Source organism: Bifidobacterium callimiconis, from assembly GCF_003952005.1.
Taxonomy (GTDB): Bacteria; Actinomycetota; Actinomycetes; order Actinomycetales; family Bifidobacteriaceae; genus Galliscardovia; species Galliscardovia callimiconis.
Map to the genome: position 1 here is coordinate 288,358 of NZ_QXGJ01000001.1, position 57,410 is coordinate 345,767.

52 protein-coding genes and 2 tRNA genes (2 of these 54 only partly in view) are annotated in these 57,410 nt (G+C 61.5%); 28 read left to right on the forward strand and 26 right to left on the reverse strand.

Translation table 11 applies throughout. The features are described from left to right. The 5 genes from guaA to D2E23_RS01280 form a co-directional block, all read left to right on the forward strand. Positions 1-574 carry the end of a glutamine-hydrolyzing GMP synthase gene (gene guaA, locus D2E23_RS01260; RefSeq protein WP_126029189.1) on the forward strand. It extends 989 nt beyond the left edge of the window, so 574 of the gene's 1,563 nt are visible here — the last part of the coding sequence; its start codon lies off the left edge, out of view; its stop codon occupies positions 572-574. 201 nt (positions 575-775) lie between these two features. Continuing rightward, the gene (locus tag D2E23_RS01265) at positions 776-1,399 is read left to right on the forward strand and encodes a PadR family transcriptional regulator (RefSeq protein ID WP_126029190.1); all 624 of its coding nucleotides are present in this window, start codon (positions 776-778) and stop codon (positions 1,397-1,399) included. 86 nt (positions 1,400-1,485) lie between these two features. After that, positions 1,486-2,307: an ABC transporter ATP-binding protein gene (locus tag D2E23_RS01270; protein ID WP_126029191.1), complete on the forward strand. Its 822-nt coding sequence runs from the start codon at positions 1,486-1,488 to the stop codon at positions 2,305-2,307. Beyond that, complete coding sequence (locus D2E23_RS01275; protein ID WP_126029192.1) at positions 2,304-5,294, forward strand: ABC transporter permease; 2,991 nt, start codon at positions 2,304-2,306, stop codon at positions 5,292-5,294. Before D2E23_RS01270 ends, D2E23_RS01275 begins: the two co-directional genes overlap by 4 nt. A 214-nt stretch (positions 5,295-5,508) precedes the next feature. Next, the gene (locus D2E23_RS01280) at positions 5,509-6,738 is read left to right on the forward strand and encodes an acetate/propionate family kinase (protein ID WP_126029193.1); all 1,230 of its coding nucleotides are present in this window, start codon (positions 5,509-5,511) and stop codon (positions 6,736-6,738) included. Positions 6,739-6,998: 260 nt separating this feature from the next. Here D2E23_RS01280 and aroA read toward each other — a convergent pair whose 3' ends face one another. Further along, positions 6,999-8,321 (reverse strand): 3-phosphoshikimate 1-carboxyvinyltransferase, encoded by a 1,323-nt coding sequence (aroA, locus tag D2E23_RS01285; protein ID WP_164520609.1) that lies wholly within the window; start codon positions 8,319-8,321, stop codon positions 6,999-7,001. A gap of 108 nt (positions 8,322-8,429) precedes the next feature. Continuing rightward, positions 8,430-10,181: a hypothetical protein gene (locus D2E23_RS01290; protein ID WP_126029195.1), complete on the reverse strand. Its 1,752-nt coding sequence runs from the start codon at positions 10,179-10,181 to the stop codon at positions 8,430-8,432. 184 nt (positions 10,182-10,365) lie between these two features. Here D2E23_RS01290 and glgX point away from each other — a divergent pair, with 184 nt between their 5' ends. Continuing rightward, positions 10,366-12,504: a glycogen debranching protein GlgX gene (glgX, locus tag D2E23_RS01295; protein WP_093959380.1), complete on the forward strand. Its 2,139-nt coding sequence runs from the start codon at positions 10,366-10,368 to the stop codon at positions 12,502-12,504. Between the two features lie 105 nt (positions 12,505-12,609). Here glgX and D2E23_RS01300 read toward each other — a convergent pair whose 3' ends face one another. Continuing rightward, on the reverse strand, positions 12,610-13,776 hold the full coding sequence (locus tag D2E23_RS01300) for an ABC transporter permease (RefSeq protein ID WP_126029196.1): 1,167 nt from the start codon (positions 13,774-13,776) through the stop codon (positions 12,610-12,612). A gap of 223 nt (positions 13,777-13,999) precedes the next feature. Between D2E23_RS01300 and D2E23_RS01305 the strand changes: the two genes are divergently transcribed. The 3 genes from D2E23_RS01305 to D2E23_RS01315 all read left to right on the forward strand — a co-directional run bounded on the left by D2E23_RS01305 (position 14,000) and on the right by D2E23_RS01315 (position 15,349). Beyond that, positions 14,000-14,341, forward strand: coding sequence for a hypothetical protein (locus tag D2E23_RS01305; protein WP_126029197.1), 342 nt, complete (start codon positions 14,000-14,002; stop codon positions 14,339-14,341). 111 nt (positions 14,342-14,452) lie between these two features. Next, positions 14,453-14,526 (forward strand) — tRNA-Pro (locus D2E23_RS01310). A gap of 172 nt (positions 14,527-14,698) precedes the next feature. Then, complete coding sequence (locus tag D2E23_RS01315) at positions 14,699-15,349, forward strand: hypothetical protein (RefSeq protein WP_126029198.1); 651 nt, start codon at positions 14,699-14,701, stop codon at positions 15,347-15,349. A gap of 298 nt (positions 15,350-15,647) precedes the next feature. On the opposite strand, the gene D2E23_RS11515 is transcribed toward D2E23_RS01315, so the two are convergent. From D2E23_RS11515 to D2E23_RS01330, 4 genes are all read right to left on the reverse strand, one after another. Further along, positions 15,648-15,932: a hypothetical protein gene (locus D2E23_RS11515; protein ID WP_164520611.1), complete on the reverse strand. Its 285-nt coding sequence runs from the start codon at positions 15,930-15,932 to the stop codon at positions 15,648-15,650. Beyond that, positions 15,925-16,062: a hypothetical protein gene (locus tag D2E23_RS11520; RefSeq protein ID WP_164520612.1), complete on the reverse strand. Its 138-nt coding sequence runs from the start codon at positions 16,060-16,062 to the stop codon at positions 15,925-15,927. The genes D2E23_RS11515 and D2E23_RS11520 overlap by 8 nt, the downstream gene beginning before the upstream one ends. A gap of 185 nt (positions 16,063-16,247) precedes the next feature. Then, entirely contained in the window at positions 16,248-17,264 is a 1,017-nt protein-coding gene (locus tag D2E23_RS01325; RefSeq protein ID WP_126029199.1) for a lipocalin family protein, read from the reverse strand. A 50-nt stretch (positions 17,265-17,314) separates the two neighbouring features. Continuing rightward, positions 17,315-18,694: a DHA2 family efflux MFS transporter permease subunit gene (locus tag D2E23_RS01330; RefSeq protein ID WP_126029200.1), complete on the reverse strand. Its 1,380-nt coding sequence runs from the start codon at positions 18,692-18,694 to the stop codon at positions 17,315-17,317. A 224-nt stretch (positions 18,695-18,918) separates the two neighbouring features. On the opposite strand from D2E23_RS01330, the gene D2E23_RS11525 reads away from it, so the two are divergent. From D2E23_RS11525 to D2E23_RS01365, 9 genes are all read left to right on the forward strand, one after another. Continuing rightward, positions 18,919-19,464: a TetR/AcrR family transcriptional regulator gene (locus D2E23_RS11525; RefSeq protein ID WP_164520613.1), complete on the forward strand. Its 546-nt coding sequence runs from the start codon at positions 18,919-18,921 to the stop codon at positions 19,462-19,464. A 143-nt stretch (positions 19,465-19,607) separates the two neighbouring features. Continuing rightward, positions 19,608-19,871 carry an MFS transporter gene (locus D2E23_RS11530; protein WP_164520614.1) on the forward strand — a complete coding sequence of 88 codons (264 nt, stop codon included), beginning with the start codon at positions 19,608-19,610 and terminating at the stop codon, positions 19,869-19,871. Positions 19,872-19,883: 12 nt separating this feature from the next. Further along, positions 19,884-20,249 carry an MFS transporter gene (locus D2E23_RS11535; protein ID WP_338070588.1) on the forward strand — a complete coding sequence of 122 codons (366 nt, stop codon included), beginning with the start codon at positions 19,884-19,886 and terminating at the stop codon, positions 20,247-20,249. Next, on the forward strand, positions 20,246-20,824 hold the full coding sequence (locus D2E23_RS11540; RefSeq protein WP_164520616.1) for an ATP-binding cassette domain-containing protein: 579 nt from the start codon (positions 20,246-20,248) through the stop codon (positions 20,822-20,824). The genes D2E23_RS11535 and D2E23_RS11540 overlap by 4 nt, the downstream gene beginning before the upstream one ends. 716 nt (positions 20,825-21,540) lie before the next feature. Next, a complete protein-coding gene (locus D2E23_RS01340) occupies positions 21,541-21,942 on the forward strand; it encodes a hypothetical protein (RefSeq protein WP_126029202.1) in 402 nt (133 codons plus the stop codon). Between the two features lie 450 nt (positions 21,943-22,392). Next, positions 22,393-22,956 (forward strand): hypothetical protein, encoded by a 564-nt coding sequence (locus tag D2E23_RS01350; RefSeq protein ID WP_126029203.1) that lies wholly within the window; start codon positions 22,393-22,395, stop codon positions 22,954-22,956. Between the two features lie 411 nt (positions 22,957-23,367). After that, positions 23,368-23,946 carry a hypothetical protein gene (locus D2E23_RS01355; protein WP_126029204.1) on the forward strand — a complete coding sequence of 193 codons (579 nt, stop codon included), beginning with the start codon at positions 23,368-23,370 and terminating at the stop codon, positions 23,944-23,946. A gap of 278 nt (positions 23,947-24,224) precedes the next feature. After that, entirely contained in the window at positions 24,225-24,692 is a 468-nt protein-coding gene (locus tag D2E23_RS01360) for an aminoacyl-tRNA deacylase (RefSeq protein WP_126029205.1), read from the forward strand. A 131-nt stretch (positions 24,693-24,823) separates the two neighbouring features. Further along, positions 24,824-25,546, forward strand: coding sequence for an SDR family oxidoreductase (locus tag D2E23_RS01365; RefSeq protein WP_126029206.1), 723 nt, complete (start codon positions 24,824-24,826; stop codon positions 25,544-25,546). Positions 25,547-25,680: 134 nt separating this feature from the next. Here D2E23_RS01365 and D2E23_RS01370 read toward each other — a convergent pair whose 3' ends face one another. The 3 genes from D2E23_RS01370 to D2E23_RS01380 all read right to left on the reverse strand — a co-directional run bounded on the left by D2E23_RS01370 (position 25,681) and on the right by D2E23_RS01380 (position 28,466). After that, positions 25,681-26,490, reverse strand: a complete 810-nt coding sequence (locus D2E23_RS01370; protein ID WP_206431965.1) for a PhzF family phenazine biosynthesis protein — start codon at positions 26,488-26,490, stop codon at positions 25,681-25,683. Between the two features lie 165 nt (positions 26,491-26,655). Then, positions 26,656-26,868 (reverse strand): glycine zipper domain-containing protein, encoded by a 213-nt coding sequence (locus D2E23_RS12055; RefSeq protein WP_126029207.1) that lies wholly within the window; start codon positions 26,866-26,868, stop codon positions 26,656-26,658. A 77-nt stretch (positions 26,869-26,945) separates the two neighbouring features. Further along, positions 26,946-28,466, reverse strand: a complete 1,521-nt coding sequence (locus D2E23_RS01380) for an MFS transporter (RefSeq protein ID WP_164520617.1) — start codon at positions 28,464-28,466, stop codon at positions 26,946-26,948. Positions 28,467-28,610: 144 nt separating this feature from the next. On the opposite strand from D2E23_RS01380, the gene D2E23_RS01385 reads away from it, so the two are divergent. Then, complete coding sequence (locus D2E23_RS01385) at positions 28,611-29,237, forward strand: helix-turn-helix domain-containing protein (RefSeq protein WP_164520618.1); 627 nt, start codon at positions 28,611-28,613, stop codon at positions 29,235-29,237. 25 nt (positions 29,238-29,262) lie between these two features. Here D2E23_RS01385 and D2E23_RS01390 read toward each other — a convergent pair whose 3' ends face one another. Next, positions 29,263-29,670 (reverse strand): GNAT family N-acetyltransferase, encoded by a 408-nt coding sequence (locus D2E23_RS01390; protein WP_126029210.1) that lies wholly within the window; start codon positions 29,668-29,670, stop codon positions 29,263-29,265. A gap of 296 nt (positions 29,671-29,966) precedes the next feature. Between D2E23_RS01390 and D2E23_RS01395 the strand changes: the two genes are divergently transcribed. After that, on the forward strand, positions 29,967-30,356 hold the full coding sequence (locus tag D2E23_RS01395; protein WP_126029211.1) for a DUF1304 domain-containing protein: 390 nt from the start codon (positions 29,967-29,969) through the stop codon (positions 30,354-30,356). A gap of 70 nt (positions 30,357-30,426) precedes the next feature. Here the strand turns inward: D2E23_RS01395 and D2E23_RS01400 are convergent, their stop codons facing one another. Next, positions 30,427-31,392 (reverse strand): L-lactate dehydrogenase, encoded by a 966-nt coding sequence (locus tag D2E23_RS01400; protein ID WP_126029212.1) that lies wholly within the window; start codon positions 31,390-31,392, stop codon positions 30,427-30,429. 111 nt (positions 31,393-31,503) lie between these two features. On the opposite strand from D2E23_RS01400, the gene D2E23_RS01405 reads away from it, so the two are divergent. Further along, positions 31,504-32,055, forward strand: coding sequence for a type 1 glutamine amidotransferase domain-containing protein (locus D2E23_RS01405; protein ID WP_126029213.1), 552 nt, complete (start codon positions 31,504-31,506; stop codon positions 32,053-32,055). Positions 32,056-32,125: 70 nt separating this feature from the next. Here the strand turns inward: D2E23_RS01405 and D2E23_RS01410 are convergent, their stop codons facing one another. Further along, positions 32,126-33,061, reverse strand: a complete 936-nt coding sequence (locus D2E23_RS01410) for a LysR family transcriptional regulator (protein ID WP_126029214.1) — start codon at positions 33,059-33,061, stop codon at positions 32,126-32,128. A 387-nt stretch (positions 33,062-33,448) separates the two neighbouring features. On the opposite strand from D2E23_RS01410, the gene D2E23_RS01415 reads away from it, so the two are divergent. Then, complete coding sequence (locus tag D2E23_RS01415; protein ID WP_206431973.1) at positions 33,449-34,858, forward strand: aspartate ammonia-lyase; 1,410 nt, start codon at positions 33,449-33,451, stop codon at positions 34,856-34,858. Between the two features lie 20 nt (positions 34,859-34,878). Here the strand turns inward: D2E23_RS01415 and D2E23_RS01420 are convergent, their stop codons facing one another. From D2E23_RS01420 to D2E23_RS01465, 10 genes are all read right to left on the reverse strand, one after another. Further along, on the reverse strand, positions 34,879-35,793 hold the full coding sequence (locus D2E23_RS01420) for a Nif3-like dinuclear metal center hexameric protein (RefSeq protein ID WP_126029216.1): 915 nt from the start codon (positions 35,791-35,793) through the stop codon (positions 34,879-34,881). 29 nt (positions 35,794-35,822) lie between these two features. After that, complete coding sequence (polA, locus tag D2E23_RS01425) at positions 35,823-38,681, reverse strand: DNA polymerase I (RefSeq protein ID WP_126029217.1); 2,859 nt, start codon at positions 38,679-38,681, stop codon at positions 35,823-35,825. Positions 38,682-38,689: 8 nt separating this feature from the next. Next, positions 38,690-39,295: an ANTAR domain-containing response regulator gene (locus tag D2E23_RS01430; RefSeq protein ID WP_375137732.1), complete on the reverse strand. Its 606-nt coding sequence runs from the start codon at positions 39,293-39,295 to the stop codon at positions 38,690-38,692. Between the two features lie 135 nt (positions 39,296-39,430). Next, positions 39,431-39,504, reverse strand: a tRNA-Leu gene (locus tag D2E23_RS01435). Positions 39,505-39,643: 139 nt separating this feature from the next. Further along, positions 39,644-41,086 (reverse strand): pyruvate kinase, encoded by a 1,443-nt coding sequence (pyk, locus tag D2E23_RS01440; protein ID WP_126029218.1) that lies wholly within the window; start codon positions 41,084-41,086, stop codon positions 39,644-39,646. A 341-nt stretch (positions 41,087-41,427) separates the two neighbouring features. Further along, positions 41,428-42,420, reverse strand: coding sequence for a TerC family protein (locus D2E23_RS01445; protein WP_126029219.1), 993 nt, complete (start codon positions 42,418-42,420; stop codon positions 41,428-41,430). Between the two features lie 79 nt (positions 42,421-42,499). Beyond that, complete coding sequence (uvrB, locus tag D2E23_RS01450) at positions 42,500-44,614, reverse strand: excinuclease ABC subunit UvrB (protein ID WP_126029220.1); 2,115 nt, start codon at positions 44,612-44,614, stop codon at positions 42,500-42,502. A 48-nt stretch (positions 44,615-44,662) separates the two neighbouring features. After that, complete coding sequence (coaE, locus tag D2E23_RS01455; RefSeq protein WP_206431966.1) at positions 44,663-45,289, reverse strand: dephospho-CoA kinase; 627 nt, start codon at positions 45,287-45,289, stop codon at positions 44,663-44,665. 144 nt (positions 45,290-45,433) lie between these two features. Then, on the reverse strand, positions 45,434-46,915 hold the full coding sequence (rpsA, locus tag D2E23_RS01460; protein WP_093961487.1) for a 30S ribosomal protein S1: 1,482 nt from the start codon (positions 46,913-46,915) through the stop codon (positions 45,434-45,436). Between the two features lie 153 nt (positions 46,916-47,068). Further along, entirely contained in the window at positions 47,069-48,103 is a 1,035-nt protein-coding gene (locus D2E23_RS01465) for a metal ABC transporter solute-binding protein, Zn/Mn family (protein ID WP_240541517.1), read from the reverse strand. 230 nt (positions 48,104-48,333) lie between these two features. Between D2E23_RS01465 and D2E23_RS01470 the strand changes: the two genes are divergently transcribed. The 3 genes from D2E23_RS01470 to D2E23_RS01480 all read left to right on the forward strand — a co-directional run bounded on the left by D2E23_RS01470 (position 48,334) and on the right by D2E23_RS01480 (position 51,179). Beyond that, the gene (locus tag D2E23_RS01470; protein WP_126029222.1) at positions 48,334-49,209 is read left to right on the forward strand and encodes a bifunctional methylenetetrahydrofolate dehydrogenase/methenyltetrahydrofolate cyclohydrolase; all 876 of its coding nucleotides are present in this window, start codon (positions 48,334-48,336) and stop codon (positions 49,207-49,209) included. A 228-nt stretch (positions 49,210-49,437) separates the two neighbouring features. Next, positions 49,438-50,352 (forward strand): ABC transporter ATP-binding protein, encoded by a 915-nt coding sequence (locus tag D2E23_RS01475; RefSeq protein ID WP_126029223.1) that lies wholly within the window; start codon positions 49,438-49,440, stop codon positions 50,350-50,352. Further along, positions 50,349-51,179, forward strand: a complete 831-nt coding sequence (locus D2E23_RS01480; RefSeq protein WP_126029224.1) for a metal ABC transporter permease — start codon at positions 50,349-50,351, stop codon at positions 51,177-51,179. Before D2E23_RS01475 ends, D2E23_RS01480 begins: the two co-directional genes overlap by 4 nt. A 19-nt stretch (positions 51,180-51,198) precedes the next feature. Here the strand turns inward: D2E23_RS01480 and ispF are convergent, their stop codons facing one another. Further along, entirely contained in the window at positions 51,199-51,705 is a 507-nt protein-coding gene (gene ispF, locus D2E23_RS01485; protein ID WP_126029225.1) for a 2-C-methyl-D-erythritol 2,4-cyclodiphosphate synthase, read from the reverse strand. Beyond that, positions 51,705-52,325: a CarD family transcriptional regulator gene (locus D2E23_RS01490; RefSeq protein WP_093961481.1), complete on the reverse strand. Its 621-nt coding sequence runs from the start codon at positions 52,323-52,325 to the stop codon at positions 51,705-51,707. Before D2E23_RS01490 ends, ispF begins: the two co-directional genes overlap by 1 nt. A 230-nt stretch (positions 52,326-52,555) precedes the next feature. On the opposite strand from D2E23_RS01490, the gene glgB reads away from it, so the two are divergent. The 3 genes from glgB to D2E23_RS01505 all read left to right on the forward strand — a co-directional run bounded on the left by glgB (position 52,556) and on the right by D2E23_RS01505 (position 56,766). Continuing rightward, the gene (gene glgB, locus D2E23_RS01495) at positions 52,556-54,805 is read left to right on the forward strand and encodes a 1,4-alpha-glucan branching protein GlgB (RefSeq protein ID WP_126029226.1); all 2,250 of its coding nucleotides are present in this window, start codon (positions 52,556-52,558) and stop codon (positions 54,803-54,805) included. 133 nt (positions 54,806-54,938) lie between these two features. Further along, positions 54,939-55,658, forward strand: coding sequence for a response regulator transcription factor (locus tag D2E23_RS01500; protein ID WP_126029227.1), 720 nt, complete (start codon positions 54,939-54,941; stop codon positions 55,656-55,658). A 97-nt stretch (positions 55,659-55,755) separates the two neighbouring features. Then, on the forward strand, positions 55,756-56,766 hold the full coding sequence (locus D2E23_RS01505) for a sensor histidine kinase (RefSeq protein ID WP_240541543.1): 1,011 nt from the start codon (positions 55,756-55,758) through the stop codon (positions 56,764-56,766). On the opposite strand, the gene D2E23_RS01510 is transcribed toward D2E23_RS01505, so the two are convergent. Then, positions 56,745-57,410: the 3' portion of a ComF family protein gene (locus D2E23_RS01510; protein ID WP_126029229.1), read on the reverse strand. It continues 114 nt past the right edge of the window; only the last 666 of its 780 coding nucleotides appear in the window; its start codon lies off the right edge, out of view — the gene reads right to left on this strand; its stop codon occupies positions 56,745-56,747. The two genes, D2E23_RS01505 and D2E23_RS01510, sit on opposite strands and share 22 nt — an antisense overlap.

A 57,410-nucleotide genomic window follows, 5' to 3' on the forward strand; every position in this document is an offset into this window, starting at 1 on the left:
GGGCACCCTCTACCCCGACGTCGTCGAGTCCGGCGGCGGCGACGGCGCGGCCAACATCAAGAGCCACCACAATGTGGGCGGCCTGCCCAAGGACATCAAGTTCCAGCTCATCGAGCCGCTGCGCACCCTCTTCAAGGACGAGGTGCGCGCCATCGGCACCGAGCTCGGCCTGCCCGACGAGATCGTCTGGCGTCAGCCGTTCCCCGGCCCGGGTCTCGGCATCCGCATCATCGGCGAGATCACCAAGGAACGTCTCGACCTGCTGCGTGAGGCCGACGCCATCGCCCGCGAGGAGCTCTCCAAGGCCTGTCTCGACCGCGACATCTGGCAGTGCCCGGTCGTGCTGCTGGCCGACGTGCACTCCGTCGGCGTGCAGGGCGACGAACGCACCTACGGCTCCCCCATCGTCCTGCGTCCGGTCTCCTCGGAGGACGCCATGACCGCCGACTGGTCCCGTCTGCCGTACGACGTGCTCGCCACCATCTCCACGCGCATCACCAACGAATGCCGTCAGATCAACCGAGTCGTCCTCGACTGCACCTCCAAGCCGCCGGCAACCATCGAGTGGGAGTGATCCCCCGGTATCGGTTTCAGTAGATACAGCAAGAAACCATAGCAACAAGGACCTGCTTGCCCATATTGGCGGCAGGTCCTTGTTTATTGCCACTCGCTCATCCCCGCGGACGATTGGCGTGTTGGATGGTTACCGAGTAACCTATAAAGCAAGAGGTTACCGAGTAACCATTCATATCCGCCGGTCGATCGGAGGAACGCGATGGCCATCAAGGAAGCACTGCTGGCACTGCTGCAACGAAGCCCCGCCAGCGCCTATCAGCTCAAGAAGGAATTCGACGCCACCACCAGCGAGACGTGGCCGCTCAACATCGGCCAGGTCTCCACCACGTTGCAACGCCTGCAGCGAGACGGCCTGATCGAGCAATGTCCGGACAACGAAATCACCGTCGTTGAAACCACCACGGTCAGGTCCACAAACGCCGAACCGTACAGAGACAAAGTCGCCACACCACCGAATCGCGCCGCGACCGCCACCCGCACCAAGGCCCAACCAACCGCGGTATGGCAGCTGACCGACACCGGACGCGAGGCCGTGTCGCAATGGTGGAGCACACCGGTCACGCTCGAACAGCGCGGGCGCGATGAACTGGTCATGAAACTGGCGTTCGCCGTGACCACACCGGGGGTGGACGTCACGGCGCTCATTCAACGGCAACGCGTCGCATTGCAACGACTCCTGCACGACGTCACCCGCGCCCGCCGCGCACTGCCTCCAAGCGATGTCGCCGGACTACTGGTGCTCGACCATCACATCTTCGCCACCGAAGCCGAATTGCGCTGGCTCGACACCATCGACGACCACCGCCTGCGAGCGCGCCTCTAGACGACGCGGGCTTCATCATTTCCTCCTGGACATCGTCGTCCAACACGGAACAGACATCATCCAACACGGATAGGAGCAAGACGATCATGACCACTTCACGCTTTGGGCAGCCGCACGGCGCCTCCCCTGTGCAGCCTGTCTCCTCTTCATCATCATCTTCACGATCGACGCCGTCCGATCCCGCGCCCGTCCTCGCCCTGCATGACGTGTCGCGCGTCCATGGCGAAGGCGCACGGCGAGTCAATGCGCTGCTGCATGCGAATCTTGTACTGCATCCCGGCGAGTTTGTGGCGATCATGGGCCCCAGCGGTTCGGGAAAGTCGACACTGCTGAATCTTGCCGGTGGTCTGGATACTCCGTCCAGTGGTCAGGTGCTCGTCGAAGGCCGTGATCTCGCCTCGTTGAACGCTGCAGAGCGGGCAGCGGTCCGGCGGCGTTCCATCGGTTACGTCTTTCAGGATTTCAATCTGTTGCCCGGCCTGACGGCGAAGGAGAACGTGCAGTTCCCTCTGGAGCTTGACGGATGCAACGTTCGTAAAGCCGCGGCCGCGGCGGTCCGCGCGCTCGACGAGGTGGGAGTGTCGGAGCTGGCGGATCGTCTTCCCGAGGATATGTCCGGCGGTCAGGCGCAGCGTGTGGCCATCGCCCGCGCATTGGTGGGTGAGCGACGTCTGTTGCTTGCCGACGAGCCGACCGGCGCGTTGGATTCCAATTCCGGCACCGCCATTCTCGAGGTGCTGCGACGTCGAGCCGACGATGGCGCAGCAGTGCTGTTGGTCACGCATGAGCCGCGGTTCGCGGCGTGGGCCGACCGTACGGTGTTTCTGCGTGACGGTCGCATCATCGATGACACCGGTCCGTCCGATGTGGATATGCTGCTGGACGATCCCGAGAGCGGGGGTGCATGATGGCACGGATACGACGGATATGTCAGGGTCACGGCATCGCCGGCGCCGTCGGATCGGGCCTGTGCCGCTGGCGCCCCGTCCTGCGCATGGGATTGCGCGACGCCCTGCGTCACAGGATGCGCACCTTCTTCTCCGTATTGCTGATCATGCTTCCGGTGGCCGCGCTGATCGCGGGGATTTCCGCCACCACGGCGGTGGCGGCCAATCGCGAGCGCACATTGTCGACCATTCCCTCCGGCGCGCAGGCCGTGATCACCGCCACTGCGGTCACACGGTCGAATCAGCCGTTCCCGCAGCTTCCCGAAGGAGCGCCGGGCGTGTGGATCGATGATGTCGGTCAGGTGCCGGCGACGGCGGATGAGATGCTTCGGCATCTGCCCAAGGGCATTACGCTGCTGCCGTTCTATCAGTCGCAAAAGCTGCTGGCGACCACCGGCACGTCCATGCAACCCGGAGAACAGAGCAAGGCTGGCGCCCAGGTGATCGTCTCCCGAAAGTCGATCGCCTCCACCACCACGGCCACGATGACCGAGGCCGGTGGCACTGCGCTGCGACAGCTGATGCCTGCGCCGTCATCGGGTAGGGCACCGCAGGACGATACCGAGATCGTGATATCCACGGCGTTGGCGAACCATCTGCATCTTGCGGTGGGCGATACCGTGGCGTTCACCGCTCCCCCGTTTCAGGGATACATGAACACCAGTGGACGCATCAGCGATGTGATCGAGGACTCCCAGCGCGCATGGCGCGTCTCCGGTCTGGTGGACGATGCCGATAACCGTGCGTGGTGTCTTGACGGCTGGATGTCCACGATGGTGGAACGCGACCATGCGGGCGTCGATGGGCATTATCTGGCGGTGGGCGACCGACCGATCACATGGGATCAGATCAGAAAACTCAATACCCTGCAAGCGTTTGTTGTGTCGCGTCACGTATTGACGGACGGTTATCCCGATCCAAGCGACCGCTATCCGGTAAGCGTCGATCCGAGGATCGTGCTGGACCGTGCCGTGGCGTTGGGAATTATGGCTCTGCTGGGTATTGCGACGATGCTGTGTCTGATCACGCCGGCGTTTTCGGTATCCACCGATCAGCAGCGGCGAACGCTTGGCCTGGCGGCGGCCTCCGGTGCCGGCCCGCGTGATCTCAAACGCATCGTCACCGCGCAGGGCATGGTCATCGGTCTTACCGGCGGGGTGCTGGGCACGGCGTTGGGCGCTGCCGTCATGATGCTGGTCGTTCCACGGTATCGGTCGATCAGTATCAGCGAGACTCTGGCATCGTTCCCATGGTCGATGCTCGGCCTGATATTGCTGACGGCCGTGGTGATCGGCTATGTGGCCACGTTGTTGCCCGCCCGGCGGGTTAGCCGGCTGAATCCAGTGGATGCGCTGAAGGACAATCCTTCCGAATCCCATCATTCACCGCGACGACGTCGCGTGGCAGCGATCGCGTTGCGCGTGTCCGGCCCGTTGCTGATCGCCGGGGCTTTGGCCTGCGGCGCGGTCAGTCTGACACTGCCGGTCCCTCATCTGACGCACGGTGATTCGTCGTCCGTGCACGTGCTGTTGTTCGTCGCCACCGTCGCACTGACGCTTGTCGGACTGATTCAGTTGGTACGCAGTCTCACCGTTGCTGCGGCCGTCATCGGCAGGATTGCGCCGCTGTCGCTGCGGCTGGCGTTGCGCGATGCGTCACGTCATCATCATCGGTTCGTTCCGGCCGCCACCGCGGTGCTCATCACGGTGACCGTGGCATCGTACTCGCTGACTCTGGTGGGATCGGCCTTCGCCAATGATCGTGACAATAACGGAGCGGCCGTCATCGGCGACCGCGCCATGATCGTGAGCGTCAGCGTACCGATCAGCAACGATTACGATCGCATGGTCGTTGCGGATGCCGTCGATGCGCTCGCCAAACGGTATCCGATCACCGCGCATCAGCCTCTGTATGCGGCGGCCATGCCCAAAGCCGACTACGGCACCGATCGGCAAGAGACGCAGCAAGCCGAACCGCAGCATCTCCTTATCGCTCGGGCGCTGCTGCCGCAATCGGCGCCGGAATGCTCCACCGATCAGGGGCAGGACACCGCTTCCGTCATCTATCCCGGCGCCCCGGTACGTTGCGTGGACGCCTCCGCGGCGAACCATGGATCCATGCACGGTATCAGCATGATCAACGCCGATACCGAGATGCTGGTCATGAGTGGCGATGCCATGCGCCTGTCGGGCTATCCGAATGCGGAACAGGCGGCCAGAATGATCGATGGCGGCGGCGTCGTGGTGAACAATGCGGCGCAGGTGGTCGATGGCAAGGTCGAACTGGCCGTCGCTCCGATGTCGGATGGACTGCCTGATCGGAGCAATGCGACCGACATCGTGTCCAAGCCGGCCATGTTCATCCGCGGCTTCTACCCGCTTGCCATGAGCGAACAGACGGCTCGGGGACTGGGATTCACCGAGTTCCGGTATATCGGAGAATACGTGAACTTCGCACCCCGATCCGAATTCCTGACGATGGACAAGGCCATCGACTCCATACAGTCCGATTACCCGTTGGTGCAGCCGACCGAGTATCGCGGACTGCGAGACAGCCCAAGCGCACTGCTGCCGACGTTGCTACTGGCGGTGTTCGCTCTGGTGGCGACCGTGGTCTCGCTGCTGCTGGCCCGCACGCAGACGCAGCGGGACATGGCCACCATGCACGCGGTAGGAGCCTCCCCCGGGTTCCTCAAACGTGTGGGCTTCGCCCAGGCAAGCCTGATCCTGATGACCGGCATACCGTTGGGCATGGTGACCGGACTGGCGCTCGGCTGGTTCCATGTGGCGTGGAACCGTCGCATCGGACTCGACGGCGCATGGCTGCACACCGATCCCGTCTGGCCGGTGCAGGTGGCACTCGTCGTGAGCATCGCGACAGTCGCACTGCTGCTGACGACTCTGGTCACACGACCGCCGCGGAATCTGACCAGACGGACGATCGACTGACCAACCGGCAGTCGGTGACGTCGATCGTTTTCAATGCCCGACGCCACCGATTGTGACATTCCTCACAAAACCGCTCCAACCCTTGTGATTGGAACGGTTTTGTCCATGGAAAACGACGCAAACCGGTACCACAATGTAGCGGCCAACGAGTAATCTCAATCGAGGAAGTGGAGCGCAAGCTCCCCAATCACTAGTCACATGGAGGAAGCCCATAATGGCGAAAACCGTCCTTGTCATCAACTCCGGCTCCAGCTCGATCAAGTACCAGCTGGTTGACCTCGAAACCGGCGAAGGCATCGCATCCGGCCTGGTCGAGAAGATCGGCGAGCCGATCGACGGCAACTACAAGCACGAGTACAACGGTGAGAAGCACAAGCTGACCGAGCCGATCCACGATCACGAGGAAGGCCTCAAGCGCGTGCTCGGCTTCTTCAAGGAGTACGGCCCGGATCTGTCCGAGTCCGGCATCGTCGCCGTCGGCCACCGCGTGGTGCAGGGCGGCTCCATCTTCCCGCGTCCGGCCCTGGTCACCGACAAGACCATCGGCAAGGTCAAGGATCTGGCCGTGCTCGCCCCGCTGCACAACGGCCCCGAGGCCAAGGGCGCCGAGGTCATGCGCTCCCTGCTGCCCGACGTGCCGCAGGTCTTCGTCTTCGACTCCTCCTTCTTCTTCCAGCTGCCCAAGGAAGCCAGCACCTACGCCCTGAACAAGGAGATCGCCGACCGTTACCAGATCCGTCGTTACGGCGCTCACGGCACCTCCCACGAGTTCGTCGGCTCCGTGGTGCCCGAGCTCATCGGCAAGCCCGCCGAGGGCCTCAAGCAGATCGTGCTGCACATCGGTAACGGCGCCTCCGCCTCTGCCCAGATCTCCGGCAAGCCGATCGACACCTCCATGGGCCTCACCCCGCTCGAGGGTCTGGTCATGGGCGGCCGTACCGGCGACATTGACCCGGCCGTCGTGTTCCACCTGATCCGCAACGCCCACATGAACGTGGACGAGCTGGACTCCCTGTTCAACAAGAAGTCCGGTCTGACCGGCATGACCGGCTTCGGCGACATGCGTGAGGTCATGCGTCTGGCCGACGAGGGCGACGAGAACGCCAAGCTGGCCCTCGACGTGTACGTGCACCGCATCGTGGCCTACATCGGCAACTACACCGCTCAGATGGGCGGCGTCGACGTGATCACCTTCACCGCCGGTGTCGGCGAGAACGCCTCCGCCATCCGCAAGATGGTCATCGATCGTCTGGCTCCGTTCGGCGTGAAGCTGGACGAGGAGAAGAACAACGTGCACACCTCCGAGCCGCGCGTCATCTCCACGCCCGACAGCTCCGTCATCGTGGCCGTCTACCCGACCAACGAAGAGCTGGCCATCGCCCGCAAGTCCGCCGCCATCGCCGAAGAGGGCAAGGATTCCTACGGCAACGTGTTCGCCAAGTGAACCATTGACGTGATTCGTTCCGGCCGCTGATTGCGGGCGGAACGAGGATATACGAAAAGGGTGGGTATCCGGTTGGGTACCCACCCTTTTCGTGTTGATGACGGAACGTCGGGATTTCATCCCTCCCTCAGTCAGCTTCGTCGTGCTCCCTCCCTGGGAGGGAGCACGACGAAGGGATAGACGTCAGCTAATTCCGACAAAGCTGCTCACCAGAAAGGCAACACAGCGACGGAACGAGAGAGCACGAAGAGCGATGGCTCTCAGGCGAGCATGGAGGTCCAGAGGCCTACGAAGTCGGGAATGGTCTTGCGCGTGGTCGCCACGTTGACGACATCGATGCCGTCGATGCGCAGGCCCAGCATGGCGGCGAACGTGGCCATGCGATGATCGGCGTAGGTCTCCATCACGGCACCGTGCAGGGAGTCCGTGGGAACCGCGTCGATATGCAGACCGTCGGGCAGCTCATGCGCACTGCCACCCACACGTTCGATCTCGGTGACCAGCGCCTCCAGACGGTTCGTCTCATGGCCACGCAGATGGCCGATGCCCACCAGCGAGGTCGGCGCGTCGGCGAACACCAGAATCGCGGCCAACGACGGTGCGATCTCACCGGCCGCAGACAGGTCGAATTCGCCAAGACCGTGAATCGTGCCGTCGGACGTGACCACCAGCGTGCGTACGCCGTTGTCCGCCACGTCGACCGACACATCGGCGCCCATGCGTTCCAGATATCCAGGCAGCAGGCCGCCGGGCTGCGTGGTCGTCTCCGGCCAGTTCGGCACGCGGACCGTACCGCCCGCGATCAGTGCCGCGCCGAGGAACGGTGCCGCATTGGATAGATCCGGCTCGACCACCACCTGTTCCGGCAGCTGCACGGCGCCGTGACGCACCGTCCACGTATGGCCATCCATGCTCACGTCCACGCCGGCGGACGACAGATCGGCCATGGTCATGCGAATGTGCGGCAGGCTGGGCAGGTGCTCGCCCGTATGAGTCAGCGTAAGGCCGCTCGCAAGCTTCGGCGCGGCCAGCAGCAGGCCGGAGATGAACTGGCTGGAGCCGGACGAATCGATCGCCACCGCTCCCCCATCGGCGTGTTCCGGCGGGGTGAGCGTGAACGGCAGACGGCCTCGCTCGCCTTCGTAGTCAATGCGAGCGCCGAGTTGTTCAAGCCCCTCCAGCAGCGGGGCCATCGGACGCTGGTACGCCTGCTCGTCGCCGTCGAACCGTACCGGGCCGTCGGCGTACAGGGCCAGTGCAGGCACGAAGCGCATCACCGTGCCGGCAAGACCGCAGAACACCGAGGAGTTTCCCTTGAATACGCCGTCGGCGGGCGGCACGACGGTGACCGTGGTTTCCTCATGCTCGTCGATGCGGCATTCCACGCCCAGGGATTCGAGGGCGCCCATCATGAGTTCGGTGTCGCGCGAGCGCAGCAGGCCGATCAACGTGACCGGCCGCGAGCCCATGGCCGCGAGGATGAGGTATCGGTTGGACAGGGACTTGCTGCCCGGAATGGTGACCGTGGCGTTGAGGGGCGCCGCCGCCTTGGGGGCGCGCCAAAGATCTGTGGAAGCTGTCATGCCTGCCATACTAGCGTGAGATATGGTTGGGCCCGCGTTCGCATTCCACGAACGCGGGCCCGATTGACGGTTGCCTTGCTTGATTACCGATTACCGGTTATCGATCGATCATCGGCTCAGAGCGTCGTGGAATCCGTCCTGCACTGCGTCGCGGAGATCATTGAGCTCGTCCTCCGGGTTCATCTTGTCCTCGGTCTCCTGCAGGGCCTTGGAGAAGTCGGAGTCGATGTTGTAGCCGTCAGAACTCAGATCGTAGTATTCGTCCTGCAGATCGTTCATCTGGTTGTACTGGTCGGTGCCATACCGAAGGTCGTTCGGATTGCCGAGCGCCTGCATCTTGCCGATGAGCTCGCCCAGCTTGCCGATGTAATCTTTCATGTCGGTGCCGTACTTGGCCACGTCGGTGTCCTTTGCCTTGCTCAGCTCGTCGAGACTGGAGGAGCAGTCGGAGATGTACTGGTTGTACTTGTCGTAGAAGTCACTCTCGTACAGCGAGGAGGACGGCGTATCGGAGCATGCCTTCACGGCCTTGGACATCGGCAGCGCGGAGTCGGCCAGACCGTTGATGTACGAGGCGTACTTGTCGGACGCCTTCACATAGGCGTCGTACTTGGTCTTGACGTTTTCGTCCTTCATGATTTTGTCTTGCTTGCCGAAGTCGGAGACCGCGCTTTGGTAGTCCTTCACCTTCTGTTTCAGGCTGGAGATGTCCTTGTCGTCCAGATTCTTGGAGGGATCATAGGAGACCGAGTACACATCGTTGAGCTTCGTTTTGATGCTGTAGTACCGGTTGCTGATCTTCGACGTCTGGTTCAGCGCATTGGTGTAGTCGTCCGCGGTGGGTTTGCCGCTGGGCAGGAAGGCGAGCACCACGAGCACGATGACGATGAGCGCGGCAATACCGCCGGCGATGCTCAATCCTATGACGAGCTTCTTGTTGGACTTCTTCGGAGCCGGCGGCATAGGTGCGCCATACGGAGACTGCCCCTGCGGAGGCTGGCCAGGCTGCTGGTAACCGCCGTAGGGAGGTTGGCCACCCAACGGAGGAACATTCGGAGGAACCGCTCCCGGATTCTGCGGAACGCCGGGCGTCTGAGAAATCGGGGGAACCGGCCCTGATGCGAAGGACGTGGGCTGTGCTCCCGCAGGCACTGCGGGATCGTTGCCAGTCGGCTGCGACGGCGGTTGGCTGTCATCCTGTGGAGCGGAAGGCTGGCCGCCGGCCGCCGGTGTGAACGACTCGCCGAACGATGCGCCCGGCAGCGGTGTGGTCGGCTGGGTCTGAGGCTGCGGAGATGCGTACGGCGCGCCGGCACTGGCGTCGCCCGCATACGGTGGGATGCCAAACGGATCAGACGAATTGGCCACACCATTGGGATCAGCTTCCGCACCAGCGCCGGATACGGGAGACTGGGCGCCCGGCTGCTGCGACTGGAACGGCGACGTTACGGACGAGGCCGACGCGTCCGCGGGCTGACCGAATGACGATGGTGCCACGCCCGGCTGAAGCTGGGTGGGATCCTGACCGTATCCGCCTCCATAGGCGGGCTGACCGAATGGCTGCTGCGGCTGCGAATACTGGTAGGGCTGCTGGTAGGGCTGATATGGAGGCACTCCCTGCGGCGTGGTTGGAGTGGATTGGAATGAGCCGGGAATGGGCCCCGGATGTTGAGGCTGGGCGGGAGCCTGTCCCGTAACCGGATCGTACGAGAAGCCTCCCTGCTGCTCACTGCCGGGAACGGGGGTATTCCCCGTGGATGTCGTGGAAGTCTTGTCGGTCTCCTCATCGCCTGTCGATGCGCCGTCCGGCGGCACGTATTGCGATTCCCCATCCCCAACCGGTTTGTATCCATCTGCCATGGCGAAAACTCCTTCGTCTCTTCGCTGGTCTCTACTGGTACAGGGCCAGTCTATCAACGTGACCGTTCACAACCAAGGAACGGAACGCCGGCAAAATCGCGGAATCGACACGCATCACGCATGATTCATCCTGGGTTCACCCTCGAACGCGACTTTGTGACATGGTAATGCGATACTGGTAGGTATGCAGATCAGACCAGGTTCAATGTATCCATTGGGAGCTCGCTACGACGGCGCAGGAGTGAATTTCGCCCTGTTCTCGGAAGCGGCCGAAAAAGTGGAACTCTGTCTCTTCGACGCGGAAGACAACGAGACCCGCATTGAAATGACGGAACAGAATTCCTACGTATGGCATAACTATCTGCCGGGCATCCAGCCGGGACAGCGCTACGGCTACCGCGTCTACGGTCCGTACGATCCCAACAACGGACATCGGTGCAACCCCTCCAAGCTGCTGCTCGACCCCTATGCGCGCGCCATCCAGGGACGCATCGACGACGACGAAAGCCTCTATTCGTACAACTTCAGCGACCCCGACAACGAATACCATATGAACACCATGGATTCGGCGCACCACACCATGAAATCCGTGGTCGTCAATCCGTTCTTCGACTGGGGCAACGACAAGCACCCCAACATTCCCTACCACGATTCGGTGATCTACGAGGCCCATGTGCGCGGCATGACCAACCTGCGCAAGGACGTGCCGGCCGAAATTCGCGGCACCTACGCCGGACTCGCCTACCCCACCGTGGTGAACTATCTCAAGGAGCTCGGCATCACCGCGATCGAGCTCATGCCGATCCACCAGTTCGTCAACGACTCGTTCCTCACCGAAAAGGGGCTGAGCAACTACTGGGGCTACAACACCATCGGATTCTTCGCCCCGCACAACGCCTACTCCAGCTCCGGCGAGTACGGCGAGCAGGTCAACGAGTTCAAGTCCATGGTCAAGGCCTACCACGAGGCCGGCATCGAGGTCATCCTCGACGTGGTGTACAACCACACCGCCGAAGGCAACCACCGCGGCCCCACACTCAGCCTGCGCGGCATCGACAACCGCAACTACTACCGTCTGGTGGATGGCGACTACGCGCACTACTTCGACACCACCGGCACCGGCAACTCGCTGCTCATGCGCTCCCCGCACGCGCTGCAGCTCATCACCGACTCGCTGCGCTACTGGGTGACCGAAATGCACGTGGACGGCTTCCGATTCGATCTGGCCGCCACGCTGGCCCGCCAGTTCCAGGAGGTCGACAAGCTCTCCGCATTCTTCGACATCGTGGAGCAGGATCCGGTGCTCTCCCACATCAAGCTCATCGCCGAACCGTGGGATCTGGGCTCCGGCGGCTACCAGGTGGGCGGCTTCCCGTCCAGCTGGTCCGAATGGAACGGCCGCTACCGCGACTGCGTGCGCGACTTCTGGCGCTCGCAGCCGTCCACGCTCCCCGAGTTCGCCAGCCGACTCATGGGCAGCTCCGACCTGTATCAGGCCAACGGCCGCCGACCCGTCGCTTCGGTGAACTTCATCACCGCACACGACGGCTTCACGCTCAACGATCTGGTCACGTACAACGACAAGCACAACGAGGCCAACGGCGAAGGCAACCGCGACGGCGAATCGCACAACCGTTCGTGGAACTGCGGCGTGGAGGGCCCGTCCGACATCCAGGACGTGAACTGCCTGCGTCAGCGTCAGCGTCGCAACTTCCTCGCCACGCTGCTGGTCAGTCAGGGCATTCCCATGATCTGCGGCGGCGACGAGGTGGGCCGTACCCAGCAGGGCAACAACAACGCCTACTGTCAGGACAATGAGATCTCGTGGACGGACTGGGAACTCGATCAGGATCGTCGCGACCTGCTCGAGTTCACCAAGAAGTTCATCCATCTGCGTCTCAACCACCCGGTGCTGCACCGCAGGCGCTTCTTCACCGGACGCGCCGCCGGCGATACGTCGGACCGCATCCCGCAGGCGGAATGGTTCGACCATACCGGTGAGGTCATGGACCGCGAGGACTGGGGCAACACGCACGCCCTGTCGGTAATGGTGTTCCTCAACGGCAAGGACATCCCCGAAACCGACTGGTACGGCTCCCCCATGACCGACAACAGCTTCCTGCTGATCTTCAACGCACACTACGAGCCGATCGTGTTCAAGCTGCCCGATGAGAAATACGGATCCACGTGGACGCTGGTGGCCGACACCTTCAACCCGAAGGGCCCGGAGCTCACCTATGAGGCCGGCTTCGTGATCACCGCACAGCCGCGCAGCTTCCTGGTGCTCATGAGCGCCAAGCGTTCGCGCAGACTCATGGACTGACGCCGGCAAGTCCAATGAACGAATGATGCCCGTCACACCGATCGATTCGGCGTGACGGGCATCGTCGTATCACGAGCCGTATCACGATCATCGATCGTAATCGTGTTAGTTCTGCGGCGAAATACGTGAGTCCGGCGGCACCACACTCACCGGTCGTTCCGCCGTCAGCTGGGCGTACACGCGATCCGCCTCGATGGCCGCGATCTGACGTGAGAACACGATGAACCATCCCATGAACAGGATGCAGGCGAGCGCCTCCACGTTGGTGAGCGTGGTGTTGCCCTGCAGCCAGTTGAATCCGGCGATCACGATGGTGGCGATGATGAGGTCGGATACCACGTACATGGCGCGCGACAGCTGCGGTGCGAGCCACGGCAGGAAGATCATGAGCAGGCTCATCGGCAGGCTCAGCCCGCGTGCGAACACGTTGTGCAGGATGGGGTGCGGGGTGTATCGGAACATGCCCACGCCGGCGAAGCAGACGCCGGCGAGGGTGAGCAGTATGGCCAGGCAGAGAATGCGCGCCCAGAAGTGTGGAATGTCGAATTCGGTCTTCGGTTCGTCGCCCACCTTGGGAGCCTCGCCTGTGCCGTTGACGATGCGCCATTTGAGTCGCATGCGCTGTGTGGTGATGAGTTCGGAGATAGCGAAGTAGCTGAGGATGACCACGCAGATGCCGGCGAGGATCAGCGTGGAGTTGAACATACGCGCGGCGAACGTGGTGCGGTCGCCAAGCTGGGAGAAGTTGTTCTTCCACCAGTTGGGATCGTCGGTGGTCAGGCCTGCGGTACTTACGCCCGAAACGACGAACAATGGCAGGAGGGATGCGATGGTCTGCGAGTTGAGCGTGTCGGCCTGTACGAAGACCACATAGCCGACGACTCCGGAGAATATGGCCGTGACCGAGGGAATGTACGAGGAGAACAGGCTGATGCCCATGATGCCGTTGATGACGCCCAGCATCGCGTACACGCTGAGGAAGACCGTGGATGCATAGACCACGGACAGGGACAGCGTTTCGAATGCGCGGCGAACGGGGACGATCCACCCGCGTTTGAGACTCCACGACCGGGATTGCCTAGTGTATCCGACGATGAACGAGATGACGGCGCACGCAGCCACCACGCCGGCACAGACGGAGAACAGTCGTCCGGAAACCAGCCAGATGGCCGAGGCGAACGTGAGGTAGAGCTCCATGATCAGACCGGACGCGAGCGCGCAGATCAGGGATGCGATGAGTCCCAGTGTCTCCGCCTGCTGATGCCTGCCCATGAGCCTCCGTTCGTTGTGCCGGGTATGCCCGTGCCGTTGCCTTCCCGCCGATTATAGGTCGAGACTGCGGCAAGAACCCCGATCTCGTTTTTCATGGACGGCTACGATGGCATCTTTTGGCAATGACGGAAACGTCCTACCATGAAATCACCTGAAGTGGTTGTTCAGGCATGATTCCTCGGCGAACTATTCGCCACGCCGATACGGAAAGGACTCGGCCATCATGGACCACGGATACTGGGAGGGCAAACGACGGGAACGCAAAGCGCGCGACGAACGCTATCGGCAGCTGCGTCAGGGCGCCACTCCCCTGCAACGATTCGGTATGTTCGCCGAGCGTCATGGCGAAGAAAATCGGCCATCCATACCGGATCAGGCACGACACTCCCGTCAATGGTACGGACGGGTGACCGGAATGACGCTGGCCCTCACCGCAATTCTCGTAACGCTTGGTCTGGTGCTTGGCATGAGTGGCGTTGGCGACGGTACGATCCTGATCGTCATGATCGTTGCGCTTACCGTCCTTGTCACGGTCATCGTCCTCCTCATGCAGCGGTTTCAGTAAAGGCCCGGTACGGCAAATGGCAATTGCGGCGCAACACGCGGACCGGCATGGGTTATACTAGTGATTCGTGTTCATACGCAGCCGATTTTTTCGGTTTGGATGTGAATGCAACGGGCTGTAGCGCAGCTTGGTAGCGCGTCTGCTTTGGGAGCAGAATGTCGCAGGTTCAAATCCTGTCAGCCCGACCCGTGAGCCCTACTCCCGATTGGGATGTAGGGCTTCTTTGTTTTGCTCCGAGACTGCTCGTTAACACAATTCCAGTGTTAACGGATTGGCTGAATCCGCTAACACTTTTTGTTAACGTCGGACGATGCCGGTAATCCTTGTGATTCCAAGGGTTTGGGTACGATTAGGGATATGTCCACCACGATTGACGTGTATCCGACGACGGATTACCTGCCCTTGGTCGAAGAGACGCGAAGCCGCACCCAGGAGCTCTATCAACGGCTGCTCGACCGGTACGGGATTCACAGCACCGTGGAGGTGAAGGCGTTTTACCCGTGCAAGACCGCCGATGAGGAAATACGGTATGTGGATCCGGCCACGCGCTGGAAGGTGGAGATGGATCTCGGGTTTGCTTATCTAATCAACGGCCAGTGGCGGTCAAGCTCTTGGCCGTCATTGTGGACCCGTGACCGGGTGGACCAATCATGGGTTGATAATTATGAGCGGACCAACGGAGAATATGGTTACCCGGCGTCCATGTTGGGCGAGGTAATTCCCATCGAGGCTGACGAGTTCGATATGCCGTTGACTGTGGAGGAATTACGATTAATTAATGCTCAGGATCACTCATGGTACGAATACCGGAACTTCGCCGGTCCGGCCGTTCCCTCCATCGGTTACGGTTTCGTCGCAGCGGCGTTGGCCGAAGAGACCGACGGTCGTTTGGCGTCCACAGATGGAGCATTCGACAGTGACGGGCATAACGGCGAGACTGCCGAACAGTTCCTGACATGGTGGGGCGACGAGCAGATGGCCTTCTACGGCAAAGCGCCCTTCCAGTGACAAAAAGGCTGCCGCTGATTATGTATCAACGACAGCCCTGTCAGGTTTCGTTTCCGTAGTCGGCGCGTTTTCTCAGCAATGGCACCAGTTCGCTCAGGGAGAGTCTGCCGTCGGATCCGCAACACAGTCGGCCACGCTTGACCCAGCTTCGTATCGTGCTTGCGGGCAGTCGTATGCCGGCCTTTCGCGCACTCGGCGCTCAGCTCGCCGGCGGTACCTCTGATCTCACTGACGATCGGACAGGATAAGTCGGTCGGCCACGACGCGACGGTTCACCTTCTCTCCGCAGCCCGCGCACTCACCGTACCGTTCTTTCTGATTGCCCATACCACTCCCCCGCAGTCCGGGCATGTGCCAAACACGATGCGCGGCCTAGAGCCGGGTTGACCGCCTTACGGATCCCCTCGTACCAGTCGAGCACGTCGCCACAGGCCAGCAATGGATCCATGTTGACGAGCGCCGAGCTCGCCAGACCGACCACCGTGGCGTGTAGGGTCGCCGCGTTCGGGAATCCGAATCGGGTGGCCGGTTGCCGCATGAGTCGTTCGGTATCGCAGTACAGCTCCCACAGGTCGTCACACAATGGTGGGGGCGCCTCCATTGTCGAGGTGCGGCCGTTGTTTGCCCTGCATGTTGACGCCGGCCTGTTTGGTGGCGATCAGCGGCAATGACGTGGCGTCTTCGCCGATCCAGATAATGAAGCCGGATACCATCAATGAGCTAAGCCCGTCTCGTGATGTTATGCACGAAACGGGCTTTTTCTTGTGTGAAAACCACCTGAAGGTTATTTAGCGTCCATCCCGAATTCCTTGTTCACGGTATCGTCGGATCTGTCCTCTTCGGTAGGTTGGTGCAATTGGACCGATGCCGGTGCTTTCGGGAGGATAAACCGGTGTCGCTAGTTCCATCCGCCGACGAGTTCGAGGCAGCAGTGGCCCGTCACCGGGCGTCCCCGGTAGGTGCCGACCACCTTGCTCGCGCCTTCGTATTTGCGGCCGGAGGGGTTCGGCGAGGCGATTTCCTGTTCGTCCATGATGGACGTGACGGTGAGTTTTGCGTCCCATTCGGGTATGGAGATATTCCATCCGGTCGGGTATTTCATGCCGGTCACGGGGCTTTCCCACACGTTGAAGGAGTCTCCGGCCATCGGATCCACGCCGGTGAAGGATTGGGTGCCGTCCTCGTGCAGGACGCTCGCCCAGCAGTGTTCGCTGCCGGTGGCCAGTTCGGTTACGCCCCACAGGCTGATTACGTCGGTGTCGTTGTCGAAGCAGAGGTTCATCCACAGCCACTTGCAGTTGTAGCCGTCCTTGAGGCTTCTGCCTTTGGGCATGCCGGCGAACTGGCGGTCCATCCATACCATGCCCTCCACCTCGTGTCGTTGGCCGTCGAGGGTGATGACGCCTTTGGCTGCCATGTGCGGGAACGAGTACTGGTAGTTGGGCACTCCGGCGATCTGGAAGTAGCCGGTGCCGAGGCTGTAGAGCGGGTATCCGGTGCCGTGCAGGTCGAGATAGATGGATCCGTTCGGCATGGCCGATGCGATGCGCATGTTGTCGAGGTCGCCTTCGATGACGTCCTTGTCGGTGCGGATGTGCAGCCCCTGCCCTGCGACCTGTCCTCGTCTGACCTTGTAGAAGCGGTCCTCGTGGCGGTAGACGTGCCCGGTCTCGTCGGTGATGGACAGCACGCTGTTGATCATGCGTACCGGCAGGTATTTGGAGAACTGCAGGACGCTGACGTGGTACATGAAGTCGAGGGCGTGTCCGTCCGCCTCGAAATGGCCGACCCAGAACCATGAGTTGCCGGCTTTGTCGGTGCGGATGAAGGTGTCCCGGATGGGGTCCACCAGCGGTTCGGTGCCGTGGCGGAAGGTGCGGATGTTGTGGGTCAGCGAGTTGTTCGTGGTGTTCATTTTGTCTCGTTTCGTTTGGTTCTGTGTTTGTCGTTGCGCTGTCGGTTCGGTCACTGTCTGGCGAGGGTCCGTTTCGCCGCGCCACGGCGAGTCCGCGTCGTCAGGAGCGCCATGATGAGGGCGGCCGCGAGGATGACGGCGATGGCGGCGAATGCCAGCGTCGAGCCGAGTATGGATTGCGCGTGTTCGGTGGCGGTGGGCGCGAGTGTGGTGGACAGCGCGGAGATGGACACGATGAGGGCGGTGCCCATCGAGGAGGCAATCTGTCCGACGGTGTTGGTGACGCTCTGTGCGTGTCCGATGTTCTCGTTGTCGAGCGCGTTGATGCCCCAGGTGTTCACCGGGGTCATGGCGAACATGAGTCCCGCGTAGAGCACGGTGTAGGCGCATGCGGTGACGACGACCGAAGCATCGGCGCCGAGCAGCGCCATGAGCACGCCGCCAATGGTCATGACCGTCAGGCCGGGCAGGGAGACCTTGCGAATGCCGTATTTGTCGAACAGACGGCCCGAGACAATGCCGCAGCATGCGCCGATGAGGGCGCCGGGGAGCATGGCGAGCCCGCTGGCGGTGGCGGATGCGCCGAGCACGGTCTGGATGAACATCGGCACCATGACGTTGCATCCCATGAGGGCCGCCTGCATGCACGCCACGATGATCACCGAATGCGCGTAGGTGCGGTTGTCGAGGATGCCGACACGCAGCATCGGTTCCTTCGCCTTGAGCTGTCGGCGTACGAACACGGCGACGAGCAGTACGCCGATGACGATCAGCGCGACGGTGAGCGCCATGTTGCCGGTGGATGTGAACGTGGACAGTCCGTACAGCAGGCATGCCAGGCCGACCGAGGAGAGCAGCACGGAGACGGGGTCGAACGCGCCCGGCTGGAATCCGTCGAAGTTGCGCAGGTAGACGGCGGCCAATGCGATGACGACCAGCGCGACGGCAGCCATGATGACGAACAGCGTGCGCCAGCCGAACGAGTCGATGATCATGCCGGAGATGGACGGGCCGAGCGCCGGGGCGAAGCCGACGACCAGTCCGGTGATGCCCATCGCCGTTCCTCGGCTTTCCTTGGGGAACACGAGCAGGATCACCGCGGTGACCATCGGCATGATGGCGCCGGTGCACAGGGCCTGCAACACACGGCCGACCATGAGCAGGGGGAAGGTCGGTGCGAACACGGCGACGAGGCTGCCGGCCGCGAACAATGAGATGCAGCCGATGAACAGCCTGCGGGTAGAGAAGCGTCCCATGAGGAACGCGGCGAGCGGGATGACCATCGCCTCGACTAGCGAATAGCCGCTGGACAGCCACTGCACGGTGGTGGAATCCACGCCGAGGTCCTTCATGATGGACGGCAACGCCGGCGTGACCACCGACATGTTGAGCACGGCCAGCAACGTGCCCATGAGCAGCACGATGACCATGATCCATTGTTTCCTGTTGATGCCAAGTTTCACAATAACACTCCGATAAACAATAGTTGTTGATTATTCAACGAGCATCAATTATTATCGAAACGCAACGGACGGCAACCACCGATATGCGACATTCCTCGCTTATGCGACGATTTGCCCGAATCGTCGTATAACACTCGGCTTATGGTCGGCGAGGGAATGACGCCACCGACAAACGAACAGACGAAAGGGGCATGATGACCGATCTACGCATCGTCAAGACCCGCAAGGCGATCCGCGAGGCGTTTCTGCGCCTGCGGGCATCGGGAGTTCCGGTATCGAAGGTCAAGGTCAAGGACATCTGCGACCTTGCGCTTGTCAACCCGAGCACGTTCTACAAGCATTACCTCGACGTCTACGACCTGAACGACAAACTCGAGGACGAAACCATCGACGCGATGCTGGAGCATTACCCCGCCAAGGACAAGATCCTGTCCGATCCGCTCGCGTTCCTCAACGGCTGGAGACCGGCCGTCGACAGCCAGATCGACGATTTGCGCATCCTGTTCGGCGACCGCCCCGAAGTCATGTTCCGCAAGATCGAGTCGATGCTCGTCGAACGGTATTCCGCTCATGCGGCGAACGAGCACGAGCGCATCGCCGCCGTCTTCTCCATCGCCGGGACGCTCCACTCGCTCGGACTGCTCAAGCTGGAGGGCGGACAAAGCGACGACGAGATCATCGCGGCGGTCGCCGAAAACCTCAACGCCATCGCCGCGCGTATTCCCGGCGGGCGATGACGGCCATCCTCCCACCCATACGCATCAACGGCATCATCACACGGACACCCATCAATCGCCCATCAATCATCATGGAACAGACAACACAACGCCATCCCGCACCATCGTCGGCATAGCGATTCGCCGCATCGATACTGACCGCATTGGTCTTCGTCGTCGCGCTGAACCTGCGCGCCCCGCTCACATCCGTCGGCCCGCTGCTGCCGCGGATAGGGGCGTCCGAACATCTCAACGCGACGATGCAGGGGCCGCTCGGCTCGTTGCCCATCCTCGCGTTCGCCGTCGTTTCCCCGATGGTGCACCGCGCCGCCGAACGCCTCGGCATCGAACGGACCGTGCTGGCCGCGATGGCGTTCCTGACGATCGGCATCGTGATCCGTTCGACGCTCGGCACCATCGGACTGTGAACCGGCACGCTCATCGTCGGCTGCTCGATTGCGGTGGGCAACGTCCTGGCGCCAGCCATAGTCAAACGCGACTATCCCGGCCGCACCTCACTCGCCACCGGCATCTACTCCGCATGCATGACCGGCATGGCCGCGTTTGCCTCGGCCGTGACCCTGCCCCTGTCCGATGCGATCGGATGGCGGGGCGCACTCGGCATCTGGGCCGTTCCCGCCGGAACCGTCACGCTGCTGTGGCTGTGGCGTTCGCGGGTGAACGCGCCAAGGGACGGCCGTGGGCGCGGGAACCGTCGCAGGCTTGGACCCGGAACGCCGTCGCGCCCGTGTGGCCACCGTCTCGGCAGCGTTCGGTCGCAGGTCGCAGTGTCGGACCGGAGATGAATCCGCTCACGGTCGTCGCCTCGGGGATTTCACGGGGATCGGAGGATTCTGCCGACAAGGCGTACGGGAAAGCGTATGCGATGATGAGCTGGTTCGGCGTCGCATATCTGGCCGGCAAACGGTGGCATAACCTGTCCGAAGGCGAGCGTACGAGGGTGATGATCTCCCGCGCGCTCGTCTCGCCGGCGGACCTGCTGATCTTCGACGAGCCGACCACTGGCCTTGACCTGGATGGACGCGAAACGGTGCTGCGGGAACTGTCGGCATTGGCCTCGCGACGGGACGATCGTACGATGCTGCTCGTCACGCATCAGGTGGAGGACATCCCCGCCGGATTCGACCATATCGCGATGATGGGCCGCATGACGGAACACGAGTGCATGATATATCTTGACGCGCACCCGCGCGTCTACGCCACGCTCGACGGCAATACGACGCCGGGAACCATCACGTTCGCCGGACCGATAGGCGAAGGTCTTACCGACGAACGTCTTGCATCGATGTTTGGCATCTCGCTGCATGTGGAGCGCACAAGGGGACGATGGAAAGCTGCGTCCAGATCACGTCTCGCATGAGTACCCTGAACGAATGTCTCATAGCCGGTTGTCGCCGTTCCCCAGTCATTGCGTCTCATTTGACTGGGGAACACCTGCGCCGATGCGGACACAGCCGGGACACAATGACCGCGGGGAACAGCGAAATCAACGGCGATCAACGAATCTCGCGAAAGTCAGCAAAATGGCGTCATTGCAACGAAAACGTAACTGACGGAGCTCACGGAAACCAGTGAAGCAACCCTTCAAAATAACAAGGGGTTACTCAGTCACCATCAGATGAATAGGGAGCACATGCCGCCCTCTTCGACACCGCAACCAGCGAAGCAAGCGAGCGCGGACCGCGAGAGTGCTAATACAGCTTCAGAACGGCATTCGCAACACGCCGAGCGTTTCCGCTGTTCCCGAGCTCCGAGACGCTAACATTTTACTAACAATGACCGTCACGATTCGCCAATCTGGGTGGTCTAAACAAAGAAACTTAAAAACGGAGAATGGCTTTATTCCAACGGTTCCGAGGTGAGCCAAGACCGCTGGTGTGAGCCAAGAACCCCCGAATCCTAACAGGATGTCGCGAGTTCAAATCCCGCCGGCCCGACCGGTAGGCCCTATTCCCGCTTGGGAAGTAGGGCCTCATCTTTTTTTCGGGCTGCGGCTCCAGCAACAAAATTCCAGTATTACTGGCATGTAGGGCCCGCAATTCCAATGATTCCAAGGGTTTTCGGTATGATTGGAGCGTGTCCACCACGATTGACGTGTATCCGACGACGGATTACCTACCCTTGGTCGAAGAGATGAGAAGCCGCACCCAAGAGCTGTACCAGCAGCTGCTCGACCGATACAGGATTCGTAGCACCGTGGAGATCAAGGCGTTCTACCCATGCGGACCCGATGAGGAACTGAGGTATGTGCATCCGGCCACGCGCTGGGAGGTGGAGGTGGGTCTCGGTTTCGCGTATCTGATCAACGGCGAGTGGAGGGCGAGTTCCTGGCCGTCGCTGTGGGAGCGTACTCGGATCGATCAGCCGTGGATCGACGACTACGTGCGGTCCGACGGCAAGAAAGGCTACCCCACCGTCGATGCTGGGCGAATGCTGGCCCATCGAGACCGACGAGTTCGACGTGCCGCTGTCCGATGAGGACATGAAGCTTCTGAACGCGCAACCCCACTGGTGGCATGATATACGGAATTTTGCCGGACCTGCCGTCGCCTCGACCGGATACGGGTTCGTCGCCGCCGGATGGTCGTATCTGAAGCTACTCAGTCACCGACAACGCAAACACAATCGCGCCGCATACGTCCCATACCTTCGCGAGGACGAGGACGGCAACATCTTAGTCGAGTTCGGCCACCCATCACCCTCGGCATCTCCACCAGCTTCGGCCTGTTTCTTCAAGCTTTTAAGAACGGCAAGTCCGTCTACGATCCTGGCGACAAGTGGACTCCACATGCCCGCAGTCAGTTCCGCATCAGCCTCAATGATATCGCTGCCATTTATCAGGAAATGCGCGAAGTCGATATGCGAGTCTCAGAGACATTCTGATTTAATGAAGACAAGTCACTTTTGATAAGAAGAGAGGGCAAGAAGATGAGAAAGAAGGCAGCGGCCGTTGTTCTCAGTATTCTGACAGTCGCGTCCCTTGCTGCTTGCGGCGGCACAGATACCAAGGCGGATTCGTCATCCAAAGCCGGCCAAACCGATTCTTCGTCAAGTGCCGAAGCGCAGCCGCTGGCTAGCGGGTTATCAGGAGCATGCACAGGGGATAACGACCATCTCCAAAGCGTCACTCTGAACACAACGGGACAATATCTCCACGTGGAGATCCCTAATCCGCTAATGGATGCCAATGAGTCCGTAATGTATTCAATCATGTTCACCGATTCCGAAACCGGGTATATGACTCAGGCAAGCTTCAAAAACATATTTTCGACAAATAAGTATTCGCGGTTCATCTTTGACATGAATACCTCCGAGCAAAAGAACTATCCGGGAACCTTTGCCTCAGATTTCACGACTGAAAAGTTCTCCACCAACCTGCCCGATCCGGCTATAAAGGGCGGAAAAGGCACAAAATGGACCGCCACTTTGACCGTGGATGGAGAGGACGTGGCGACTTGTCCTAGCGATGGCAGTGAAGCCACACTTAAATAGCCCGCATTCGCCTATAACCTGCGGGCCGTGGACCACAAAAATCACTGATAAAAAGAGAACCCCCAGTGCATCACGGCTCAGTCAAAGACCGTCCGGAGAGGCCCATTGGGGGAATTCATGGAATACGATAGTGGGTTATAAGCCGACAGTCAAACCCAGCTTTTCTCTTACAGACCCCGCGTAAGGGCAGACGGCGTTGCCCCCTGCGCATGAAAGATACAGCCCACCGATTTTGTGATGCTTGACGGCTACGACTGGCGCGTAAACAAGAAGACCGGTAAGGTCGAATGCATCTGCAGCTCACCCCCATATCTGTCATCCACCGGCAACATGTACCACCTTGGCTTCAGGAAAACTAAGAATGAACTAGAGTCATAGTGAGACGATGGTTGTCTGTTCAAGGAGTACATCATGGTTTCCGACACCAAAGCCGTAAAATCGGTTGGAGAATTTTGGACATGCTGCAAATTAGCGATGAACGGTTGGGCTCCCGCATTGACACGAGATGGGCTGGAACGAACTGACATCTTGGCCGAACGAAGTCATGCACCGTTTGATGTCGCCCAGATCAGCGTTCAGGTCAAAACTTCTCGTAATGAGCGGTGGGCATTAAACCCCATCAAAATCGGAGCTCAACGCAGTCTCTACGAATGGTTTGTTTTGGTTGGCTGGAATGAGCCCCAGCAATCCTTGTCCAGCTATATCGTTCCGAGGGACCATGTTTCTGCCGGGGCTTGGCTGGGGCATATGAAATGGCTGACCGACCCCGCTGCCAAACGTTCGCGTAATTGCGGGCCTGAGCAAGCCCGTATGGGTACCTCGATTTTCGGTGGATACAAAGATCGATGGGATTTCCTTTTGAAACCGACAAGTGAAGTACCGATATTATTGCCGCATAAGCTTCATGAATTTGCGTTAACGACGGACGATGCCAACAGTAAGCTACCCGACTGGCATCCATGGGCCGGCGATAACCTACCTGTCTGGTAACAGCAACGCTCGATGAATACCCATTCATGCATAAATAAGACTACATTACATCGATCAAGCCCGAATACGGACCCTCACCACGCCATCACGAAGAAAGCTCTCCGCACCCTAGAGCCAATAATGGATTTGAAAGGCAAGGAGACTTCGTTCATTCAATATACGAATGTGGAAGCCACGTCTCCATAGACCTCTATAGGTAGGAGGGACATCGGATAATGACGGATGACGGAGGTTCTCGTCAACCGGAATCTTCGTGAGCGCATTTGGAGGAACACGGCATGGCTAATTACGAACAAATCAAACGGTTCGCCGAAACGCATCCCGATCAGGCCCGAATCATCGAGCACGAGACCGCGATCGTCGATCTGGAATCGGGCGCGCGGGTGTTCGACGTCACCAAGGCGGCAGCCACCTATATCGTCGAAGCCAAGGAAGGCGTATTCGCCGTCGTCGCATCCGCCACGGGACACCTGAAATGGCGTCCGCTTGGCCGCGCCTTGGGATTGCATCAGATTCATCTGGCGTCACCGGAGCTGGTCAAAGAGCGTACGGGTTACGACGTCGGCACGGTCGGCCCTCTGTTCCTGAACGGCATGCGCATGTTCTTTGACAACGGACTGCTGGAGCACGACATGGTGTACTGCGGTACGGAGGACGCACATCACACGCTCGCCATTGCGCCACAACTCATCATTGACAGCAACGATATCGCCGGTTACTTTGACAGCGACGAATATTTGAAATAGACATCCATATTCATCCGATAACCGCAACCGGACAGGCCGCATCACGGGCATAACATGCGATGGATCAAGGAACATTCATATGATTTAGCAGCGAAGTCCGGCTATAGCCGGTAGACGAAGGAGGATAGATCATGGCATCACTCAATGGCAGCCGCATACTCATCATCGGTGGGACGTCGGGGTTCGGTCTGGAAATCGCGCGACGAGCCCTTGGCGAGGGAGCAGAGGTCACGGTGATCGGCCGGTCGTCCGAGCATGCCGCGGCGGCGAAGACGGCACTCGGCAAGTCGGGAACGGTTGAGGCGTCCGTTCTGGATGCGACGGATAGACGACGGCTTGACGAGTTCGCCAACACCCATGAGCCATTCGATCACGTGGTATCGATGATGGGCGGCGCGATGGGTGGCGGATTCCTTGACAATGACGTGGACGATATACGCGCCGCGGTGGACGGCAAATATCTTGTCGCGCTGCAGATCGCGCAGACCATGCTGCCGAGAATCGCGGACGGCGGATCACTGACGCTGACCGCCGGCTCCGGCGGACGACCCTACAACGCATCAGGCGCCGTGCTCGGCAATCAGGCCGTGGAGACACTGGTGCGGGGACTGGCCATTGAGTCGGCGCCGCGCATACGCGTGAATGCGGTGGCACCGTGGTGGACGCCAACCGGACTGTGGCGTGGAATGTCGGAGGATCAACTGCAAACGCAGGCCAAGCAGATGGCGGCAGCCAACCCGCTCAAACGTCTCGGAACGATCGGCGAGGTCGCGGATGCCTACCTGTTCCTGATGCGCAATGGCTTCATCAATGCCGAAACCATTCACGTCGACGGAGGCGTCAGCGCCCTGTAGCGCGTCGGAGGACACTAACCACGCGTGAAACGCACAGCCCATCCCCCACCCCAGGAAATTGCACAACGCCGTCGCCTATGTCAACGGTGCCTTCAGGACATCGATGCAACAAGTCGAAGGAAACGATACGTAAGTCACTCGGGCAGAATCTCACCGACGGAGAACAGCGTTGCGCTTCCGCCGAGACTGACGCGTCCACTACCGACCGTTGCGTGAATGACGCCGCCGCGCGCGGATGCCTGGTAGGCCACCAGATCAGTCCGGCCGAGACGGTCACTCCAATAGGGCAGGATGTGACAATGGCCGGAACCGCAGACCGGATCCTCCACGATGCCGCATTTCGGTGCGAACGAACGGGAAACGCAGTCGAATCCCGTCCCCGGATCTCCGGCGGCCGTGACGTTGACCAACAGTCCGGGCAGCTCCTTGAGCGCAGCCATGTCGGGGTTGAGCGCACGGACGCTTTGTTCGTCCTGCATTACGCACAGCAGATCTCGCCCAAGCCATGCCTCAACGGGGCGAGCACCAAGAGCCTGTTCCATCATGTCGGTGACGGGCGTGGGCTTGAGATCGTATGCGGGGAAATCCATGGTGAAGATCTCGCCGTCGTGCTTGTTCTCACGTTTCCGAGTCACGGTCAGCACGCCGCTCAATGTCCGGAAGCTCACTTCGTTCACGTCCGGTTCGACGAAATGCAGCATCACATATGCGGAGGCCAGCGTCGCATGTCCACACAGGTCGATCTCGCCTCCCGGCGTGAACCAGCGCAGACGCCATCCCTCCGGCTCGCGAACGATGAACGCGGTCTCGGAGAATCGGTTCTCCATTGCGATGTTCGTCATCAGTTCGTCCGACGGCCACGATTCCGGCAGGCATACCGCCGCCGGATTGCCCTTGAACACCTTGTCCGTGAACGCATCCACCACGTATTGCCGTATTCCCATATCCGATCCTTACCGTCCCTTGGAATCAGCCCTGATCATCATCACACGCCAATGATGTGGAACCAGCATTCCACTGGGAATCACTCTACCCCTACAGACCGGTTTCAGACACACTCCACAACCAATAACAGGTTCAAGAGGCACGGAAGCTCTATCTACGGACGGTCAGCTGTCGCGATCATCTCCACTGTCATCATGAGGCTTGTTTCGGGAATCATAGATAACGCCCAGGCAGACACCAAACAGCACGCCGAGCGGGAGCCATAGGACAATGTTATGGGTGAGCATGCCGACGGCAACGCCAAACAGTATGCCGAGGCAGATACCAAGCGGCAGTCTCGTATGCGAATCGTTGTCTCGTCCATTACGTTTCGACATCCGCGTCTCCCGTCTGTTCTCGAACTTTCTTTCAGTCTATAGCACCCAGAAAAACTTACTGTAGGGTCAAAGGCCCCCTATTTTGCCGCCGCCGTACGGGACAGCAGTGCGACGATGCCGAGTGTGACGGCGATGATCGCGGCGGCCGTGGCGAAGCTGCCCAGCATTGCCGATTCGTAGGCGTGGGAGGCCGCCTGTCGTATCGCATCGCCCGCCGCGTCCGTGAATCCGGCCGCCTGCTGGAAGTCCAGCGTCACGGATCCGGCGGACCGCGGGTCGAGTCCGGCGGATTGCGCGAGATCACGAAATCCCGCCGTATACAGTCCGCTCTGTATGCTGCCGAAAATGCCCACGCCGATGATGGATCCGAACTGACGGAACACGGTCAGCAGACTGGAACCGGCACCGGACTGTTCGACCGGCACCCGGCCCATGGCCCAGGTCAGCATTGCCGGCTGGCCGACGCCCAGTCCGAAGCCGGCGATCACCTGGCCGACCGCCACCATCGACTGTTCCGCCATTCCGTCGGGCCACCACATGGCGACGCCGATCGTCAGCATGCCCGCGGAAAGGCACACCAGGGCCAGCAGACTCGTGCCGCGTGAACTGATGCGGGAGACGATCCAGTCGTTCATCCTCGCTCCCACGATGGAGGCGACGACCAGCGGCATCAGCAGCATTCCCCCGACCAGCGCCCCGTGACGCAGCACCGTCTCCAGGTAGGCCGGCATGATGAAGATGATGCCGTACATCGAGAAGTTCAGCATCATCAACGCGGGCGTACAGGCCGCGAACGACGGGTCCCGCATCAGGTCGAGTGCCATCAGCGGATTGCGGGACGCGCGGTCGTGCAGCACGAATCCCGTGATCAACATGGCGCCGGCCACCATCGGAATCCACGCGTTCGACGACAGCACACCGTGTTGTGCGTTGACCAGGCCGGCCGAGAACAGGGTGAATCCGGCGAACATCATCGCCACCGACATCCACGGCATATGCAGCGAACGGGATGCGCGCGACGCGCTCGCCTGCGGAACGTTCATATGGATGACCACGATCACGGCGAGGAACACCACGCCGTCGAATCCGAAGATGCCACGCCATCCCAGCGTCGCGGTGAGCACTCCCCCGACGAGCGGGCCGAACGGCACACCCAGCGTGCCGGCTATCGCCCACGCGGTCATGGCGCGGGACAGTTCGGAGCCCCGGAACAGGATGCCGAGCAGCGCCTGTCCCATCGGGATGACCACGCCCGCGCCGGCGCCCATGATCGCTCGTGAGACGAGCAGCACCGGCACGTTCCCTGCCATGAGACCGATCGCGGATGCGACGACGAACATGCCCAGGCCGGCAAGCATGGTCTTGAGATGGCCGAGCCGGTCGCCGAGGAATCCGGCGATCAGCACCACCGCGGCGAACACGAGATTGTAGCTGGACACGATCCACTGCTGCTCCGCCATGCCCGCCCCAAGCGATTCGGCGATGTTCGGCAGGGCCACGTTGAATGCGGTGGTGTTGATCATCATCACCAGTTCGGCCGCGCACAGGCAGATCAGGGAGCGATTCAGGCTCCTGCTTTTCCCTTCCGTATCGTTCATGCCCAACCTCTTTAAGACACCAATAAGTTTCTTATTGTCACGCATGATTGTATCCACACGCAGATAAGAAACGCCGTGGTATCTTGAAAAGGCGGTGTGACCGATCGTCGGGAACACCGCCCATGCCGCGTATTGGAGATGATCATGGAATCAGACACCGCACCGAAACGAACCCGCCGTCGAGGCAAGATTCTGGAGACGGCCATCCTGGAGGCCGCGTGGGAGCAGCTGTCCACATGCGGCGCCGAGGAGTTCACCTTCGACAACGTGGCCGCCAGAGCGCACACCAGCAAGCCGGTGCTCTACCGACGGTGGCCGAACCGCACGGAACTGTTCGTGGCCGCCATGAGGCAGCATCGCAGCCACGCCGCCATCGAACGACCGGACACCGGCACGCTCAGGGGCGACGTCATCTCCATCCTTTTGCAGCTCAACCGCAAACAGTCCGATGCGGTGATGGTGCTGGCCAAGTTCGGCGTCTACGCCAGCTGGCTCGGCGTGAGCGCGCACGAACTGTACGAGCGCACGATGATCAGCGACCAACCCAGCATCATGATGGCCATCGACAACGCGCGGGCGCGCGGCGACATCACCTGCGAGCTGCCGGAATCACTGCTGCGCATGCCCGGAGAACTGGGACGCGCGATCATCCTGCGCGACATGCGCCCCCTGTCCGAAGCGGACATCATCGCCACGGTCGACGAACTGTTCCTCCCCCTCGTCGACCATTACGAACGTCAGGCACGAGCGAAGACCGACGCCGGGCGGTGATATATCAACGAACGACGCAAACCGTTCACCAATTCGGGTTCACGATCTGCATGGCCACGCCATCGTCCATAACGTGGAAGCCGTGACCCTCGTAGAAGGATGCGTTCTTGCTCTCCTCGGGCATGACCTCGATGTAGAAGTAATCACGGTACTTGTCCTTGACCATTTCGATCATACGGCCGGCAATGCCGTTGCCCTGATACTCCGGATCGACCAGCACATAGTGCACGTAGGCCAGCATCGAACCGTCATCCAACGCACGCACGAGACCGACCAGCCGGCCCCCATCCCAGGCGGAGATGACGGTGGACGAGCCCAGCAACGCCTTGTGCAGCCGCTCCGGGTATTCGCCCGACACCCAGCCAACCGAACGGAACAGCTTCTGCACCTGTTCCTGAGTAAACGACTTTTCCTCGGTGAACGTGATGGACATGCTTTCTCCTCTCGATAATCGACAATGCCGAACATCATAACCAGGTGAACAATCGGCGAGCGCGGATTGTCCACCGGAAGGAAACGAGCCATCGGCTGACGAGTTGCAAGCCCAAGCTGATTCTGGCATGATTATCTTGCTTTGTCCGGTAATGGCAAGGCTCCAAGTCGCCGGGGCATTCCCCGGCATTCCCATATCCGACTCAAGGTACTGCGTCGCATGCAGGTCTGATTTCATTCAGATCCACGACTATCATCCCCTGTATCCGGTTATTTCGAGTAGGGAGGAAATCGTTGATGTTGACAGCGGCTTGCGTGTTCGCGATTCTGGCGGGACTGCTTCATGTGCTGATCTTCGTTCTGGAATCGTTTCGGTGGACCGAGCCGAAGACGATGACGACCTTCTCCATCCCTTCGCTGCAGGAGGCGGAGGCGACCAAGGAGATGGCCTACAATCAGGGCTTTTACAATCTGTTTCTCGGTACCATGGCTCTGGTCGGCGCGGGTCTTACCTTGTGCGGGCGGCATGTCGCCGGCGTGACGCTGATGATCGCCGGCACTGCGTCCATGGCGCTCGCCGCCCTGGTCCTGTTCACCGGCAGTCCCGACAAGCGCGGCGCGGCCCTCAAGCAGTTCGCGTTCCCGGCTATCACCCTGCTGCTCCTGTTGCTTTTTGCTATTCTTTAGCACCGATCGTTTTTAATTTATTCACTGAACGAAATCGTCTGCAGCGGTATACGACACGCACCTCGCCCATTCACAACCGATCGGCGATGAGCTCACAGTGTTCGCGGACCACGGCGGCGGATGCGTGGAATCGCGACAGTTCGTCCTCATTGAGGTGCAGGTCCACGAAGTCCCCAACGCCATTGCCGTCAAGTGCGGCCGGCAGTGACAGAAACACATCGTGCTCGTCGTACTCATATTCCCCATCGACCAGTGTCGAAACGGAGACGACGCTGCGCTCGTTCCACAGGATCGTACGCACCAGTCCGGCGATGGTGGCCGCAATGCCGTAGCTCGTGCCGCCGCGCAATCCCTTGATGTCGAGTCCACGCCGTCGGGTCGACTCCTCGATGCCGGCGAGCGTGACGCCGGGATATCGGGACCGGTTGTCCTCAAGATACTGCGCGAAGGACTTGCCGATGAACGAGACCGTGGACCAAGGCACGAACTGGGAATCGCCGTGCTCCCCGATCACATAGCCGGAGACGAGACGCGGATCAAGATGGGTCAGCTCACCGATGAGCGTCTTCATGCGCGCTGTGTCAAGTGCGGCGCCCGAACCAAGCACCTGCTCACGAGGCAATCCCGTTCGCTTCCACGCAAACCAGCTGAGCACATCAACCGGATTCGACACCATGAGGAGAATGCCGTCGAATCCCGAATCCGCGATATGCCGCAGAATCGGGTCGACGATGTCGATGGCGGCACCAAGCTCCTGCATGCGCGTCTCCCCCGGCTTCGGCTTGGGACCGGCGGTCACGATCACCACGTCGGCGCGTCGGCAATCGGCCCAGTCACCAGGACGAATCGTCACGAACCGGCCAAGAAACTCCAAACCGTCGGCCAAATCCATGGCCAGTCCCTTCGCCTTGTCCGGATTATGGTTGATCAGCACCAGTTCGTTGCACAGTCCCTGCTGCACGATGGCGCTCGCCACCGCCGACCCGACGCTACCCGTACCGATGACGACAACACGGCTTCTGTTCGATGTGACCATGATCGTTCCTCTTTTATGCGACAAATCACCTATCTGCAAACGGAACACAGAATACGCCATGCACGCGCATAATGGATACGGGAATTCAACCCAATCAAGGAGGAACGAATCATGGCCATTGAAAACGCCAAGGCGCTGATCATCGTGAACAACTGGGGCATCGAGGAGACCGAGCTGACCCGTCCGCTGCGTGATCTCAAGGCCGCCGGTGCGCAGGTGACGCTCGCCGCCACCACGCTCGACAAGTGCGAAACCGTACAGCATGACCGTTACGAGGGCGAGACACTTACTCCGGATGCCAAGCTGTCTGACGTGCAGGCGGCCGACTACGATCTGCTGGTCGTGCCCGGCGGCACCTGCAACGTGGATCGTATCCGCGTGAATGAGGACGCGATCACGCTTGCGCAGGAGTTCGCCCACGAGGGCAAGCCGATCGCCGCGATCTGCCATGGCGCCTGGCTGCTGGTCAACGCCGGTCTGATCGACGGCAAGACCGCCTCCCCCTGCCGTTACATCGCCGCCGATATCGAGAACGCCGGCGGTCACTACGTCGACAGCCAGCTGACCGTGGACGATGAGAACGGCTGGCGTCTGATCACGTCCCGCAAGCCCGACGATCTGGACTACTTCGTCGGCGCGATCAAGGACACGCTCGCGGCCTGATTCCGGTTCACGACAATAGACACGACAATCGCGCACATCCGCATACCGTCACCGGCCTCCCATCGGACCGTCAGGTGACGGGGGTATGAGCCAATACCTCGTCGGCACTATCGGCGTTCGACAGCAGCATGTCGACGGCAAGCCCGGCGAGGTACTTCGCCATCGGCGACAGCTCCCAGTTCTTACGGGTCACCAGCGCGAACGTGTCATAGATCGGTTCGGCAAGCGACGTGGTGTACACGTTATCGGGGAACCCGTCCGTTCCCACCACGGCACGCGGCAGAATCGTGTCGCCAAGGCCCAGAGACACCAAAGATATCGCGGCATCCACCGATTCGATTTCGATCATCGGATCCAACGTCACGCCGTGCATCTGCGCCTGCTGGGCGAGCTGCCGGCGTGAAGGGTCCCGCCAACCGTGGTGGGCGTCGTACAGGATCAGCGGCTCGTCGCCGATCTTCTCCACGGACATCGGCTTTTCGCAGCGTTCCGGCTTGGAACTGGCCCAGAGGATCTCCTGACGCATCAGGGGGGTAATGGCGAGACCGTCGGTGGGGATGGGCAGACACAGCAGTCCGGCCTCCAGTTCGCCGTCCCGAACCGCATCGGCGACCTCGAACGAATTCTGTCCCACCAATCGCAGGTGCACGTTCGGATGCGCCTCGCTGAACACGGACGCCAGATCGGACAGTCCGTAGTAGCCGGCGTTGCGCAGAATGCCGAACGACACCGTTCCCCCACGGCCCGTAAGCAGCGCATTCAACGCGGTGTCGGCACCCAACGCGCCATCCATGAGGCGTTTGGCCCATGGCAGCAACGTACGCCCAGCGGTGGTGAGCACCAGTCGTCGCCCGCCACGCACGAACAGCTGCAGACCGTAGTTGGCCTCGATACGGCGCACCAGTTCCGACACGGTCGGCTGGGTCATGCCCATGTATTCGGCCGCGGCGGTGAACGATCCCAGGGTGGCAGCGTAGTAGAACGCCTGAATCTGCGTCAATGTCATGGCAAACATGGTGAAACGCCAGTGATGCGAAACGGTATCGCGAATATGTTCGGCATGTAAATCCGGGTAATAATCGAACGGTTTCACGGCATGACCACTCCCCTGCCGCCTTCCATATGATATCGCCGTCATTCCGCATGACATCCGTGTATTTGCAACGGTTTCGGCACGCCAAAACATTCACACGACCTCACAGCCATAGCGTTTTCCTATGGGAAATCAAGGAATCGGTGCTCTTGTACGGGATGTCGTGCCCGCGTATGGTCTGATGGCATCGAAGCCCACCGGCAACGATGACATCCCACAATCATCACCAACACCCGGCACGACCGGGAGTACAGGGAGGAATACCAAATGACCGCTGCGATCCTGACCGACACGGTACGCATGAACAACAACGACGGCACCACCCGCATCGAGAAGGACTGCATCGGCACACTGCCGGTTCCCGCAAACGTCTACTGGGGCATCCACACGCAGCGAGCCATCGAAAACTTCCCGATCTCCGGCGTGCCCGTCAGCCATCACCCGGAACTGATCCGCGCCTACGCGCTCGTCAAGCAGGCCTGCGCCCAGGCGAACGTGACACTGGGCGGCATCACCCGCAAGCAAGGTGCGCTGATCGAACGCGCATGCAAGGACGTGTACGACGGTATGCTTGACGACCAGTTCCCGGTCGATGTGCTGCAAGGCGGTGCCGGCACAAGCACGAACATGAACATGAACGAGGTGATCGCCAACCGTGCGCTGGAATTCGGCGGCTACGAACGCGGCGAATACACGGTCATCCATCCGAATGATACGGTGAACAAGTCCCAGTCGACGAACGACACGTATCCGGCGGCCGTGCGCCTGTCCCTGATCTTCGCGTTGCGCACGCTGATCCGCAGCGTCGATGCGCTGTCCATGTCGTTCTTGGCACTGTCCCGCCGCACCGCCGACGTGGTCAAGCTCGGTCGCACCCAGCTGCAGGACGCGGTGCCCATGACGTTCGGTCAGGAGTTCGGCGCGTTCCACACCACGATCGCCAGCGATTCCCGCAGGCTTTCCGACATGATCGATCGTCTCGCGGTGGTGAACCTCGGTGGCACCGCCATCGGCACGGGCATCTGCGCGGACGCGCGGTTCCGCAGCATCGTCACCGAACGTCTGCGCGCGGTGTCCGGCATTTCCGTGACGTCCGCCGATGATGCGATCGCGGCGACCAGCGATATGGCCGATTTCGTCGACACCTCGTCCGCGGTGAAGCGGCTGGCCGTGCACCTGGGCAAGATCGCCAACGACATTCGTCTGCTCACGTCCGGACCGCAGGCCGGTCTGGTGGAGATCCATATTCCGGCGCGTCAGGCCGGTTCGTCGATCATGCCGGGCAAAATCAACCCGGTGATTCCGGAAAGCGTGAACCAGAGCGTGTTCACCGTGATGGGCATGGACACCACGATCGCGTTCGCCGCCGAGGCCGGTCAGCTGCAGCTCAACGCGTTCGAGCCGGTGATCGCGCATTCGCTGCTCGACGGCATGCTGATCCTCGCCCACGCCATGGATACACTGCGCACCAACTGCGTGGACGGCATCACCGTCAATGCGAGGATCGGACTCGAACGCGCAGAGAACAGCGCTTCGCTGGCCACGTCGCTCAACGGCTACGTGGGATATGAGGAGGCGGTGCGACTCGCGCACAAGGCGCTGGCCGAAGGGCGCAGCGTGCACGACGTGGCCGTGGACGAAGGCAGGATCCGCAAGGAGATTCTGGACGATGTGCTCGACCCGCTGAAGCTGACCCGTCTGGGCCGCTGACGAGTACGGCGTGTCGTTGCTCAGCCGATACGGAAGGTCCAGGGATCGGTGCTGGTCTCGGACAGTGCGATTTCCACGTCCGCGCCGGTCGTTTCCCTGATCGCGGCCGTGACGTCCGGCACCAGATAGTGGAACAGCGAGCGCTCGATGGCCGAATGCGGCGTGTTGATCAGGGCGGGACGGGGTACGCGCTCCCCCGTCCTGCCCTGTCCGACGGCGAATCCCTGTTCGCGCAGCTCCGCCTCGTACAGCGCCTGCTGCCAGGCGTCGGTGGCGGGGTGATGGCGCAGATCGCTGGTGATGTACACATCGGCGCCGCTGGCACGGACCTCGTCGAACATCGAGTCGCCGGAACCGGGCAGCGTGGCGACGGTACGGACCAGCTGGTCGGGGTCGCCCGCCACCTGAATGCCGAGTTCCGTGTGCGGTAGCAGCTCGGCCACGTGTTCCGTGAGCGCGCGCAACGTGACCGGCTCAGGCAGTTCGCCGATGCGGCCGAGTCCGACCGGGTGTTCGCTGGTCGGGTCGGTGATGGGTTCGAGTGGACGCTGGTTGATCAGTCCGAGTCGGTCGGCGAAGGCGTGGGCGGTGCCGCGGTGGGCGGAGTCGGCGTTGGTGTGTCCCACCCAGAGTCCGCAGTGGTTGGCGATCAGCGTGTTGACGATGTCGCCACGGAATCCGAGTCCGGAGATTTGATGTACTGATCGGAAAAACAGCGGATGGTGGGTGATGAGCAGGTCGGCGCCATAGGCCACGGCTTCGGCCACGATCTCATGGGTGGGGTCGACCGCGCAGTAGATGCGTCGGACCGGTCGGGCGAGGTCGCCCACGATCAGGCCGGGCTCGTCCCAGCTTTCCGCGTAACGCAGCGGGTACAGCGTCTCAAGTACGTCGATGACCTGCTTGAGGGTGGGAGGCGTGATCGGTTCGGTCATTTCGACCCCTTTCCGAAGGATGGTTGCGTTCAGTGTGCGGCGAGCTGCCAGTCGTCGCCGATGCCGGTGGAGACGTCGAGCGGCACTTCGAGGTGCACGGCGTTCTCCATGGCGTCACGGATCAGTTCGGTGGCCGTGTCGGCTTCGTTCGGTGCGATCTCCACGACGAGTTCGTCGTGGATCTGCAGAATGATGCGGCTGGACAAACCGTGGTCATGCAGGGCGTCGGCGGCACGGATCATGGCGATTTTCATGATGTCGGCGGCGGTTCCCTGAATCGGCGCGTTGAGCGCGGCACGTTCGGCCGCATCGCGTACGCGACGGTTCGTGGACTTGAGCCCGGGGAAGTACCGGCGACGGCCGAACATGGTTTCGGTGTAGCCGTTGCGTTTGGCTTCGGATACCAAGGACTCCAGGTAATCGTGCACCTTGCCGAACGTGGCGAAGTACTTGTCCTTGAGCACGTCCGCTTCGGCGGGCGATATCTTGAGCTGCTGGGCGAGGCCGTAGGTGCTCAATCCGTATGCGAGGCCATAGCTCATCGCCTTGACGTGGGAGCGCTGGTCGCCGGTGATCTTGTCCACCGGAATCTGGTAGACAAGCGAGGCCACGTACCGATGGAAGTCGGCGCCGGAACGGAACGCCTCGATCAGCGCCTCGTCTCCGGACAGGTGCGCCATGATGCGTAGCTCCACCTGCGAATAGTCGCAGCTCATCAACGACACGAATCCCTCTCCCGGCACGAACGCGCCACGGATCTCGCGACCGGCGGCGTTGCGATTGGGGATGTTCTGCAGATTCGGCGCGGCGGAGCTCAGTCGTCCGGTGGCGGCCACGGTCTGTTCGAACGTGGTGTGGATGCGACCGTCGTCATGATTGACCTCGTCGAGCAGGCTCTGCACGATCTGCTTGAGTTTGTTGGTCTCGCGATGCCGCAGCAGCGCCACGAGGAACGAGCTGGCGCGCTCGTTGTTCACGTTGCGCACGGCCATTTCCTGCAGGGCGGCCGCGTCGGTGGTGTATCCGCCGGATTTGGTCTTTCGCGTGCCGCGCAGCTGCATGTCGTCGAACAGCACCGCCTGCAGCTGCTTGGGACTCTGCAGGTTGATGCGTTTGCCGGCCGCATCCCATGCCTGCTCCTGGGCGTCGCGCGCCTCGGTGGCGAATCGGTCACGCATGGCGATCAGTCGGCCTTCGTCCACGGCCGCGCCGATCGATTCCATGCCGAAGAGCACTTCCGATACCGGCAGTTCGATGGTGTGCAGCAGCGAATACTGTTGCCGGGCCACGACCTTGGGTGCCAGATCATGGGCGAGCGCCCGCACGGCGGCGATGTGGCGGATCACGGACTTCGGCTTGATGGCATCGGATTCGTCGTCGATGTCGAGGGCCAGTTCGCCCTGGGCAGGCTCGTCGTCCTCCTCGATCGGCAGGTCGAGGAAGTGCGCGGCCGCGGCATCCAGCGAATCGGGATGGTAGTCGGATTCCACCAGGTATCCGGCAAGTTGGGTATCGAACCACGGTCGGGGAACGTGAACACCGATGGTGGCAAACAGGTGCGATTGTTCCTTGAGACCGTGCAGCACGCATGCTCCCGCGCGCGCGTCCAGCAGCTGCTGTAGTGCGGTGTGGCATGCACTCGCCTCTGCGGCGGACAGCATCACGGCATGGTTGTCGGGTCCCAGAAGCGCGATCGCATCCAATGTTGTGGCGCCGGGATGGACGTTGCCTTCCGCGTGAAGGATCCAGGATGCTTCCAATGCCAGCGTGGCGTCGGTAAGTTCGCTGTCCGGAACGGTCTTCGACGTGATCGTTGCGGCGATATGCGTGTCGATCCACTGCAGCAGTGATTCGTTGATAGCCTCGGCCGTGGCATCGTCTCCGTCGAGGGAGTCGAGGATCGGTTCCTCGAGCGTTGGCTCGTCGTCGGCGATCTCCGTGTCGGAACCGTCCTCCACAACGCCGCCGGGGAACGCCTTGAGCAGTCGCGTCTTGGTACGAGGACCGAATTCCAGTGAGGCGAAGAGCTTGTCGATTGCCGTGAGGTTCGGCGGGGACATCACCAGATCATTCATGTCGACCCCAAGATCGAGATCGCGAACCAGAGCGTTGACCTTGCGGTTGAGTTTCACCTGCTCGATGTTCTCGCGCAGGGCATCGCCCTTCTTGCCCTTGATCTCGTCGGCGTGTTCGATGATGCCGTCAAGTCCGCCGAACTGGTTGATCCATTTGGCCGCGAATCCGTCGCCCACGCCGGGCACGCCGGGAATGTTGTCGGCGGTCTCGCCTCGCAGTGCTGCCAGATCGGGGTATTTCTGCGGACTGACCTTGTATTTCTCCTCCACGGCTTCGGGCGTCATGTGCTTGAGGTCCTTGAAGTGGTGTCCCGGATACAGCACCGTGATGCGGTCGTCGATCAGCTGGAACGCGTCACGGTCGCCGGACAGCACCAGCGCGTCAAAGCCCGCCTTCTCCCCCATGGTGGCGAGCGTGGCGATGACGTCATCGCCTTCGTATCCGGGTTTTTCGATATAGGTCACGCCCAATGCCTTGAGCATGTCCTGAATCACGGGCAGCTGCGGCAGCAGATCCTCCGGCGCCGCATCGCGCGTGCCCTTGTATTGCGGCAGCAGATCATTACGGAACGTGCCGCCCTTGACGTCGAATGCCACGGCAACGTGGGTGGGATGTTCGTCCAGAATCACTCGCGTGAGCATGTTGGCGAAACCCCACACCGCGTTGGTGGCGAATCCGGCGGATGTGGTGAAGTTTTCGGCCGGCAGCGCGAAGTATGCGCGGAAGGCCAGTGAGTGCCCGTCGACGACGAGCAGTCGATGTTCCGCCGTCGCCCTTTCCGTAGTGAGAGAATCGTGCGAAGACAGAACCATGGATCGACTCAGCCCTGCACCTGCTCGATGACCGCGTCGGCGACTTCCTGCATGGTCAGACGACGATCCATCGACGTCTTCTGAATCCAGCGGAACGCCTCGGACTCGGTGAGGCCCATGTTCTCCATCAGCAGGCCCTTGGCGCGATCGACGCGCTTGCGGGCCTCGAAGCGGGCCTTCATGTCGGAGACCTCGTCACGCAGGGCGTTCATCTGGTCGAAACGGCTGATGGCCACCTCGATGGACGGGAACAGCTTTTCGGGGACGAACGGCTTGACCACGTAGGCCATGGCGCCGGCGTCGGCGGCCTTCTCCACGAGGTTCTGCTGCGAGAACGCGGTGAGCATGACCACGGGGGCGAGATTCTCCTCGGCGATCTCCTTGGCGGCCGTGATGCCGTCCTTGCCAGGCATCTTCACATCCATGACGACGACATCGGGCACCAGTTCGCGGACCAGATCCACGGCCTCCTGGCCGCTGGCCGCCTCACCGACTACGTCATAGCCGGCGGCACGCAACGATTCGACGATATCAAGACGAATCAGGGCCTCATCCTCGGCCACGACGACGGTGCGTCCCTTCGAATCCTCCGACAGCGCATCCATATCAGACATATCCGTCCCTTTCGCGTTTGGAACCATACTGAATCACGTTACATCATCGTAACCAATTCAAATCACGCACTCTGCAACGCAATACATCCATCACGTAAACGATTGCAGGCGCGCACCAACAATCGCCAACGTCAGTGCCCCGGGTGGGACTCGAACCCACACTGTACAGATTTTGAGGCTGTCTCCTCTACCAATTGGGATACCGGGGCAATCCTTAAGAGAGGGTACACCATTTGTCCCCGCGACACAAAAGTTTGGGCCCATCCGCGTGTTTCGCCACACGGATGGGCCCAATGCATGTCGTAAGACACCGTTCAGCGGCTGTACACCGCTAGGTCATCTACGAGTTCACTTGGTGCTGCCGACAGTGTGCACGTAGATGGAGTCGGTGCTGCCGGGCTTGTGGTCGCCCTTGGAGCAGCTGAGCACGACGATGTGGTCGCCGTCCTCGACCTTGCCGGCGGCCTTCAGGGTGGCGTCGGTGAGGGCCATGATCTCCTTGCGGGTCATGTCGTGGTAATCCTTGTCCAGCAGGAAGGCCTCGGTGCCCCAGCTCAGAGCCAGCCAGTGATAGGTGTGCTCGTTGGAGGTCAGACCGTAGATCGGGGCGGCCGGACGCTCACGGGCGATGCGGTGCACGGTGTCGCCGGTCTGGGTGAAGGCGACGATGGCCTTGGCGTTGAGCTTGTCGGCCAGATCCACGGCGGCGGAGGACACGGCGCCGGACTTGGACATGTCGAGGCCCTTGAGCTCCGGGATGCGGTCGAAGCCGTGGGAGGTGGCGTACTCGGAGATGCGAGCCATGGTGGCCACGGTCTCGGTCGGGTACTTGCCGACGGCGGTCTCGTTGGAGGTCATGGTGGCGTCGGCGCCGTCGAGCACGGCGTTGGCGCAGTCGGAGGCCTCGGCGCGGGACGGCACCGGGGAGTTGACCATGGAGCCGAGCACCTCGGTGGCCACGATCACGGGCTTGGCGTACTTACGGGCCAGCTCGATGATGCGCTTGGTGGCCAGCGGGACCTCTTCCAGCGGGCACTCGACGGCCATGTCGCCACGGGCGGCCATGATGCCGTCGAAGGCCTTGACGATGTCCTCGAGGTTCTCCAGAGCCTGCGGCTTCTCGATCTTGGCGACGATCGGGATGCGACGGCCTTCCTCGTCCATGATCTCGTGGGCGCGGTCGATATCGGTGGCGAAACGCACGAAGGACATGGCGATGATGTCGGCGCCGGTGCGGATGGCCCAACGCAGATCGGCCTCATCCTTCTCGGTCAGGGCGGGCAGGCTCACGGCCACGCCGGGCAGGTTGATGCCCTTGTGGGAGGAGACGGGGCCGGCCACGACGACCTTGGTGTGCACGTTGTTGCCCTCGACGCTGGTGACCTCGAGGCGGACCTTGCCGTCGTCGATCAGGATCGGGTCGCCGGGGTGGCAGTCGCCGGGCAGACCCTTGAAGGTGGTGGAGGTGATGGTCTCATCGCCTTCGATGTCGTCGGTGGTGATGGTGAACTCCTGACCGACCTTCAGGTAGACCTTGTCCTCGCCGTCGGCGTTCTTCTTGAACCAGCCGCAACGGATCTTCGGACCCTGCAGGTCAACCAGGGCAGCCACGTTGCGACCGACGGTCTTGCCGGCCTCGCGGAGGTTGTTGTAGACCCTGAGGTGATCCTCGGGCGTGCCGTGGGAACGGTTCAGACGAGCGACGTCCATGCCGGCCTCGACGAGCTTGGTGATGTTCTCGAGGGATTCGGTAGCCGGTCCGATGGTATCTACAATCTTGGCTTTACGCATATTGCCTGCCTATTTCTTCTAGACGGAACGAGGAACAGGATGTTTCCCCGCTGTTGCCATGGATTAGCTTACTAGCTGTTCCAGACCGAGCAAAGCGTAATCACGGCGTGTTGTGTGAGCGTTCACATAGTGGGCACTTCCGGTTCATTATGCACAAAACCGCAAAAACAAAGGCCTTCGCGCATGGCGACCGAATTCCGGCCGGCCATGAACGAAGACCTGAATACACCGTCCTGCGCGATGCGTGCCCGTGCGTGTCATCGTCGCACATGGGCGCCGACGCACACCGTCACGCCGCATCGACGCGTCTTTCACGCATCGCGGAAACGTCAACGGGAGGATCAGTCCTGACCGTCCGTCTTCTTCTCCATCGCCTTCATCTTGATAACGCTGGCGGCGGACGCGATGCCGATCGACAGCACGATCACCGCGAGGGAAAGCCACGTGGGCACTTCGGGAACGGCGTGGATGGGCTGGCCGCCGTTGATGAACGGCAGCGTATTGGCGTGCAGGGCCTCCATGATCAGCTTGACGCCGATGAAGCCGAGCACCACGGACAGGCCGATCGGCAGATACACCAGCTTGTCGAGCAGGGCGCCGAGCAGGAAGTACAGCTGCTGCAGGCCCAGCAGGGCGAACACATTGGAGGTGAACACGATGAACGGATCCTTGGTCAGACCGAAGATCGCAGGAATGGAATCGAAGGCGAACATCACGTCGGTAGTGCCGATCGCGAGGAACACGATAAGCATGGGCGTCCAATACTTCACGCCGTTCCTGGTGGTTCGCAGCTTTTCGCCGTCGTACTCGTCGGAGATGCGAATCACCTTGCGCAGCGTGGCGATCAGAGCGTTCTCATGGTATTCCTCGTCATCGTCCTTGCCGAAGGCGAGCTTGAACGCGGTGACCAGCAGGAACGCGCCGAACAGGAAGAACACCCACGTGAATCGGGTGATGATGGCGGCGCCCAACAGAATGAAGATGCCGCGCAACACCAGCGCGATCGTGATGCCGACCGACAGCACGAACTTCTGCAACTGCTTCGGAACCGCGAAATTCGCCATGATGATGACGAACACGAACAGGTTGTCGATGCTGAGCGAATACTCGGTAAGCCAACCGGAATAGAACTCCAGGGCCGGCTTGGAACCAGCCACGGCCCAGATGAGTCCGCCGAAAATCAGCGCCATGACCACGAAGAACGCGATGTGTCGCACGCATTCCGCAGTGGAGGGCACATGAGGACGACGACCGATGATCAGCAGATCGACGATAAAGAACACGGCGAGCACCGCGAAGGAACTCGCCATAAACCACAGTGGAGTCTCAGCCATGGGTCACCATCATACGGACCGCAGATGACCGAGAGAAGCCACCGCCGCGTTTTCACCACGAAACGATAGGCGCTCTCCCCTACTTGTTCGCTTCGGTCATCTGTCGCAGCTCCTTTTTGAGGTCGCGGATCTCGTCACGCAGTCTGGCGGCGAGCTCGAACTGCAATTGTTCGGCGGCCGTATGCATCTGCTCGCTGAGCTGGCGGATAAGGTCGGCGAGATCCTGCGCCGGCAGACCGGCGGACAGCAGGTCGCGATGACGCTTCTCCGCTTCGTCCGACGAGGACGCGACAGGCACCCCCAGATGCGAGTTGCCGGCCTTGTTGGCGTTGCGATAGCCGCCTTCCAGCAGCGTCTGGGTATCGACGTCCTCCTTGGCGAGCATGTCGTTGACGTCGCTGATCTTCTTGATCAGCGGCTTGGGGTCGATGCCATGCTCCTTGTTGTAGGCGATCTGCTTCGCACGGCGACGGTTCGTCTCATTGATGGCCTTGGTCATGGCCTCGGTGCGTCGGTCCGCGTACATGATCACCGTGCCCGACACGTTTCGCGCCGCACGGCCGATGGTCTGAATCAGCGAACGGTAGGAGCGCAGGAATCCCTCCTTGTCGGCGTCCAATATCGCCACAAGCGAAACCTCAGGCAGGTCAAGGCCCTCCCTGAGCAGGTTGATGCCCACGATCACGTCGATCTTGCCTTCGCGCAGCTCGCGCAGCAGTTCCACTCGGCGCAGCGTGTCCACGTCGGAGTGCAGATACTCCACCTTGATGTCGCGTTCCAGCAGATAGTCGGTGAGGTCCTCGGCCATCTTCTTGGTCAGCGTGGTGACGAGCACGCGTTCGTTCTTCGCCACGCGATCCTTGATCTCGCCGAGCAGATCGTCCACCTGCCCTTCGACCGGACGCACGTCGATCTTGGGGTCGACCAGTCCCGTAGGCCTGATGATCTGCTCCACCACGCCGTCGGACAGTCCCAGTTCGTAGTCGCCGGGCGTGGCGGACAGATAGACCGTCTGGCCGATGCGGTCAAGGAACTCGTCCCATTTGAGCGGACGGTTGTCCATCGCGCTGGGCAGTCGGAAGCCGTGTTCGACCAGTGTGCGTTTGCGCGAGGCGTCGCCCTCGTACATGGCGCCGATCTGCGGGATCGTCACATGCGACTCGTCGATGACGAGTAGAAAATCGTCGGGGAAGAAGTCCAGCAGCGTGTGCGGTGGAGTACCGGGTTCACGGCCGTCGAAGTGCCGGGAATAGTTCTCCACGCCCTGGCACACGCCGATCTGCGACAGCATCTCCAGATCATAGGTGGTGCGCTGGGTGAGACGCTGGGCCTCCAGCTCCTTGCCCTGCTTCTTCAGCACGGCCACACGGTCATCGAGTTCCTCGCGGATGGTCTTGAGCGCACGCTGCATGCGCTCGGGCCCGGCCACGTAATGCGAGGCCGGGAAGATGTGCACTTCGCTTTCGTGGGCGATCTCATCGCCGGTAAGCGGATGCAGCGTGGAGATGCGGTCGATCTCGTCGCCGAAGAACTCGATGCGTACCGCGAGCTCCTCGTATACGGGAATGATCTCCACCGTGTCGCCGCGCACGCGGAACGTGCCTCGGGTGAAGGCGATGTCGTTACGCTTGTACTGCATGTCGACGAACGTACGCAGCAGATCGTCGCGATTGATCTCCTGCCCCTCCTTGAGGAACAGCATGCGTCCGGCGTACTCCTCCGGGGTGCCCAGACCGTAGATGCAGCTGACGGTGGCCACGACCACGCAGTCACGCCGTGTGAGCAGGTTCGCCGTGGCGGCGTGACGCAGTCGTTCCACGTCGTCGTTGATGTTGGAGTCCTTCTCGATATACGTATCGGTCTGCGGAATATACGCCTCGGGCTGATAGTAGTCGTAGTAGCTCACGAAGTAGCTCACGGCGTTGTCGGGCATGAGCTCGCGGAACTCGGCGCACAGCTGCGCCGCCAATGTCTTGTTCGGTTCCAGGATGAGCGTGGGACGTTGCAGCCGTTCGATGAGCCATGCCGTCGTGGCGGTTTTACCGGTACCGGTGGCGCCCATGAGCACCACATCGTTCTCGCCGTTCTCGATGCGCGTGGCGAGCTCCTCGATCGCCGCCGGCTGATCGCCGCTTGGACGATACGGCGATTTGACCACGAAAGGACGGTTCGTTCGTTCGATGTTGTAGCCCATGCAATGCCCCTGCTGTCTGCCTCGTTCGACGTCCGTCGTCCGAAATCGTCAGTACGACGGATGCGTCAGTACGTGATACAGCCTATCAACATCTTCAAACATTTGTTCTAGAGGCTTGGTGGAGTCGATCACGTAATCGCAGATATCGAACCGCTGCTGCTGCGAAGCCTGATTGTTGATGCGCGCGACGGCGTCCTGACGCTTCATGCCGCGATTGCGGATCATACGACGGATACGTGTCTCCTTGGGCGCCTCTACGGTGATGATCGCGTCGAAGTAGTCCCACCGTGACGTCTCCACCAGCAGAGGAATGTCATGGATCACCAACCGACGGGTGCCGTCCTTCGGTTCGGGATGCGTATCCAGCCACTGGTATTCCAGACGCCCGGCCTCGCGGAACACGATCGGATGCACGATGTCGTTGAGCTCCTGCAGCTTCTCCGGATCGGAGAACACATGGGCCGACACCCATGCCCGGTTCATCTCGCCGTCGCGGCCTCGGGCACGGCGGCCAAACCGCTGTATCACCTGGTCAAGCCCCTCGCTGCCCTTGGCCACCGCCTGTCTGGCCAGCTGGTCGTAATCGATCACATAGGCGCCAAGCTGCACGAAACGTTTGGCCACGGTGCTTTTGCCGGCCGCGATGCCTCCGGTAAGACCTACACGAGTGAACATTCTCATCTCCTCACATCGGCCCATGGGCGTCTTCGCCCCCGGCCGCCTTCGACTCGAACGTTTTCAGTCTACAGAAAAACCCGGCTGCCATTGGGTAATGACAACCGGGTTTCATCGTTTAGTCAGCTATGCGACGGAACGAGTTCACTTCTTCTCGTTGAGCAGCTGCTCGCGCAGAGCGGCCAGCTGATCGTCGGAAGCAAGGGTGCCCTCGGACGTGCTCTCGGAAGAGTAGTTGGAGGTCTCCTCGACCTTCTCTTCCTTCGGCTCGCCCTGGCCATCGGCAGCGGCGGAAGCCTCGGCGTTCTCGAGCTCCTTGGCGACGAACTCCTTGTGCTGCTCCCACAGATCGTGGGCGGCAGCGTACTGGGCTTCCCACTCCTCGCGCTGCTTCTCGTAGCCAGCGATCCACTCGTTGGTCTCCGGGTCGAAGCCTTCGGGGTACTTGTAGTTGCCCTGCTCGTCGTACTCGGCCGGCATGCCGTACAGCGCCGGATCGAAGTCCTCGGAGGAGATGTCGACGGAGTCGTTGGCCTGCTTGAGGGACAGGGAGATACGGCGACGATCGAGATCGACGTCGATCACCTTGACGAACACCTCTTCGCCCGGCTTGACCACGGTCTCCGGGTTCTCCACGTGGCGGTTGGCCAGCTCGGAGATGTGCACCAGACCCTCGATGCCATCATCCACGGAGATGAACACACCGAACTGCACGATCTTGGTGACCTTGCCCTTGACGATCTGGCCGGGAACGTGGGTGCGAGCGAAGCGCTGCCACGGATCCTCCTGGGTGGCCTTCAGGGACAGGGAGATGCGCTCGCGATCGAGATCGACGTCGAGCACCTCCACGGTGACCTTGTCGCCGACCTTGACGACCTCGGACGGGTGGTCGATGTGCTTCCAGGACAGCTCGGACACGTGGATCAGGCCGTCAACACCACCGAGATCGACGAACGCGCCGAAGTTGACGATGGAGCTGATGACACCTTCGCGGATCTGGCCCTTCTTGAGCTGCGAGAGGAAGGTCTCGCGCACTTCGGACTGGGTCTCCTCGAGGTACTGGCGACGGGACAGGACCACGTTGTTGCGGTTCTTGTCGAGCTCCAGGATCTTGGCCTGGATCTTCTGGCCGATGTAGGGGGCCAGGTCGCGCACGCGGCGCATCTCGACGAGGGAAGCCGGCAGGAAGCCACGCAGACCGATGTCCACGATGAGGCCGCCCTTGACGGCTTCGATGACGGTGCCTTCGACAACGCCATCGGCTTCCTTGATCTTCTCGACATCGCCCCAGGCACGCTCGTACTGGGCGCGCTTCTTGGACAGAATCAGACGGCCTTCCTTGTCTTCCTTGGTGATGACAAGGGCCTCGACGGTATCGCCGACCTCGACGACGTCGTCGGGATCGACGTCCTTCTTAATGGAAAGCTCACGGGAGGGGATCACGCCCTCGGTCTTGTAGCCGATATCCAGGAGCACTTCGTCGCGATCGATCTTCACGACGGTGCCTTCGACCAGATCACCATCATCGAAGTTCTTGATGGTGGAATCGACTGCCTTGATGAAGTCCTCTTCGGTGCCGATGTCGTTGATGGCGACCTTGGTGACCTCTGCGTTGTTCTCTGCCATGTAAATGTACTGGTTTTCTAATAGTGGGTGGATAAGAATCGATATTCAGTTATCGTGTGCCCCTGCGGGCACGCACAAGGAAATAGTCTAGCCGAATGCATGGTCAAGAAATCCGGGCGTGTCGCGCTCGGCTGAAAATATTTCGTCAGCGCGTTACTCCCCTGCGGAATCCGCGGAATTCGAGGGGTCGGACGACGACGAATCGGACTGGCCGGACGACGAATCGGAAACGCCATTCTGATCGGCCTGTCCCGACTCGTCCGACTGATCGTCGGCGAGCGCCTTGTCGAACTGGGAGATCAGGGAGTTCATCCATGCGATCAGTCCGGTGGCGTTGTCGGGGACCTGTTCGGTCACATCGACCACGGGTACGCCGGCGTCATCGGCCGCCTTGGTGATCATTGCGGTCATGTCGGACTCCTCCTGGGGGTTGTTGATGAGGAGGGAGGCGGTTTTGGAGGTGAGCGTCTTCTGCATCTTCTGTATGTCGGCGGGCGCCGGCTCGCTGTCGTTGAGCATGGCCTGGGTGTAGGACTGCGGGGTGACGTCGGTGAGTTTGAGGTCGCTCATCAGGTAGTAGGCCACGGATTCGGTGGCCGCGTAGGTGGCGTTGGGGTGTTCTTTGGAGAAGACGGCCATGGTCTTCTCGAGTTCGCTTTCGCTTTTCTTCCATGTGGCGAGGCGCTGCGAGAAGTATGTCTTGGCTGAGGGGTCGGCCTTGCCGTAGGCGTCGGCGATCTCCTTGGCCACGGCGGTTCGCGCGTCGCTGGAGAACCAGAGGTGTGGGTTGTCGCCGTCGGAGGCGCCCACGGTGTCGGCTGCGTTCACCACGGTGTCGGCGGCGGTGGTCGCCTTGGTGGCCCATTCGTCGTATCCGGCGCCGTTGACGATGAGGACGGTCGCCTTGGATATGGTGGCGATGTCGCTGGTCTGCGGTTCGAAGTCGTGGGCGTCGACGTTGGTGGTGCCGAGGATCGAGGTGACGGAGACCTTGTCTCCGCCGATTTCCTTGGCAAGCATGCCCCATTGGTTGATCGAGGCGACCACGGTTATGGTGGTGCCGGCTGTGGATGAGGACGACGACGTTGCGCCGTCCGATGCCGAGGATCCGCATCCTCCGACCGAGACCATGATGGCGCAGGCCATCACCGCTGCGACTGCCTTGCCGATGTTGGCGGAAAACGTCATGACTTCCTCCGGTGGTTCATACGTTGGTTTCCACATGCTGCCCTGTGCGGGATTCGTTGTGTTCGGCGCATGTTTCGATCGGTCGAGACATGCGCCGAAACATGGACGATTCCGTTCTATGGAATGATCTCACGATAGCCCATGAGGCGGAGTATCGTGACAGGACACGTGATAGGCGCCGTGAGACGGACGCCGTGGAACGCTTCGATGTAAGCAAGGAGAGAATATCGATGGCACTTCGACTGGATGGCAAGCAGGCGGCAGCCACCATCAAGGCTGATCTGGCACAGCGTGTGGAGCAGCTGAAATCCAAGGGGATCACCCCCGGTCTGGGCACGCTGCTGGTCGGCAACGACGCCGGCAGCGTCAAGTACGTGGCGGGCAAGCACCGTGACTGCGCCGAGGTGGGCATCGCCTCCATCGCCGAGGAGCTTCCCGCCGAGGCGAGCTTCGACGATATCGCCGAGGCGATCCAGCGACTGAACGCCAATCCGGCGTGTACCGGATTCATCGTGCAGCTGCCCTTGCCCAAAGGCATCGATGAGAACGCGGCGATCGATCTGATCGATCCGAAGAAGGATGCGGATGGCATGCATCCCTACAATCTGGGCGAGCTGGTGCTGCATCCGCGTGGCGAGCTCGTGACCCCGCTGCCCTGCACCCCTCGTGGCGTGGTGGAGCTGCTGGCCATGAACGGCATCGATCTCAACGGCAAGCATGTGGTGGTGTTGGGTCGTGGCATCACCATCGGCCGTACGATCGGTCTGCTGATCAGTCGTAAGGAGATCAATGCCACGGTGACGCTGTGCCACACCGGCACGAAGAACGTCCATGAGATCATGCGTTCGGCCGATGTGATCGTCGCGGCGATGGGCAACGCCCATTTCGTCAAGCCCGAGGATGTGCGGCCGGACGCCGTGCTCGTCGACGTCGGCGTAAGTCGTGTGACCGATCCCGAGACCGGCAAGTCGAGGATTCTGGGCGATGTGGATCCGGCGGCGCGTGAGGTGTGCGCGGCCTATACGCCGAATCCCGGCGGCGTGGGACCGATGACCCGCGCCATGCTGCTGCGCAATGTGGTGGACATCGCTGAGCGTCTGGCGTAGGCTCCGGCCGTCGTCGTGACATGCAGGCCCGGGGTTCCCGGTGGCCTGCATGTCACGAGGGGTGTGGCATCCCAAATCAGGGGTGCCGCACCCTTCGTCGTTTTTCGGGCTCTTCGCCCGCCCTGTCCATGGCGCGGATGCGGACACGTCGGAATTGGACGAATCCATCAAATACTGATTATTATTCTCAATAGCAATATTGGAACCAGCCATCAGTAGGAATGAATCATGTCAGCAACTCCCGTTCTCTCCGGCACCGCCACGGGCAACGTCGCCGTGACGGACGCCGTCGTGCTGCGCGACGCCGAGGTGCATCGTGGCGGCAGAACCATCTGGTCGCACGGCAATCTCGCCATTCCCGCCGGCACGGTGACCGCCATCGTGGGCACCAACGGCGCGGGCAAGACCACGCTGCTCGACGCCGAACTCGGTCTGGTGCCGCTCTACGCCGGCTCCATCACCGTCATGGGACGGCCGGCCGGACAGAACAACGGCATGATCGGCTATGTTCCGCAGTCGTATATCGCCGGACTGGATTCAAACATCACGGCACGCCAATCGGTGATTCTGGGGCTGACCGGCACCCGGTTCGGCATTCATTTCGTCACCAAGGAGGAGAAGGCACGCGCCCAGCAGGTGCTGGAATTCGTCGGCCTGGCCGACAAGGCCGACTACCGGCTCAGCGAACTGTCGGGCGGACTGCGGCAGCGCGCCGCCATCGCACAGGCGCTGGTCGGCGACCCCAAGCTGCTGCTGCTCGACGAACCACTCGCCAACCTCGACATGGCCAGTCAGAGGGCCGTGGTGGAGCTGCTCGCGCGGTTGAACCGCGAATGGGGCATGACCATTCAGGTGGTGGCCCACGATCTCAACATGCTGCTGCCGATCCTCACGGGCGCGATCTATCTGCTCGACGGCCATCCGCACTACTCCCCCATCAGCTCCGTGCTCGACTCCGATCTGCTCACGCATCTGTACGGCACCCGCATCGAGGTGGTGACCACGCCGCAGGGCGACATGTTCGTCACCCCCGACCGCACGCTGGAGCCCAAGGAGCGGGATCAGGACACGCACGACACGGCCGAGGCCGCGCACTTCCACGAGCATCATCACCCGAATCCGTCGAAGGAGAACAACCGATGAACGTCACATTCGCATTCGATCCCGAATGGCTGTCGGTGCTTACCGCCCCCTTCATGACGAACGCCATCGAGGCGGGTCTGCTCATCGCACTGTCCGCGGGCATCATGGGCTATTTCACCATCACCCGGCACTCCACCTTCGCCGCGCATGCGCTGGCCCATATCGGACTGCCAGGAGCCACCGGCGCGGTGCTGCTGGGACTGCCCGTCTCGCTGGGTCTGGGCGCCTTCGCCCTTGGCGGGGCGCTGGTGATCGGGGCCTTGGGTAAGAAGGTGTCGGAGCGGGAGATCGCCACGGGTACCGTGCTGGCGTTCGCCACCGGTCTGGGTCTGTTCTTCGCGCGACTGTCCTCCAGCGCGTCCCAGCAGATGCAATCGATCCTTTTCGGTTCGATCCTGACGATCACCGATGGGCAGATCGTCGGATTCGCCATCTTTGACGTGGTGCTGCTCGTCCTGCTGGCGCTGGTCTACCGGCCGCTGCTGTTCAGCTCGCTCGACGAGCAGGTGGCCCGCGCCAAGGGCGTGCCGATCTCGCTGATGAACGTGCTGTTCATGGCGATTATGGCCGGTGTGATCACCGTGGCCGTGCCCGCCGTGGGAACGCTGCTGATCTTCGCGCTGGTGGTGACCCCGGCCGCCACGGCGTCGATGATCACCCGCTCGCCGTTCGCCGCCATCGTGGTGTCATGCATACTGTGTCTGATCAGCATCTGGGGCGGTCTGGTGCTGTCCGCCATGTTCCCCACGCCGCCCAGCTTCGTCATCGTGACGTTGAGCACGCTGATGTGGGCGGTGGCCAAGGCCGTATGCGGCAGAAAGCACTGAGCTTCGGGAAACCGAGACGCTAACGGGAGACGAGTGCGGTGGCGATGGCGGCGATGCCTTCGCCCCGCCCCGTGAATCCCATGCCGTCCGTGGTGGTGGCGGTGATCGTCACCGGCGATCCGAGGGCATGGGTCATGGCCTCGCACGCCTCCTGACGGCGTTTGCCGATGCGCGGGGCATTGCCCACGATCGACACCGAAACGTTGATCACCCGCCAGCCGGACGACGTCACACGGTCGTGTACCAGCCGCAGCATGTGGTCGCCGTGCATGCCGGCGCCCATCGAATCGGCGCCGACGCCGAACATCGAGCCGATATCCCCCATACCGCAGGCCGACAGCACGGCGTCGACCACGGCATGCGCGGCCACGTCGCCGTCGGAATCGCCGTCGATGCCCTCCACGCCACGCTGTTCGTCATCCACCCAGCGTAGGCAAGCCAGCCACAGCGGCTTGTGCGTTCCGGATTCAGCGAAACGGTGCGCGTCGAATCCCTGTCCGATGCGCACCGCGGTCGGATCGGTCATCACTTGGCCTTGCGGGTCGACTTCTTCTTGCCCTTGGCGGCCTTGGCCTCCGCCTCGATACGGGCCAGCGTGTCGGCGGCAGGCTCCTTGGGGGCCTTGGTGTGATGCTTCTCGTCGCCCGGCTCGGGATCGCGGTAGCCAAGATTCACGTCGAGCAGACGCTGGGTCTCCTCCTCGCTGAGCTTCTCGCTAAGCGAGATCTCGGACGTGAGGATATTGCGGGCCTTGGTGAGCATGCGCTTCTCACCGGCGGACAGACCGTGCTCGTCGTCGTCACGCTGCGCGAGATCGCGGACCACCTCGGCGACCTTGTTCACATCGCCGGTCGCGATCTTCTCGACGTTGAGCTTGTAGCGACGGGACCAGTTGGTCTTCTCCTCGACGATCGGCGTGCGCAGGATCTCGAACACCTTGGAGACCGCCTTGCCGTCGACGACATCCCTCACGCCGACCTTCTTAACGTTCTCCTCGGGGATCTGAATGACAAGACCGTCGGAGGACAGCACGGAAAGCTTGAGATACGTGCGCTTGACGCCGTTCATCTCCCTTTCGGTGATCTCAACGATCTTCGCGGCACCATGGCGCGGGTAGACAACGGTATCGCCAACCTGATAAGTCATAAAGACAGCCCCTCCAAATGATTATAGAAGACATTTCATAGTCGCATATCGTATGGACGACAACGAATTCGCACGATCCGACGCCCACGGAAACGGTGATCGGGACAGATTTCGACGTCACGGCGTGTCGCCCAGAATGACGCGAAACCGCAGCGGATTCGCCATAAGAACGTTCAAACAATCGGCACGTCGTTTTCAGATTTAGGCGGGGGTTTACGTACACTTTTGGTATGGCAAATTCAAATGAAAAGGGCATCCCGCAGCCTGTCAAAGTCGACCAGGCCGCCTTGGATGCCGTCAGCAACGGCGTTTTCTACAACCCGCACACCGTGCTCGGCGTGCACCTCAACGAGGAGGACGGCGAAGGTTTCGCCACCGTGCGTGTACTCAAGCCCCTCGCCAAGACCGTGACCATCATCACCCAGGACGGCGAATGGCAGGCCTGGCATGAGTGGAACGGCGTATTCGTGGCCGTGGTTCCGGCCGCCAAGACCGACGACGGCTACACCGTGCCCGACTACCGTGTGCGCACCGAATACGAGGACGGCTCCTCCTCGCTGGCCGATGACCCCTACCGCTACATGCCCACCGTCGGCGATATGGATATGTACCTGTTCGGCGAGGGCCGTCATGAGCGTCTGTGGGAGGTGCTCGGCGCCCACGTGCACACCTATGACGATGCCATGGGCGAGCCGGACGGCTCCTCCAGCACCACCGTCTCCGGCACCGCGTTCGCCGTGTGGGCCCCCAACGCCCGCGCCGTGCGCGTGGTGGGCGACTTCAACTCCTGGGGCGGCCGTCAGTTCGCCATGCGCGAGCTGGGTTCCTCCGGCATCTGGGAGATCTTCATCCCCGGCATCGGCGCCGGCGAACGCTACAAGTACGAGATCTTCAACGCCAACGGCGAATGGAAGCAGAAGGCCGATCCCATGGAGCGCCAGCATCAGGTGCCGCCGGAGACCGCGTCCATCGTCGTGGACTCCAAGCATGAGTGGCAGGACGACGAGTGGATGGAGCATCGCCGCAACACCGACCCGCACGCCGGCCCCATCAGCATCTACGAGGTCCATGCCGGCAGCTGGAAGGAAGGCATGAACTACCGTCAGCTCGCCGACGAGCTGGTCCCCTACGTCAAGAAGATGGGCTTCACCCACGTGGAGTTCATGCCCCTGGCCGAGCACCCGTTCACCGGATCGTGGGGCTATCAGGTCACCGGCTACTATGCGCCGCAGTCCCGTCTGGGCACCACCGACGATCTCAAGGCCCTGATCGACGCCTTCCACCAGGAGGGCATCGGCGTGATCATGGACTGGGTTCCCGCCCACTTCCCGAAGGACGACTTCGCGCTCGCCCGCTTCGACGGCACGCCGCTGTACGAGGATCCCGATCCGCTGCGCGGAGAGCACCCCGACTGGGGCACCTACGTGTTCAACTTCGGCCGCAACGAGGTGCGTGACTTCCTGGTGGCGAACGCCTGCTACTGGCTCGACGAGTTCCACGTCGACGGCCTGCGTGTGGATGCCGTCTCCTCGATGCTCTACCTCGACTACAGCCGCGAGAACGGCCAGTGGAGGCCGAACATCTACGGCGGACGCGAGAACCTCGAAGCCATCGCCTTCCTCAAGGAGGCCACCGCCACCGCGTACGGCCGCTACCCCGGCACCATGATGATCGCCGAGGAGTCCACCGCATGGCCGGGCGTGACCGCCCCCACCTCCGAAGGCGGTCTGGGCTTCGGACTCAAGTGGAACATGGGTTGGATGCACGATACGCTCGAGTACCTGCACGAATCGCCGATCAACCGCAAGTGGCACCACGGCGAGATCACCTTCTCGATGGTGTACGCCTACTCGGAGCATTACGTGCTGCCGATCAGCCATGACGAGGTCGTATACGGCAAGGGTGCGCTGTTCGGCAAGATGCCGGGCGACGACTGGCAGAAGTACGCCGGCGTTCGCGCCCTGTTCGCCTACCAGTGGGCACATCCGGGCAAGAACCTCACCTTCATGGGCAACGAGATCGCGCAGTACGGCGAGTGGAACTACAAGACCTCCGTGGATTGGGACGCGCTCAACTGGCCGGACCATCAGGGAGTGCAGAAGTTCGTCGCCGACCTCAACGCTCTGTACAAGAAGAGCCCCGAGTTCTGGAGCCAGGACTTCGAACCGTCCGGCTTCCAGTGGCTCACCAGCGACGACGCCGACCACAACGTCCTGAGCTTCATGCGACTGGACAAGGAAGGCAATCCGATCGTCGTGATCGTCAACTTCTCCGGCTCGGCATGGTCCGACTATCAGGTGCCGCTGCCCAAGGGCGGCAAGTGGGTCGAGATTCTCAACAGCGACGCCGAGGAGTATGGCGGCTCCGGCATCGCCAACACCGACATCGTGGCCGAGGAGGAGGAATACCATTCCCGTCCGTACTCGGTGAAGCTCACCGTGCCGGCACTGGGAGCCCTGTTCCTCAAGCCCGAGGAGTGATCCCGTAATGCCCGCGCCCCGTTCGTGAACGGACGCGAAGGGCATCCGTCAGCGTAAGGCCAGGATACTTTTCCTGGCCTTACGTATGATGGTGGACAACAACATGGCAACAACAAGGTGATGTAAGGCAACAATGAACACTATCGATGCACACACCCCCAGACGCACGATCCTCGTCGTCGAGGACGAACCCACGCTGGCCACCGCGATCGCCCAGCGACTGACCGCGGAAGGCTGGAACGCCCGAGTCGCCGGAGACGGGGCCAGCGCGGTGCAGGCCGCCTCCCAGCTCAAGCCCGATCTGGTGATCATGGACATCATGCTGCCGGTGATGGACGGTCTCGAGGCCACCAAGCGCATCGTGGCGAGCCGCCCCGTCCCCGTGCTCATCCTCACCGCCCGCGACGACGAGGCCGACAAGGTGATCGGTCTGGGCGCCGGAGCCGACGACTACATGACCAAGCCCTTCTCCATGCGTGAGCTCATCGCCCGCTGCAAGGCGCTGCTCCGCCGAGTGGAACGCGCCAAGGTCATCGCCAAGAACTCCGAGAACGAGAAGATCCTCGACTTCGGCACGCTGGTGATCGACCCGGCCCAGCGCATCGTAACGCTCGACGGCCACGAGGTGCATCTGACCCCCACCGAGTTCGATTTGCTGGCCACGCTTGCCCGACGCCCCAAGTCGGTGCTGACGCGCGAGAAGCTGCTCGAGGAGGTGTGGGACTGGGTGGACGCCTCCGGTACCCGAACCGTAGACTCGCATGTCAAGGCCCTGCGTCACAAGCTGGGACCGGAACTCATCCGTACCGTGCATGGTGTGGGTTATGCCTTCGAACCGCCGGAAGCCAAGTAAGGGCAAGACGACCCGTCCCTCGCCGAACGCGCGGCGAGGAGAGGAGAAGACGGGGCTCGCCGCGAAACTGGATCGCTGGCGGGATCGCCCGATCGGTATGTTCAGCTCGTTGAAGGCCGAGCTGAGCATACTGATCACGTTGTCCACGGCGATCGCCTTCGTATTGGCATGGCACTTCCTCAAGTGGGGGTGGAGTGGATGGATCGCCATGCCGCTGACCCTGGTCGTGGCTCTGGGCATCACGTATTTCTTCGCCCACGGCCTGACCGCGCCGCTTCGTCAGATGCGTGACGCGGCAGAGGCGATGGCGGCCGGCGACTACACGGTACGCGTGGAAAGCGCCAACGACAGTCGCGACGAGGTCGGTCAGCTCGCCCGATCATTCAATGAGATGGCCGGCGAACTACAGCATGCCGACCAGATGCGCCGGGACATGGTGGCCAATGTCAGCCACGAACTGCGCACACCGGTATCGGCATTGCAGGCGTTGGTGGAGAACATGGCCGATGGCGTGGTCGAGCCCACTCCGGCCAATCTGGAGGGCATCCTCGATCAGACACACAAGCTGTCGGATCTGATCGCGTTCCTGCTCGACATGTCCCGCGTGGAGGCCGGCGCCGCCAGCCTTGAGGTGGAACCGTTCGATTTCGCGGAATTCATCGACGATACCGTCAAACCGCTCGAGATCGCGGACGGCGGGCACGGACACACCATTCATGTCGACGTGCCGGAGCATCTGCGCATGGAAGGCGACCCGAACCGTCTGAACCAGCTGTTCACCAATATCATCGCGAACGCGCTCAAGCACTCTCCCGACGGCACCGAGGTGCTGATCGAAACCCATGAGAACGAGGAGCGGGGCACCATCGTCACGAACGTGGTGAACTATGGTTCGCGTATTCCCGAAGAGGCCCGCAACGATATCTTCCGCCGTTACGTCAAGGGCACGGGACGCCCCGGCACTGGCTCGGGAGGTACGGGACTGGGATTGTCCATCGCCCGCTGGGCCGCGGGACTGCATGGAGGCACCGTCAATGTGGTGCCGGATCCCCGTGGCGCGAATTTCGAGATCGAACTGCCGAAATATCACAGCATCGACGATGACTGATCCCGCTCTGATGGTGCCGGCACGGCGGCGAGCGCAAAGCCCGTACGCACCGGGACGCCGGCACCATGCAGTGCCTGTGCGCATTGGCGCATGGTGGAGCCGGTGGTGATGATGTCGTCGACCAGAATCGATGTGTGGCAGCCGTGCAGCAGGTCACGGTTCACGTGAATGTGATTGCGGAGGCGATCGGAGCGGGCCTTCGCTCCCCCGGTCTGTACGGATTTGGCCTGTGTGCCCGTAATGCTGAGCGCCGGGACGCATCGTGCCCGCACGCCTTGCCGTTGCAGTTCCTCCGTTATCGCGTTGGCCAGGGTGATCGTGTGGAACCGTCCGCGTCGGCGCATGGATGACGGTGTGGATGGTGCCGGTACCACAGCGACGGATGCTGCATGCCCACGATGCCCACGATGGGTGAATAACATTCCGATTTCGCCACTGCGGCGTAGGCAACCGGCGATCAGGTGTCCGAACTCGGCGTCGAGTTCCTGATCATCATGGTCTTTCCACATGAGAATGGCATGACGGACCTCGCCGCGGTACGTGCCGCACGCGTGCACGCGGCCGGAGGCGATCACCGTTGCGGATACCGGTCTGATCACATCGTGGCCGAACAGGCCGGTGCAGGAGTCGCAGAGCACGGCGTC

What these genes read in the sequence shown, in the direction of transcription:
- D2E23_RS01265 (WP_126029190.1), top strand. Translation starts at nt 776, where the DNA reads ATGGCCATCAAGGAAGCACTGCTGGCACTGCTGCAACGAAGCCCCGCC.
- D2E23_RS01270 (WP_126029191.1), top strand. Translation starts at nt 1,486, where the DNA reads ATGACCACTTCACGCTTTGGGCAGCCGCACGGCGCCTCCCCTGTGCAG.
- D2E23_RS01275 (WP_126029192.1), top strand. Translation starts at nt 2,304, where the DNA reads ATGATGGCACGGATACGACGGATATGTCAGGGTCACGGCATCGCCGGC.
- D2E23_RS01280 (WP_126029193.1), top strand. Translation starts at nt 5,509, where the DNA reads ATGGCGAAAACCGTCCTTGTCATCAACTCCGGCTCCAGCTCGATCAAG.
- aroA (WP_164520609.1), bottom strand. Translation starts at nt 8,321, where the DNA reads ATGACAGCTTCCACAGATCTTTGGCGCGCCCCCAAGGCGGCGGCGCCC.
- D2E23_RS01290 (WP_126029195.1), bottom strand. Translation starts at nt 10,181, where the DNA reads ATGGCAGATGGATACAAACCGGTTGGGGATGGGGAATCGCAATACGTG.
- glgX (WP_093959380.1), top strand. Translation starts at nt 10,366, where the DNA reads ATGCAGATCAGACCAGGTTCAATGTATCCATTGGGAGCTCGCTACGAC.
- D2E23_RS01300 (WP_126029196.1), bottom strand. Translation starts at nt 13,776, where the DNA reads ATGGGCAGGCATCAGCAGGCGGAGACACTGGGACTCATCGCATCCCTG.
- D2E23_RS01305 (WP_126029197.1), top strand. Translation starts at nt 14,000, where the DNA reads ATGGACCACGGATACTGGGAGGGCAAACGACGGGAACGCAAAGCGCGC.
- D2E23_RS01315 (WP_126029198.1), top strand. Translation starts at nt 14,699, where the DNA reads ATGTCCACCACGATTGACGTGTATCCGACGACGGATTACCTGCCCTTG.
- D2E23_RS11520 (WP_164520612.1), bottom strand. Translation starts at nt 16,062, where the DNA reads ATGGTATCCGGCTTCATTATCTGGATCGGCGAAGACGCCACGTCATTG.
- D2E23_RS01325 (WP_126029199.1), bottom strand. Translation starts at nt 17,264, where the DNA reads ATGAACACCACGAACAACTCGCTGACCCACAACATCCGCACCTTCCGC.
- D2E23_RS01330 (WP_126029200.1), bottom strand. Translation starts at nt 18,694, where the DNA reads ATGGTCATCGTGCTGCTCATGGGCACGTTGCTGGCCGTGCTCAACATG.
- D2E23_RS11525 (WP_164520613.1), top strand. Translation starts at nt 18,919, where the DNA reads ATGATGACCGATCTACGCATCGTCAAGACCCGCAAGGCGATCCGCGAG.
- D2E23_RS11540 (WP_164520616.1), top strand. Translation starts at nt 20,246, where the DNA reads ATGAATCCGCTCACGGTCGTCGCCTCGGGGATTTCACGGGGATCGGAG.
- D2E23_RS01350 (WP_126029203.1), top strand. Translation starts at nt 22,393, where the DNA reads ATGAGAAAGAAGGCAGCGGCCGTTGTTCTCAGTATTCTGACAGTCGCG.
- D2E23_RS01355 (WP_126029204.1), top strand. Translation starts at nt 23,368, where the DNA reads ATGGTTTCCGACACCAAAGCCGTAAAATCGGTTGGAGAATTTTGGACA.
- D2E23_RS01360 (WP_126029205.1), top strand. Translation starts at nt 24,225, where the DNA reads ATGGCTAATTACGAACAAATCAAACGGTTCGCCGAAACGCATCCCGAT.
- D2E23_RS01365 (WP_126029206.1), top strand. Translation starts at nt 24,824, where the DNA reads ATGGCATCACTCAATGGCAGCCGCATACTCATCATCGGTGGGACGTCG.
- D2E23_RS01370 (WP_206431965.1), bottom strand. Translation starts at nt 26,490, where the DNA reads ATGGGAATACGGCAATACGTGGTGGATGCGTTCACGGACAAGGTGTTC.
- D2E23_RS12055 (WP_126029207.1), bottom strand. Translation starts at nt 26,868, where the DNA reads ATGTCGAAACGTAATGGACGAGACAACGATTCGCATACGAGACTGCCG.
- D2E23_RS01380 (WP_164520617.1), bottom strand. Translation starts at nt 28,466, where the DNA reads ATGAACGATACGGAAGGGAAAAGCAGGAGCCTGAATCGCTCCCTGATC.
- D2E23_RS01385 (WP_164520618.1), top strand. Translation starts at nt 28,611, where the DNA reads ATGGAATCAGACACCGCACCGAAACGAACCCGCCGTCGAGGCAAGATT.
- D2E23_RS01390 (WP_126029210.1), bottom strand. Translation starts at nt 29,670, where the DNA reads ATGTCCATCACGTTCACCGAGGAAAAGTCGTTTACTCAGGAACAGGTG.
- D2E23_RS01395 (WP_126029211.1), top strand. Translation starts at nt 29,967, where the DNA reads ATGTTGACAGCGGCTTGCGTGTTCGCGATTCTGGCGGGACTGCTTCAT.
- D2E23_RS01400 (WP_126029212.1), bottom strand. Translation starts at nt 31,392, where the DNA reads ATGGTCACATCGAACAGAAGCCGTGTTGTCGTCATCGGTACGGGTAGC.
- D2E23_RS01405 (WP_126029213.1), top strand. Translation starts at nt 31,504, where the DNA reads ATGGCCATTGAAAACGCCAAGGCGCTGATCATCGTGAACAACTGGGGC.
- D2E23_RS01410 (WP_126029214.1), bottom strand. Translation starts at nt 33,061, where the DNA reads ATGACATTGACGCAGATTCAGGCGTTCTACTACGCTGCCACCCTGGGA.
- D2E23_RS01415 (WP_206431973.1), top strand. Translation starts at nt 33,449, where the DNA reads ATGAACAACAACGACGGCACCACCCGCATCGAGAAGGACTGCATCGGC.
- D2E23_RS01420 (WP_126029216.1), bottom strand. Translation starts at nt 35,793, where the DNA reads ATGACCGAACCGATCACGCCTCCCACCCTCAAGCAGGTCATCGACGTA.
- polA (WP_126029217.1), bottom strand. Translation starts at nt 38,681, where the DNA reads ATGGTTCTGTCTTCGCACGATTCTCTCACTACGGAAAGGGCGACGGCG.
- D2E23_RS01430 (WP_375137732.1), bottom strand. Translation starts at nt 39,295, where the DNA reads ATGTCTGATATGGATGCGCTGTCGGAGGATTCGAAGGGACGCACCGTC.
- pyk (WP_126029218.1), bottom strand. Translation starts at nt 41,086, where the DNA reads ATGCGTAAAGCCAAGATTGTAGATACCATCGGACCGGCTACCGAATCC.
- D2E23_RS01445 (WP_126029219.1), bottom strand. Translation starts at nt 42,420, where the DNA reads ATGGCTGAGACTCCACTGTGGTTTATGGCGAGTTCCTTCGCGGTGCTC.
- uvrB (WP_126029220.1), bottom strand. Translation starts at nt 44,614, where the DNA reads ATGGGCTACAACATCGAACGAACGAACCGTCCTTTCGTGGTCAAATCG.
- coaE (WP_206431966.1), bottom strand. Translation starts at nt 45,289, where the DNA reads ATGTTCACTCGTGTAGGTCTTACCGGAGGCATCGCGGCCGGCAAAAGC.
- rpsA (WP_093961487.1), bottom strand. Translation starts at nt 46,915, where the DNA reads ATGGCAGAGAACAACGCAGAGGTCACCAAGGTCGCCATCAACGACATC.
- D2E23_RS01465 (WP_240541517.1), bottom strand. Translation starts at nt 48,103, where the DNA reads ATGACGTTTTCCGCCAACATCGGCAAGGCAGTCGCAGCGGTGATGGCC.
- D2E23_RS01470 (WP_126029222.1), top strand. Translation starts at nt 48,334, where the DNA reads ATGGCACTTCGACTGGATGGCAAGCAGGCGGCAGCCACCATCAAGGCT.
- D2E23_RS01475 (WP_126029223.1), top strand. Translation starts at nt 49,438, where the DNA reads ATGTCAGCAACTCCCGTTCTCTCCGGCACCGCCACGGGCAACGTCGCC.
- D2E23_RS01480 (WP_126029224.1), top strand. Translation starts at nt 50,349, where the DNA reads ATGAACGTCACATTCGCATTCGATCCCGAATGGCTGTCGGTGCTTACC.
- ispF (WP_126029225.1), bottom strand. Translation starts at nt 51,705, where the DNA reads ATGACCGATCCGACCGCGGTGCGCATCGGACAGGGATTCGACGCGCAC.
- D2E23_RS01490 (WP_093961481.1), bottom strand. Translation starts at nt 52,325, where the DNA reads ATGACTTATCAGGTTGGCGATACCGTTGTCTACCCGCGCCATGGTGCC.
- glgB (WP_126029226.1), top strand. Translation starts at nt 52,556, where the DNA reads ATGGCAAATTCAAATGAAAAGGGCATCCCGCAGCCTGTCAAAGTCGAC.
- D2E23_RS01500 (WP_126029227.1), top strand. Translation starts at nt 54,939, where the DNA reads ATGAACACTATCGATGCACACACCCCCAGACGCACGATCCTCGTCGTC.
- D2E23_RS01505 (WP_240541543.1), top strand. Translation starts at nt 55,756, where the DNA reads ATGTTCAGCTCGTTGAAGGCCGAGCTGAGCATACTGATCACGTTGTCC.